Genomic DNA, 57,671 nt, shown 5'->3' on the forward strand with positions numbered 1-57,671 from the left:
GCGGAATCATTCAATGCTAAAATCAAACTTTTTAGAGCCAATCTGAGAGGCGTCGTTGATAAGAAGTTCTTCCTCTTTCGCATTGCTAAACTTTACGCCTACCCACACTAAATAGCTACTGAGCCCAAAAAAGACATGGCTCAGTGGATGCTTAATGGTGACCGAGTTGCCAGAAGGCGACAGCGGACGCAGCGGCTACATTCAGGGAATCGACACCATGTGCCATTGGAATTCTGACAACATAGTCGGCTGCGTCGATATGCTCCTGTGGGAGTCCGTCGCCCTCGGTCCCCATAACGATGGCAAGACGTGGCTCGGAGGCCAGGATGGGCGAGTCAAGGGGTATGGAATTCTCGGCGAGCGCCATAGCGACAGTCTTAAAACCGATGGTGGCAAGGTCAGAGGGACCGCCAGGCAGCCATGCCCATGGAACAAGGAACACAGAGCCCATGGACACACGTACGGCACGTCGGTTGTATGGGTCGCAAGAGTTGGTGGTTACCAGTACGGCATCCATGCCAAGTGCTGCGGCAGAGCGGAAGATGGCTCCTATGTTGGTGGAGTCCACTACTCCATCGATGACGCACACTCTCCTTGCCCCCTGGCACACCTGTTCTACGGTGGGCAGTTGCGGACGGCGCATGGCACACAGCACGCCACGCGTTAGGACATAGCCAGTAAGTTTCGCCAGCAACTCGCGGCCACCAGTATAGACGGGTATATCCCCGCAACCGGATATGATATCATAGGCATCGCCGGTGATATGCCTGCGCTCGCAGAGCAGAGAGACAGGCTCGTAGCCGGCACCGAGGGCAACGCTGATGACCTTAGGGCTCTCGACCACGATGAGTGCCTTGTCTGGATGCAGCCTATTGCGCAACTGGGCATCTGTCAAGGCACAATACGGACTGACTCTCGGGTCATCGAGTGACGTAATCTCTATGATATTCATCAGCGGCCGGTGCGTGTATTGTCAAACTTCAATGTCATCTTGCCGACAAAGGCTGCATGCTTGCCATTCTGGTCGACGGGCACCTCCTGACCGTCAAGATTCCTCACATACCTTAGAGTCTCGAAATAGGTATGGCTGTGACCGCCGAGCACAAGGTCTATCCCCCGCGTATTGGCTATGACATACTGGTCGGAGAGCGTGCCTTCGTCCCATCCAAGATGTGAGATGAGCACCACGAGGTCGCACTTCTCCTTGTACCTAAGCATATCGGCGTATTCCTGTGCCTTGGCCACAGGGTCGAGGAAGGTTACACCCTGGCAGTTAGCCTTGGACACCAGACCATCCATCTCCGGGTCAAGGGCAAAGACTCCAATCCTCAATCCCTTGCGCATCAAAACTACGTGGGTCTTAATCTTGCCCTCAAGCACAGTGCCTGTGAAGTCGTAGTTGCTGCAGAGGATGGGGTAGTTGGCCATGTCAGCGAGACGCGCCAGATTGTCGAGTCCAAAATCGAACTCATGGTTGCCGATGGTTGAGGCATCGACATGCATCATATTCATAAGACCAACCTCAACATCACCCTTGAACATGGTATAATAGGCCGAACCCTGAGAGAAGTCACCGCTGTCGAAATACAGCAGGTCGGGGTCTTTCTTGCGTTCCTCAGCCAGCAATGCTATGCGGCGCAGGAAGCCTCCCCTACCAGCCACAACGGTATCGGCAAGGTTACTGTTCAGAGGCAATATGCTGCTATGGGTGTCGTTGGTATGCAGAATGGTGAGTATTTTCTTCTTGGCAAACGCTGGCGACACTGCTGCTGCAAGCACAAGCACGACGAGCGTCATCATGCCCATGCGGAAAGCAATATTTTGATTAGTCTTCATCATATCTGTCATGTTAAGGTTGCACAATAATCCTTCCTTCTACCTTGCTGTCCACAGCCTTACCTTTATCCTTGGCTGCACGGAAATAGTCCATTATTATAAATCTGACATTGTTTGTAGCATCCTGGGGAGATACCAAGTCGGTGCCGTCCCGAAATGCCAGCAGGCCATCGTTGCCCTGAGCCAGATAGTCCAATGTAGCTATACGGTAAGTGCGGTCATCACGGATTTCCTCACCATTGAGCCTTACCGTCAACAGTTTGCCATCAGGAGCGATGGTCATCTCCACCCCATGACTCACTCCCTCTCCTTTTCGTGACGCTATCTGCGCGCAAAGCTCGAGCATCTTTTTACCCGATAGGGTCAGGAAACAAATCTTGTTCTCGAAAGGTGCCACAGCAAGCACATCACCATAGGTCACTACCCCCTTGGACAGAGCGGCCCTGATGCCGCTCATATTGTAGACGGCAAGGTCTGGATGTTCGCCACGGCGGTGCCCTTCCCACACCAGTATATCGCACAGCAGGTTGGACAACTCACTCTCGGGCTTGCTGGCAGACATGTATCTGGCTGCCTCGCCCACCACAGGACTCATTACTGAGTCAACCTGCCGCTTGTAAGGAGCCAGCCACTCTGCCGCTTCCTTAACATCAACGGTATCATAGGTACTGTCTACAACTATGCGCGTACGCCCGACATCTGTCAGATGCCAATGAGAGGAACACGCACCGCACATTGCCGCAATGGCAAGGGTACAAACAAAAGCATTATGTTTTCTCATTTTCACACGTTTATTATTGCCTTACAGGCATGCTAAACCACCTTGCAAAAATAGTGAATTTAGTTCAAACCACCATGAATTTGAAGAACAATTATGCAAAAAAGGCGAGGATTATGACTCCCCGCCTTAAATGTTCTATGAAATCTTTATGATGCATCAATAAGAAACTACTTAATGCTTAATGCCTGCTTAGCAGTCTCGTTTTCCGGATCAATCTCAAGAACCTTGTTCCAATAAGTATCGGCAGTAGCCTTGTCATCCTGTACGAGATAGTAGTAGCCAAGATAACGATAAGCCTCTACAAGACGGATGTTGTCAGTGTTGTCACGGTTGGTGTTTGCAGCCAACGAGTTGGCAAGAGCCTCATAGAAAGGCTTTGCAAGACCTTCCTTTGTCTCAGGGTCGAGAGTGGAGTTGATACGTGCACGCATAAAGTTGGAGAAGTCTGCCTGTTCAGGATGCACCTCTACGAGCTTGGCGTAAACTCCATCGGCATTCTTGAAAGCTGCGACCTGTGCCTCGCCCTCAAGGGTAGAAGCCTGCTTCTGATAGATTGTACCAAGACCGGCAAAGTCGAAAGCAGATGGTTTCTCGATATTTGCAAGATACTCGTTATAGAACTTGATGGCGCTCTCATAGTCCTCCTTAGCGGTATAGGCATCGGCAAGGTTCTTACGGGCAATGTTCAACTGCTCCTTGTTGTCCTTATTCTCCTTAGCAGCATTCTGGAACATCTCGATAGCCTTGTCATACTGCTTGGCATTCTTCAGGGCAGTACCATAATAGGTATAGTCGAAACCGGAAATCTTTGCACTGTCAGATGCCGTGAAGAGAGCCTCAGCATACTTCAAGGCCTCCTCTGTCTGGTTCATGTCAGTGAGGTTATAGAAAGCCAGACGGTTCCATGCAGCCTTGCGGGCGTTGCGAGTCAAACCATACTTTGCCATCTCAAGACTCTTGTCACGCTTCTGAAGCATCCAAGCACCAGTAGCATAGTTGGTGATGTCTACATCCTCAAGCTTAGACTTGTCGGCAACATTATCATAGCAATTTATACTCTTCTCCAGAAGGTTGGATGAATAATATATACGTGCGGCAAGAGCATCTACAGCTATGTCAGGACGCTGCTGACGCAAGTCGTTAAGGTTAGCGACAGCCTCCTCAGGACTACGTCCACGAAGTATGTTCGCGTACTTGAAATATCCCTCTGGGTCCTTCGGGTCGAAGTACTTAGCCTGCTGATACCACTCAGCAGCCTTACCGCCATCATCCTGAACTACGGCAATATCGCCAAGCAGGATATATGCCTTTGCATATTTCTTGTCACGTGCAAGAGCCAGATTGGCATACTTAGTTGCGTTGGCAGTGTCCTTAACTTCCAAATAAGCCCTACCCATGCCGAGAAGCACCTCGGGGTTCTTCTTGTTAGCCTTGAAGATGTCTTTAATGGCATCAGCACTACCATTTGACTTAATGAGTTTGCTTACTTGCTCAATAGTGGCCTTATTGTCCTGAGCCACAGCGGGAGCGTTGAATCCTAACATCAAAGCTCCAATTACTAAATATTTAATAGTCTTCATAATCATCATGTTAAGTTAGACCTATTTATAATCATTGAACGAATGACAAAGAAGAATGTTATGTCTATTCACCAACATTAACATCTCTTATTGTTATGTTACCATATACAGGCAACAATCCGGCCTTGAGGATAATGAGCTGTCCCTTAGGCGATGCTATAAAGCTGGCAAATCCCCATGGCAAGCCATTGACAGGATCGTTGAGCAGTGCATAGATAGTACGCACCAGAGGATAGTTGCCATTATATATATAGTATTGGTATGGTTTCCAACTATTCTTTGGGTTAGCCTTATCCCACTTGCTCACAGACATCAGTCGGATGTTTGCGTTGAAGGTGAGATTGGTAGTGTCCCTCTTGTCATTGAGCCAGTTGCTTCCGATAATGCCTATGGCACCCTCGGTTTTCTCAACATACTTGATTACCTCAGCTGATGTCTGAGCAGCAACAACATTCTGGCTCTTAATTGCATTTCCTCCGAGTATGGAGTCCTCAACAAAGTGTACAGCGCTCGACTTAGGATTGTCGAATACGAGAGTAATATCGCCCCTCTTGGAACCGGGGTAGAGATCGCTCCACTTGTTGGCCTCTCCGTTAAGAATCTTCTTGATATCGCTAACAGAGATACATGTGTCTGTATTAGACTTGTTCACGATAAGCGCAAGGCCGTCATACGCCAATGGCATGGCCTTGGGAAGGAAATTTCTATCCTTGAGTCCCTGCAGCTCGTCAGGCTTGAAATTTCTAGCCGTAATGACGAGCCATGTGCCATTAGCTTTAAGCAGGTTCGTGATTCCCTCGCTCTCGCTGGTATAGACTGGCTTAATCTTTGCTTCCGTATAAATGGACTCAAAGACCTCTCGCTCCTCCTCTACAATGGGTTTAAAACTTTCGTCAGAGGTAATCGAAATTACCCCTGACGAATATGTATCTGTACGTTTGTCCTTCTTCTGCTTGTTGTCAGAACAAGCGGTAGCAAGACAAGCCGCAAGTGTTAATCCTACTAAGATGTAAGATGCGTTCTTTTTCATTTGTTGATGTTTACTGTAATCTGAAAGCTACAGGCACGTTGTACTTAACGCGCACTGCCTGACCATTCTGCTTACCAGGAATCCAGCGAGGCATGCTCTTTACCACGCGTGCTGCTTCCTTGTCAAGCGACGGGTCAACTGAACGTACAACCTTCACGTCGGTAATAGAACCGTCACGCTCAACGACGAACGATACAACTACACGACCCTGTACACCATTCTCCTGAGCAACAACAGGGTACTTAACATTATTGCTGAGATACTCCATAAGAGCCTGCGGGCCACCAGGGAACGATGGCATCTGCTCAACAACATCGAATACCTTGTTTTCAACCTCAGGCTTTGGCTCTGGCTGAGCGACAGCTTCCTTGATTTTGAGCACCTCTCCGTTCGCATCATCGTTACCCTTTACGTCAAGAGCACCGATGGCGGTCTTAGTACTCATCAACTCGTCCTGTGTCTTGAGCTCATCCTCCGGCTTAACCTCCTCGTCCTTCTTGATGACAGGAGCGGTAAACTTTACAGAGCTCTTAACGCGCTCAACAACTCTTTCAGGCTGCTCAATCTTCACCTGCTTCTGCTTCACCTCAGCCTTCTTCTTAGGCTGGTTGAGTGCAGAAAGCTCGGTAACGGCGGTAACAGCAACTTTCTTGGTGCTATTCTGCACAATCTTTACGACTGCGATACAAGCCCAGATTGCGATTGCAGCAACAAAGATCGTGATGAGTGAGTAGGCATTGCGCTTGCCGGCATTCTTGCGAAGCCTGTAGGCACCATAAGCCTGGTTCCTACCTTCGAACACCATGTCAACCCATTCTTGGGATGTCAAATCTATTTTTGCCATTTCTAAATCTTTTTTAATAGTTAGCAATATACCGGCTTACTCAACACCCTTTTCCTTGAGAAGTTTCTCATCGTCAGGATTGATCTTGTCGATAACATACTTACCAATACTGCAAATCTGCATTTCGTCGAGAGCGTCAATCAAGTTCTTGTACTTAGATTTGTCAGTAGCCTTGATGATGACTGTCATGGTCTGTATCTTCTGGCCATTGATGTCACCGGCCTTAATCTTAGCCAATTCCTTGTGGTAAACAGAGTCCGACATAGTATTGTTCAAGTCGTTGGCCTTCTTCTCGTCAAGTTTAGCCTTGGCGAGCATTACCTGCTGAACAGGCTGTGTGCCATCCTCTGTCACGTGAGTAATCAGGACTTTACGAATACCTTCCTTGCCCCATGTTGTTTCCTTGAGACATGTCGGGTCATCATATTTTGGAAGTCCAGCAACATAATAAATCTTGTCGTTGGCAGCCACATAGATAGTGATAGTGTATGAAGCCTTCGTTACAGATTTATCCTCATCCTGCATGTTCTTGTCGTTACTTGGCATACTCAACTCCATTGTCTGTGGCTTAGCCAAAGAGGTACAGAGCATGAAGAACGTGATAAGAAGCATCATCATGTCCACCATAGGTGTGAAGTCTACGCGGACATTAATCTTCTTTTGTCTACTTGCTTTCTTTTTTGCCATACTTTAATCCTCCTTTGCCAATGAAGTGATAAGATAGTAACGGTTCGCATTGATGTCCTGAAGTTCAGACATAAGCTTCTTCACAACGCTGTACGGTGTTTCCTCGTCGCACTTGATGGACACCTTAATATCAGGATTGATATCCATCGCCTGCCTTACCCACATCTGGAACTCGCTCTCCCTGCCGTCTATAGAGTCGGTAGGAATACCCTCGTTCTGCAAAGCCTCAGTCATCTGCTGCTGGTCGAGCGAGAGGTATGTCTCGAGTTTTTCCATAGGAACACCCCACATTGGGTCGTTCTGGAATTTCTTAGTCTGTGCTGCAGTCAGCGACACACCGAACTGGCCCGTCATGCCCGAGAGCACGTCAACGAGGTCGTTCTGGTTGTCCATGCTCATGAACACCTTTCCTGTCTTGTCGACAAGGATGCTGAGCACGTTCTTCTCTGGAACCTTGATCTCTGACACCGAACCTGGTGTGGTAACCTTTACCGGCTCTTGCTTCACGAACGTAGATGTCAACATGAAGAAGCACAGCAAAAGCACCATCACGTCGGACATAGGGGTCATATCTATCCAGACGTCGTTTTTCTTAATTTTTACTTTACCCATAGCGATAAAAATTTAAAGGGTTAGTAGAAAATTAAGCTTCTTCTGTGTGGTTTGCTTCGTATGTCTGAGCGATAGTGTAACCAACTTCGTCAAGTGCGTATGTCAGCTTGTCAATCTTGTTAGTGTATGTGTTGTAAGCAACTACAGCCACCCAAGATGTAGCGATACCCGATGCGGTGTTAACCAAGGCCTCTGAAATACCCATAGAAAGTGCGAGTGAGTCACCACCACCACCAGCAGCCAAAGCCTGGAATGAACCGATCATACCGAGCACAGTACCGAACAGAGCGGTAAGAGTACCGAGGGTAACGATAGTAGCGATGATAGGAAGGTTCATCTGCAGAGTAGGCATCTCAAGCTGTGTAGCCTCCTCGTGAGCCTGCTGAATCTTAGCAACCTTCTGTGACTTCTTGATGCCTGTGGTGTTCTCCATCTCAGAGTATGTGTTTACAGAAGCGAGAACAACGTTGGCTACAGAACCCTGCTGCTTGTCGCACAGAGCGCGTGCCTTAGCGAAGTCGTTAGCCTTAACGGCAGCCTTTACCTCCTGAACGAACTTGGTGAGAGAGCCCTTACCGAAAGCGGTGCGGAGAGCGAAGTAGCGCTCGATGCTGAGTGCGATTACAGTGAACATAAGGGTAAAGATAAGACCTACAACGTAACCACCATGGTAAACAGTACCCATGAGGTTGAGAGGACGACCCTCGCGTGTTCCGCCAGCGAAGTTGTCAGGGTTACCGAGTACGAAGAACCAGAAAGAGTAGCCGAGTGCCAAGCATACTAACATCACCCAAATAGCTGATTTAATACCTGTGAAGCCCTTGCTTTGCTTTGGGCTTGCTGCATTTGTTTTTGTTGCCATAATGTAAGTTTTTAATTTTTAGTTATTAATAAAATTACGTGTAATGTTCGTTTGTTTTTGCGATGTACCAACATAGTTCCATAGAAGTATGGCTGACAAGCTAAATACAACGCAAAGATAACAATTTAAAGGTAATTACAGACATAATTAAGAAGTTTTAACGGAATATTTTTCTTTCCATATCCTCTTACCCTTGTCAACGTACCTTTAGGGATTGTTTTTCACTTCAGTTTGGCAAGTGTTTCCTTTATCCTTCTCATAGCCTCCCTGATATTGTCATCGCTTGTTGCGTAACTCATGCGGAAGCACTCTGGGTCGCCGAAGGCGTCGCCTCCCACAGTAGCCACATGTCCTTCCTCAAGAAGATACATTGCAAAATCGGTGGAATTGCTAATGGTATGCTTGCCGTCGGTCTTTCCAAAGAAGCTGCTGCATTTGGGGAACAGATAGAACGCGCCTTCTGGTACATTCACCTCCAGTCCCGGAATATCCTTAGCAAGTTCCACAATAAGGTCTCTTCTACGCTGGAACGCCTGTCTCATGGTCTCCACGCACTCCTGGTCGAGAGTGTATGCAGCCTCAGCTGCTTTCTGGCTTACAGAGCATGGACCGCTTGTGTATTGCCCCTGAAGTTTATTGCATCCCTTGACAATCCATTCCGGTGCAGCGATATATCCTATTCTCCATCCTGTCATGGCGTATGCCTTTGATACTCCGTTGACGATAATGGCTCTTTCTCTCATGCCCTCTACCTTGGCGATACTGGCATGCTCGCCGACATAGTTGATATGCTCGTATATCTCGTCAGCCAGCACAAAGAGGTCTTCGTGCCTCAATATCACCTCTGCCAGTGCCGCCAGCTCCTGCTGAGAGTACACACTGCCAGTAGGATTGCTCGGCGAGCATAGTATGAGCATGCGTGTCTTTGGCGTTATGGCAGCCTCAAGCTGCTCTGGAGTCATTTTAAAGTTCTGCTCGAACCCCGCATTCACTATGACGGGCTCACCTCCTGCCAGCTTCACCATCTGCGGATAGCTTACCCAATAAGGTGCAGGGATAATAACCTCCTCGCCCTCGTTCACCAATGCCATGATGGTATTGCAGACGCTCTGCTTGGCTCCGTTGGAGACAAGAATCTCCGAGGGAGAATAGTCAAGTCCGTTCTCGTTTTTTAGTTTTGCAGATATGGCTTTCCTCAAGTCGGGATAGCCAGGTACGGGGGAGTATCTTGAATAGTTGTCATCAACTGCCTTCTTGGCAGCGGCCTTTATATGGTCTGGAGTATTGAAGTCAGGCTCGCCGACGCTCATGTTTATGACATCGATGCCTTGGGCTTTCATTTCGCTGCTTTTCTGCGACATAGCCAGCGTTGCAGACGGAGCCAGACGGTTTAGTCTATTTGATAATTGTGCCATAATATTGCTATTGTGTTATTGTTTCTGCAAAAGTAATCATTTTATTCTTTATAACGAAAAAAAGATTGCAATATTTCACCTGTCACACAATTGTAACGACAAAAACTACATTTTCGTCAGTCTATGTGCAGGGTATGTCCCATACGGTCCTTCTTCGTCTTCAGATATTTGTAGTCGTAGGGTGTCGGTTCTATCTCAATAGGAACATTCTCGACAATTTCCAGACCATAGGCCTCAAGTCCCACCCTTTTTGTGGGGTTGTTTGTCATCAGCCTCATCTTGTGTACACCCAGGAAGCGGAGCATCTGTGCCCCACATCCATAGTCTCTCTCGTCAGGTTCGAAGCCAAGATGGATGTTGGCCTCAACGGTGTCGAGTCCCTGCTCCTGCAGTTTATATGCGGCAATCTTGTTCATGAGTCCGATACCCCTGCCCTCCTGCTGCATGTAGACTATAACGCCCTTGCCTTCCTTCTCAATCATTTGCATGGCCTTATGCAGTTGCTCCCCGCAGTCACATCTCATACTGCCAAGGATATCTCCTGTAGCGCATGACGAGTGTACCCGTACAAGAATCTCCTCGTCCTCGCTCCACTCACCTTTCACCAATGCCATGTGTTCGAGTCCGTTGCTCTGCTGTCTGAAAGGTATGAGCATGAAGTCCCCATAGCGTGTCGGCATATGAACCTTCTCGCCAACCTCAATGCTTGTCTCTTTCTGCAGTCTGTATGCTATGAGATCTTTGATAGTAATAATCTTCATTCCCCATTCAGCCGCCAGTTTCTGCAGTTCAGGCATCCTGGCCATAGTACCGTCCTCGTTCATTATCTCCATGAGGGCACCAGCCGGATATAGTCCCGCCAGCTTACACAGGTCGACAGCAGCCTCTGTATGCCCCGAGCGGCTCAGCACGCCATTGTCCTGGGCGTAAAGCGGATTAACGTGTCCTGGGCGTCCAAAGGTAGAAGGCTTCGATGTTGGGTCAGCCAATGCCCTAAGTGTCTCGGCCCTATCGTGGGCAGACACTCCTGTTGAGCATCCCTCAAGCTTGTCGACGGTAACGGTGAATGGCGTGCCGAGCACGGACGTGTTCTCCACCACCTGCTTGGGCAGGTCCAATTCCTCGCACCTGCTCAGGGTTATAGGAGCGCAGAGCACTCCCCTTGCGTTCTTTAGCATGAAGTTCACCTTCTCGTCAGTAATCTTCTCTGCGGCAATGATGAGGTCGCCCTCGTTCTCACGGTCCTCATCGTCAACGACAATGACGAACTTGCCTTCCTTGAAGTCCTTGAGGGCCTCCTGTATGCTATCAACTTTGAAATCCATATTGTTGAGTGGGTTGTATATTGTTTCTTATTTATAAATGTACTTATCTTACCTCTACACCTTATTATATATAATATTCTTATGCAGAGCCTCAGGCCTTGTCCAATTCCATCTCCCTTATCCTTACGATGATGTTCTGGTTGGTCTGTCTTATCGTCCTAAGGTCACGCAGCAGACGCAGTCGGAACATCCACATCCTGACGTACAGCACAGCGCCTATCGGGAATATTATTCCGACAACCATATTGAGCCATCGTTTCTCGAAGGGTCTGGTATGTGCCTTGGCGGAGAGTATCGGGTACTGGTTGAGCTCGTGCAGCACAACCTTGTCGCGTGTATTGGACAGGTCCTCTATCACTGCCTCCATCTCCTCGTTGATGCGTTCTATCTCATGGTCTGGCGCGTACTTGAAGAACACCTTTATGACGTTCGGTGCCGCAACCAGCTTATGGTCGTTGGAGTAGACATTCACGTCCCTGTTTATCTGCCTCAGCCTAACAGCATCACTGGCATAGTCGGGCTCATTGATGACAACCTCCTTCGAGAACACATGGCGTTTGAGCCTCAGTCCGAGGAGCTTCATGAAGAAGTCGCGGTAGGCATCGGAATTGAACACCACCGAGTCGTTGTTAGCCTTGTAAGTGACAAATACGGCAATAGGCGTAAGGACAGCGGGTGCCAGGCCCTTGCCAAACCATATTGCCCACATGCCGCCTCTGGCCATGCGGTAGCCGGAATTGTCGAGGATGTAATAGATGATGAACACAAGCACGGAGATAAGGATAGGATAGCCCAGTCCGCCCTTGCGTATGATGGCGCCGAGGGGTGCTCCGATAAAGAAGAAGAGCAGACATTGCAGAGCTAATGTAAACTTGTTGATGGCCTCTATCTTATGCTGTCTGATAAGCTTGTCGCCATCACTCGTAATCATGCTTCTGAACTCCAGGTCGCTGACCCTGCTCTGCGTCTTGTTGAGGGCATCGTTCACCGCGTTCTGCTTTTTGTCGGCAGACAGGCGGGCATAAATGCTGTCGAAAGCCATGCTCTCCGCCATTGCCGCCTTCACGGCTTTCACGGAGTCGGTCTTGGCCAACGATGGCAAAGAGTAATACACCCTCTTTGCATCATCATAATATGCCTTGCCTATGCTGTCGTATACATGGTTCAGCGAGTCTATGTCGGAGGTTATCTGCCTCAGCCCCTTACCCTTTGCATTGCTTGTCAGCGACGATGCATCTGACATATTGAACTCACCATCGAAGTCGAGCACAATCTGCTTGGTGACGAAAGTCTCACGCCTGTATGGCACCGACGCGCTGTTGGCAATCTCCTGCGACTGCATGTTCTCGAACCACTCGCCGCTCCACAGCGTGAGCAGCAGATGCTTCTTTTCTGCCGTCGACTGCAACATACCTGAGTCAGCAAGGATAATGGCCTGGTCCTCATAGCTTCCCGTCCTACGGTAAATCATCATTCCGTAGAGCTTTCCCGTCTGCACATCCTTTTTCTGGACATATAGGTTGCAGTTGGGAAGTCCGTCATAAAAAATACCCTCTGGTATCATCAACTCCGGACTCTTCTGCTTCATGGAGATAAGCAACTGTGCCAGCTTCAGATTGGCCTGCGGAGCAACATGGTTCTGAAAGTAGAACGAACACAAACACACAGCCACTGTGATGACGATGAGCGAGCGGAATGCCTGCATCAGCGATACGCCGGCAGCCTTGATGGCCGTCAGCTCAGAGCTTTCACCCAGATTGCCGAAAGCGATAAGTGTGGACAGGAGGATAGCCAACGGCAGAGCCTGAGGAACAAGCATCAGGGCCATATACCAGAAGAACTGCGCCATTACTTCCATGGACAGTCCCTTGCCGATAAGGTCATCGATGTTTCTCCACAGGAACTGCATCATCAGCACGAACTGGCAGATGAAGAAGGTTCCCACAAAGAGCAGACCGAACTGCTTGGCAATGAAAATATCTAATTTCTTTATTCGAAATGTCATTCTCTCACTTTTTCCCCACTATGTGGCTATCAGTCTGCAAAATTAGTACAAAAAACTCAAATTCCCACCTATTTTATTAATTTTATATGTTTCGACCTCAAATCCGCAACTTAGCGCTATCGCATCCTACTCGAGTGGGACATCATCACTTGGGTTCGAAGAGTTATGAGGGGTTCGAAGGGTTTGAGGGGTTTGAAGGGTTCGAAGGGTTATGAGAGGGTCGAGGAGTTATGAAGGTTTACAGGGTATCCAATTAGATGTGCAAAAATTGGATATCCTAATTCTGAAGTTCATGTCGGTAATTGTCGCGCTGTAAGCGCAAAAGCGCATAGCCCAGGGTAGAGCGTAGCGACACCCTGGGTTATTTGATGTAGCTGATGGTCGCGCTGTAAGCGCAAAAGCGTAGATAACAGAAGGATATTTAACGCTTTTGCGCTTACAGCGCGCATGGACAATGCCACCTTACACCCAGGGTGCCGCTGCGCTCTACCCTGGGCTATGCGCTTTTGCGCTTACAGCGCGTGCTGGTCAATATATTTTCTGCGAGCAAGTAGTCAGAGTAAATCAGGAACAGTCCCATTTTGGGTACAACAAACTGGACACCCTAAATATTAAATGAAGTGGGTGAAACCGTTTGCCATAGGATATGAATACGTTTGCATCCCTGATAAGGTTAATAACCTTACGGCCTTAAGGTTATTAACCTTGCAGGCGTAAGGTTATTAACCTTATCGGCAATGATATATATATGCATCGACCACGCAACAATATATTGTCACTCGAGATATAGCATGAACCGCAAATATGAATACGCCACAGACAAGATTTATAACCTTAGCGGCAATGAAGGTAACAAATACAGAGCACACTGCTATAAATGGTAATTACTCGAAATGTCAGATGACCCCATCAAGCGCAAGGGGCTTATCTTGGTTTTTGTCTACATTTTCATTTTCATCAATTCTTCAGCTGACACAAGTTTTTCCACCGAGCCGGTTTCAGTGGTAGCGGGAAACAGCACACACCGAGAAACAATTAAGGGTGCCTGGCAGAAGCCTTGCACCCTTATTTCCTTTTTCTGAAGTTTTCTGATTAGCCCAAGCTGATAGCCTCGTTAGGACAAACATCAGCACAAGTTCCGCACTCTGTGCAAACGTCTGGGTCAATTGAATACTTCTCGCCCTCAGAGATAGCTCCAGATGGGCACTCGCTAATACAAGAACCGCAAGCAATGCAGTCGTCGCTAATTACGTAAGCCATAATAAATTGTATTTAAGATTTAATTAATATGTTGGTTTCATCCTTCGTTTTCTCGCCTTGGCATAGCTCAAGCATGCTTGGCTCAGCTCATTTGGCTTAACAAAAACGTTCGTCTCTTCTGCCGCACGCCGTCATGCGCCACAACATTCAAGTACCCTGCAAAGATAAGAATTTATATCGGAATACCTACAATTAGGTATTACTTTTTTGATAATTTAAACATTGTCTTAATAAACAGCTATGCAATATCAGTGCCAAAAACACGTTAATAATAAAGAATGAACAAGAAAGGCATCACATCAGCTATCATAGTCATAGCCAGCATGTGCGCACACATATTTGGTGGGCAGGCCATGGCACAGACAAGGACGGTAGAGAACCGTCCCTATACCGACTTACGCCCATTCCATTTCGGCATCGTGGCAGGAACACACCTTCAGGACCTGGAGTTCGTCAACGTTGGCATGCAGACCATTGTCAACGAGGACGGAACCACAAGCGAGGCTCTTATCACCTGCGACCAAGACCGCTGGGACAATGGATTTACTGTAGGCATAACAGGCGAGCTGCGTCTGAGCCGTTCGTTCCAGTTCCGCATCGCTCCGGCAATGTATTTCGGCACACGCCACCTCACATTTCATAATTTCACAGATGAGGCGGCGGGAGTGAAGGAGTTCGAGAAGACGCAAACCATCAAGTCGGCATACATCTCTGCCGCCATGGACCTTATCTACGGTTCCTTGCGGTTCAACAACCACCGTCCATACATGATGATAGGACTCAACCCGATGATAAACCTCACCGGCAAGAGCGACGACATACTAAAGCTCAAGCGTTACGACCTGTTCCTGGAGGCCGGCATAGGTTGCGACTTCTATCTGCCTTTCTTCAAGATCCGCCCGGAACTTAAGTTTCTCTACGGCCTGAGCAACTGCCTTGACACCGAACACGCCAAAAGCCTGCGCAATGCAGCCCTGATACCATACACCAACTCCGTGAGCAGCGCAAGAAGCAAGATGATAGTACTCAGCTTCTATTTCGAATAGGGTTCTATTATCACTCGGGCATCCCCTGACGTTCTAAAGAACAAAAACAGATGACAAAACAAAAGAAAAAGAGGCGAAATCTTTGTGGGTTGAGAAAAATGTAGTAACTTTGCACCCGCTTTTCGGCGTAACCGCTGACTACGGACGAGTCGCAGGTCATGTTGCGTTGGAACGACAAACAATATTTAATTATCAATTACAATGGATTTAATTAAAGTTGCTGAAGAAGCATTTGCAACCGGCAAGCAGTTCCCAGAGTTCAAGTCTGGTGACACTATCACTGTCGCTTACAAAATCGTCGAGGGTTCAAAAGAGCGTATCCAGCTCTACCGTGGTGTAGTAATCAAGATTTCCGGCCACGGCAACAAGAAGCGTTTCACCGTTCGCAAGATGTCTGGTACCGTAGGTGTTGAGCGTATCTTCCCTATCGAGTCTCCGAACATCGAGTCTATCGAGGTCAACAAGCATGGTAAGGTTCGCCGCGCCAAGCTCTACTACCTCCGCAAGCTCACAGGTAAGAAGGCACGCATCCAGGAGAAGCGCGTCATTACAGGCGAATAATCAGAACTCATCGCAAAGAGATAAAAAGCAGTCCTCGCACATGCAAGGATTGCTTTTTGTCGTTTCAAGACATTGCTTTTTCAACGAAATTGTGTACTTTTGCATCTCACAACGATTTATTCACTACTACATTTTAGACAATGGACAACAAGAAACACATCGGCACACTATGCGTACAGGCAGGATGGACACCGAAGAACGGAGAGTCGAGAGTACTGCCAATAGTACAGAGCACAACTTTCAAGTACGACAATTCTGAGGAAATGGCCTTACTCTTCGACCTGAAGAAGGAGGGATATTTCTACACACGTCTTCAAAACCCCACCAACGACGCCGTAGCGTCCAAGATAGCCGCTCTAGAGGGTGGCGTTGGTGCCGTACTGACATCAAGCGGGCAGGCCGCCAATTTCTACGCCATCTTCAACATCTGCGAGGCTGGCGGACACATTGTGGTGAGCAACAATATCTATGGCGGAACATACAATCTCTTCGGCGTGACGCTGAAGAAGCTCGGCATAGACTGCACATACGTAGACCCCACGGCTGACGACGAGGAGATAGAGAAGGCTTTCCGGCCAAATACCAAGGCTCTCTTCGGTGAGACCATCGCCAATCCAGGATGCAGCGTATTCGATATAGAGCGCTTTGCAAAGATGGCACACCGACACGGCGTTCCACTTATCGTTGACAATACTTTCGCCACCCCCGTAAACTGCCGTCCCTTCGAATGGGGTTGCGACATAGTCACACACTCAACAACGAAATACATGGACGGTCATGCCACACAGGTTGGCGGATGCGTCGTTGACAGTGGCAATTTCGACTGGGATGCTCATGCAGACAAGTTCCCGGGACTATGCACACCCGACGAGTCGTACCATGGCCTGACATACACCAAGGCATTCGGAAAGATGGCATATACCACAAAACTTGTGGCACAGCTGATGAGAGACCTCGGCTCAATACCTGCCCCACAAAACTCATTTCTACTGAACCTTGGTCTTGAGACCCTCCATCTGCGTATGCCCCGCCATTGCGAGAACGCACAGAAGGTGGCACAATTCCTGCACGATGACCCGAGAGTAGCATGGGTAAGATACTCAGGTCTTGCCGATGACCCCGACCACAAGCTGGCTTTGAAATATCTTCCCAACGGCTCATGCGGAGTAATGTGCTTCGGACTCAAGGGCGACCGCGAGACAGCTATAAAGTTCATGGACTCGCTCAAGATGATTGCCATAGTTACCCACGTGGCCGACGCGCGCTCATGTGTTCTCCATCCTGCAAGCCATACACACCGCCAGCTGTCTGAAGAGCAACTGCGCGAGGCGGGAATCGCTCCTGACCTTATCCGTCTGTCGGTAGGCATCGAGGACGTCGAGGACATAATCGACGACATCAGGCAGGCATTGGACAAAATATAGGTGGAAACACCTTCTTGGTGATAATCAAAAAAAAGAAGAAGACCTTTGTGGAAACAGTCATTCCTCAAAGGTCTTCTTCAAGCTTTCCCAGTTCTGGAAACCGGCAAGCAGAGCCAGTTTGTCGAGCGTCTCGCGTGTCGGTTTCTCCTTTCCCGTCAGTATATCCGTCAACTTACGCAAAGCCTTTGGCTCCAGTTTCACCTTGTGCCTGGAAGCAAACTCATAGAGTTTCTTAAATTCGCGTATCATCTTACTGTAATGATTGATATGATTACCCGGGTGCAAAGGTAATGCAAATATGGCTAACGGCAAAATCATTGCTAAAAAATTGCATTTTACTTTTTTATTTCACTCGTTTGCACTACCTTTGCAAATGCTAAGAAAAAGGTAATAAGAAATTAAATAAACAGTATTCGACAGTTATGAAAGAATTGGCTTTAAAGTACGGATGCAACCCCAACCAGAAACCATCGAGGATATTCATGGAAGAGGGTGAGCTCCCCATTGAAGTAATCAACGGTCGACCGGGATATATCAATTTCCTGGACGCCCTGAACAGTTGGCAACTCGTAAAGGAACTCAAGGCAGCAACAGGCATGCCGGCTGCAGCGAGCTTCAAGCACGTCAGCCCTGCCGGTGCTGCTATAGGACTGCCCCTTAGCGATACCCTGAAAAGGATATATTTCGTTGACGACGTAAAGATTGAGCTGTCACCACTCGCATGCGCATACGCCCGTGCCAGAGGTGCCGACCGCATGTGCTCGTATGGCGACTTCGTTGCACTGAGCGACATTTGCGACGCTGCCACCGCCACTCTTATCAAGCGGGAGGTCAGCGACGGAGTGATAGCACCGGGATATACTGATGAGGCATTGGAGATACTCAAGGACAAGCGCAAGGGAACATACAACGTAATAAAGATTGACCCTGACTATACTCCCGCGCCGATAGAGCGCAAGCAGGTGTTCGGCATCACCTTCGAGCAGGGACGCAACGAGATAAGACTCGACGACCCCGCACTCTTCGAGAACATCCCCACACAGAACAAGACATTCACCGACGAGGCTAAGCGCGACCTCATCATCGCCCTTATAACCCTTAAGTACACCCAGAGCAACTCCGTATGCTATGTCAAGGACGGGCAGGCCATCGGTATCGGAGCAGGACAGCAGAGCCGCATACACTGCACCCGCCTGGCCGGGCAGAAGGCCGATATATGGTGGCTGCGCCAGTGCCCGAAGGTTATGAACCTTCCGTTCAAGCCGGGCATCAGGCGCGCTGACCGCGACAACACCATTGACGTATACATCAGCGAGGAATACGAGGACGTACTGCGTGACGGCACATGGGAGATGTTCTTCACCGAGAAGCCAGAGGTGCTGACAGCAGAAGAGAAGAAGGCCTGGATAGCACAGAACACAAAGGTTGCCCTTGGCTCAGATGCTTTCTTCCCATTCGGTGACAATATCGAGCGCGCCCACAAGAGCGGAGTTGAATACATCGCCCAGGCTGGCGGCAGCATACGTGACGACAATGTTATCGAGACTTGCGACAAGTACGGCATCGCCATGGCGTTCACCGGAGTAAGGCTGTTCCACCATTGATTTATTCTCATTTGACGATCGAACAAGTTTTTTCCAAAGGCGAACAGTATCGCCGAGACTTGCTTTGACAAGTTGCAGAGCCTAACAGACAAGTTGACAAGTTAATGGTCTTTTTGACTATAACTTCTATAGTGACGATGAGCCATTAACTTGCCAACTTTAAACACTCAATATTAAACTCCAAACATTAAACCCTCTACATGTCAGACAGCTTTAACGATATTCTCGAAGGAGGCATAGTCTTCAAGAAAGGGCCGAGCAACAGCAAGGGCTCTGACAAAGTGAAGACAAAAGCCAAGAAAAAGAAATACATTACCGGTGCACACGGCAGTGGCTCTGCCAAGCAGAAGGCCAAATATCGTGAGCAGCGAGCCAACAGGCACAAATAGCCTTTGTCTATTACCAATGCCGTAAGCTCAGGCAAACACCCTCTTCCATAGTGACGACATCGTTACCATCATTTCTCCCTCCATGTATGGAAAGAATGCGGTGGTAGCAACTGATTAAGGAACTTTTTACCTAACTGAACGGTAGCCTGTCGAGGCTGGTCAGTGATGTTGGCAGCTATTACCACCCGCTTCCCGTCTGGACGTGCAAAGACAATAACGGGCAGCCCCTGACAGTCGTTCTTACTCTTGTATGCCAGTACACGGCTACCGGGAACCACCTCGCCAGAGAAATGCCTTACAGCATGATATTCCGCAGTATAACGATGGGTTTGGGTCTTTGAATCTACCTGTATAAGAGCATTCTGTTTCCATCCCCAAGGACTCTGACCATTGTCACACAAGACGAAATTCCAAATAAAATACTCATCACATCCACGCCCTATATAGTCGCACAGCAGATGGAACGTATGTTCTCCTGCTCGCCAATCCATAGAACCATCACCGCACTCGCTTTCCGAAGAGATGAGGTGCAGGGAAGGATACCTCTGACGAAGCCTGTCGAGATGCTCACGGCATTCCCATTGTATGCCCAGTCCCTCTACATCATCCTTCAGCCTGTCAACGATGGTCTCCACATAGTCATACCTATTGGTATTGAATGTTCCGAGATATAGTTTCACTTCAGGATGCTTACGCGACAGGGTTGGCTTTAGATAGCAGGCGTTGAAAATTCTCGTTCCCTCAGCTGTCCATGCACATCCTGGATAAGGTGTGTAGCTGTATGCCTCATTCTGATACATCACCATGTCTATGGGAATATCCTGCTCTGCGTAGAGTTCAATGAAGCGGCAGAACATGTCGGCATACGACTGCAGATAGCGTGGATCCTGTATCATAAAGTTCTGAGTAGCGAGACGACGTGGAAATACATTGTTCCGATTACCCAACAACTTCATCTCGTCCGGGTCGATATTAGCCACACCATCATAGAGCAAGACATCCTTCTCTTTAGGCTGATTGTTGTAGCGACTGCTCACTACAGGATAGTCCTGGTTAATTTTCATCCATGCTGGCGGACTCCATGGAGACATCCAGAAGGTAAGAGCAGGCTGATACTTTTGCGCCATTTTTATCAGACGGATTACATTCTTCTTGTCATGCTCGATATTGAAATACTTCAGCATGAAGTCTCCGGCTACGGTGTCGCATGAGTACCATGCCCGCGAATAGTCATTAGCATTCATGGTAAGCCTGCCACGCGTGAAATGCAACTGCCCGTCTGGTGCAAAGATATTGTGGAGAATTTCCTCCCTTGCCTCATCTGTCAGCAGAAGCAAGGCATCAAGTCCAAGTTCATTGAAGCAAGTGCCCCAAGCCTTGAACTCATGTCCTTTCTCCTGACCTGTGACTATCAGCAGTGGAGTAGCAGCAGCCTTCGCATGCAACTTTGCAGACGTACTCTGCCACTCCTTCTGCTCTGTCGTTGTATAATGTCTGAAAGTCTGCGCACTAACCATAAGGCTACAAATCATCAGACAACAAGCGAGAATACATTTTGTCATATTCTAAGTGTATATTATAAGTGCTGTTACCTCACAAAGACCTTCTTTGTCGTGCCGTCGCTATACCTTATTATATTAAGGCCCTTGCCGGTTTTGCTCTTTGCAACGCCATCAGCCGTCCATATTCCGACAACCGTCTTGCCTCCATCGGCATTGCCATCATTAAGACTTACAGGTTCTATGCCCGTAGCGATGGCCGCCTTGCGGTAAGCCTCCAGCTCATCCTCGCTGAAAATTATCCATTGCTGTGCCGTTGCGCTGTTGCTATAGTTGAATTTGGCCTGCTCAAGCATGCCAAATCCCGACTTTCCGACATACACCTTTGCACCTACGGCCTTATTGCCGCCATCGTTCCATGTCAGCCAATATCCGTGGGTAGCGAACGCGCTGCTTCCCACTCCAAGGGTCACGTCCGTTCTGTCGGGCATCAGCTGGAACTGCTCTGTTGACGAAGGTGTGGACGTCTGCTTCAATGTCACGTATGTCGACGATGAGGAGTGGGTGAGATACTTACCCGTCACAGCATTCTTAAACCTGTAATATCCCTGAGACGGCACAAACTCCATGTACCATGCCGCGGAGTCGCTGACGGTCTCGTCTGTGAGGCACGGTTTCCATCCAACCACCGTTGAGTTGACCTGCGCCAGCAGTCCCTCGCCCAGTCCACGGTCGGCATGCTTGTTCATAAGGTAGTACTTCTTCGAGTCATCAAAATTATATGTGTAGCCGGCGATGCCGTTCACATGACTGGTTGTTGGGCACAGGCCGTCAATGAAGAGTCCGTATAGTATGCACATGCCACCAATATACTGCAGTTCGCTGTGCTTGTCTTTGTCCGCACCGTTTACCAGCCAGTCGTAAGTAGCACTGGAGCCCCATCCGTGTGTCCGGTCACCAGTGAAGTAAAGGTCATCAGAAACCCTGTTCTCAAGGAAGTTCAGCACGTCGTTGGCTTCTCTTCCGAGCCATTTGCCCGAGCTGGTATTCTGACGTGTGTCGGCACAGTCGTACCATATCCAGTGGGTTCCCACTCCAACGCCATGTCCAGTCTCATGCAGGACAGTACCGATAGCCTGATAAGCCGCATTGGGGCCAATCCGCATCCAACCGCCATAGCTGCAGTCGGCCGTAGGAGTTCCCGAGCCATAATTGCCAGTCAGATGGAAGCCCCTTATTCCGGTCCACTCATTGAAATAGTCTATGGTCTCCTTTATCGCGTTGCGGCAGCGTGTGTTTGCAGCATCGTCTGGCGCGCCCTCGTTCCACGACCATGTGCATCCGCCCTTCGGATGTGTCACTATCTTTATCTCGTCGCCATAGGCAACAGTATAGGTTGAGTTCATCACGTATGGGCGTGCATAATATACCGTCGCGGGCTTCATGCCCTTGATGTGGAAAATATAACCATTGAGCGAGAACGACTTGGTGGTCCTATTGTCCAGGACAGTAGGATTATGGTCTGTGCTCCAGCATACTCCCCTCTCCAGAATATTCGAGCCCGTCATGGTTGCGCGCACGAGAGCCTCCGTAGCACCGGTCGCCACATACTTGTGGATGAATGTCACGGCAGGTGCAACTCCTGTGCCCGGTGTAGCATTGGCGATGTTGAATGCCAGCACAGCCTTGTCAAGCTGCTCTATCTCCGCATACAGGTCCTCAGCCTTTACCTCTGCATTCTGTGCAAGCGCCTTTGCCTTGTCTATTTCTGCCAGCAGGGCCGCAGCCTCGTTCTTTGCTGCGTCATAGGCAGTCTCGGCCTTTCCTATCGCCTCGACAAGAGCATTGTAGTCAGACACCGACTCGCCAGCCTTCCTGATGGCATCCTTGATGGCCTTTACCGCAGCCTGTATGTCAGCCTCCTCAGAGTCAGCATTTATAGCCTTCGCCTGTGTCAATGCCGAAGCCAGCTCGTCGGCAGCCGTCTTGCTCATCATGCTGCCCTGTTTTACCTCGGCGTCAGCTATGAGTCGCTGCATCTCTGCCATCAGGACACTCTCGGTGATATGGCCTACAAGGCTCAGTCTGAAGTTGTCAACAGCAAGCCAGTTGCCTATTGCGCCAACGGCCCTGTAGCCAACCACTGCCTCGCCCGTGAGGTTGGTGAATTTCACGCTATAGTCGGCAGGAGTATACACATCTGTCTCGCTGTCGTCAGCGAACACCACTGTTCCCGCACATTTCTGTGTCGTTGATGCCTGATTGAGGTTCTGGGCTCCAACAGTGAGCACATACACGCCGTTTGGCAAAGCTATGGTCTGGCTTACTGACGCGTCGCCGACCTTATTTCCCGAGCTTACCCATTTCTCAATATATGTGGAACCGGCCTTTTTGGTGAATGACGAATTGGTCTGTGTGACCAGTCCGTCGCATGTCCATCCGTTGGTTCCGTCCTCGAAGCTTGGGTTCTTGATATACTCAGTAACGTCTAAGGGGTTGTCCTCACTGACATTGTTCTTGCGGTATACGCTCACGGCATTCTTCAGTGCGAGGGATGCCTCGAGAACTTCCACGACACTGGCGTCGGCAGCATCGGCAACGCTCTGCGCAGCATTGATGGACGCAAGCAGTTCCTGAGCACCCACTCCGCTACCATCAGCATACAGGCTGTTGGCTGTAGAGATTGTGGACAAAAGGTCGGTCTTGTCTACGGCCATGTCCTCGCCAACAAGCTGAACATAGTCCACGACGAGCTTTGCCGAGTTGGCAGAGCCTCCGGCCGCGGCCTTCATGCCGAACCTGATTTTTCCTGTCGTTGTCTTTGTCAGAGTGAACGTTATCTTGTCCAATGTCCATTGTCCTACTGCATACGACGTAACGGTAGAGTTTACGGATGTTCCCGATGATGGCACCCATGCCACCTGTGACTCCGCAGGCGTAGCGCTTCCGCCGTTGTATGTGGGGACATTCAGGGTATATGTTCCTGCGGGCAGCGTCACTGTCTGATAGAAGGCGAACGTTTGCTCCCATCCCGTAGAGATGGCGAGACCACCACCCGCCTTGCCGTCATAACCGGCTTTAGGCACCGAGGCACCATTGAAAGTGCCGCCGAAGCCATACTCATAGGTACCAACGATGGTGTAGTTGGCTGACAGGTCGGCTGTCCACCCTTTGACATCGAGCAATTCCTGAGCAACGGCTGTCGACTGGGATGCCGTATAGTCAAAATACTGATTGAAATCATAATTGGCCAGATAATACTTTGACACATCCGTCTGGGCATGGGCAAGTATTCCTACCAGCAAAAACAAGTTAGTTAGAATAAATTTTCTCATCTTGCAATTATTTAGGTTTTCTATATTTTCTTCTGCAAATATACATAAAAAAGACGAATTGTAAGCCATTCAGTATAAAGAAGTTATTATTCTTTAGAGGGAAATACAATATTTTCCCCGTATTCAAACCATAATAACATTGCATCTTCATTACGGACGCATATGTCTGGGATAGCTATCACCCCTTCTTGACATTTCCGTTCTTTGAGAGCGTCAAAGAGGTCTGCTGCAGCTGCCTGTTTAGATGATCAAAGACTACAGCGGGATTTATCCTGCGTCCCTTGAAGAACACCTCAAAATGCAAGTGCTCAGTAGTGGCCCTGCCAGTACGGCCTGTGAGTCCAATCACCTGGCCAGCCTTTACTTTGTCTCCTACCTTCACAAGGTTCTTCGACTGGTGGCTGTACAATGTCTCAAAACCGTATGCGTGCCTTATACGGATGCAGTTGCCATAGCCATAGTATGGCCCTGACTGCGTGACAATGCCATTGAATGCAGACACTATCTCATCGTTCGGACGAGTCTTCAGGTCAACACCCGAATGACGGCGCTTACCTCCATAAGGACTGATAACCTTGGCACCAGGCAAGGGGTATGCCCAATGCTGTTCCTCAATATTCCGAAGGTCGAGCTTGAATGTATTCTTGTCCTTAAAAGGGTCCTCGTCAAGGTCAGCCATGAGCTTACGGCCCTTTGCCGCAGGTTCCTTTGTCAGCACCGCAATGTTCACGCGGTTGGCATTTTTCCTGCACTGCACAGTCTGCTTACGCAACTTATGCGTGGAGATGGCGATAATGGTCTCAGGATTAATCTTCGCACCATTTACCATGATGCTGAAAGTGAGAAACGTCTTGTCATCCTGCCCCCCGACAATGGCTATCGTATTTCCTGCTTTCACCTCCTGTCCGACCTTTACCAGGTTCTGGGCATTATGAGCATAAACGGTCTCCAGTCCATTGTGGTGTCTCACAACAATGACATTACCATGACCGGAAATATGACGCGAGAGTCTTACCGTTCCATCGAACATTGCCTTCACGGCATCACCCTTGGCGGTTTCTATCTGCAATTCGCTGCCATTAGAGACAGCCTTGCCTACTGGCAACGGAAACGAATACTCACTGTCGCGGACAAGCGTGAAGTCGATATTGAACATGTCACTCTTGGCAAACAGTCCAGGAGTGGCAATGCTAATCTGCTGCTGTTCCGCCGCAGTGAACTTGTCGGTGGACGACGAGGTTAGGAACAGCACGGACATCACTATCAATAGCATTGACATTGCCTGTCCACACATGCTGTGCCATACCATATGTACCGCAGGTATGTTATTGAATAAACGGTTGATATTAAAGTATTTCAAAGAATTCTGTTTCATTAGGTTTGCTGTTCTATCATTATTGCTGTATATATTCGCCCAGACTCCTTACCAAGTCTTCGGGCAGAGAAGAAATCGTCTGTTGCCGCAAACGTATCTATTCCTGCCATCTGTATGTTCTCTGCAAGTACGCCTGAGGCAACAAGCTGCTGTCTGTTGCATTCGGGAAGGTCTATGTGCCATTTGTCATAGAGCCGCGCAACCTTATCCATATCGAAGCCTGCCTGAGCAAATTCCTCATACACCTCATGCCCAACCTCAAAGCTTTCCAATAAGATGCCTGGGCCAATGACGGCATGTAATGCGGAGGCGTCACTACCAAAGGCCACACGCATCTCACTTATGGCCTTCATCGTTATATACTGTACCGTGCCGCGCCATCCCGCATGCACAGCGCAGGCAGCATGATGAGCAGCATCATACAAAAGCACGGGTATGCAATCGGCTGTAGAGACTCCAATGCACACTCCCTGTTCTGAGGTCATTATTCCGTCCACACCATCGAGAAGCATGTCGCGGTCAGAGGGCTTCAACAAGAAAAAGTCGGGGCCGACAATACGGAAGGCGGCCTCGTGTATCTGGTGCGGCATGAGTATATGGTCGGAAGCAATGCCGAGTTCCCTGGCCAAAGCCTCCTTGTTGGCATTCACGGCAGCAGGCTCATCACCACAATAATGGTTGATATTGAATGAGGAGTAAGGTCCCTGCCCCACTCCACCATGCCGGGTTGTCGAGAAAGCCCTGACTCCATCCGCTATATCGTAGGAGAGCAACTGCGGCTTACTCTTCATCGTAGTCCTCCTCGTACTCGTAGTCCTCGAGTTCGTCGATATCCTCTATATCCTCCTCGTCAACAAATTCAATATCCTCTCCTTCGTCCTGCATCTCGACAAGGAACTTCGACATGTCCTTGTCACGGTGTACGAGCGTATCCTCGGACGTAATGTCCTGTAGTTTGTTGCTCTCGCTGTTCAGCTCACGCCACAGCACATCCTTCAGTTCCGCCATTCCAAGACCTGTAACAGATGATATAAATACCACCGGCAGGTCGTCGGGCAGATGCTCGCGCAGCATCTCCATGAGTTCCTCGTCAAGAAGGTCGCACTTCGTCACGGCGAGGACCCTGTGCTTGTCGAGCATCTCGGGATTGAACTGCTTCAGTTCGTTGAGCAGCACCTCGTATTCACGCTTTATGTCATCGGTATCTCCGGGAACCATGAAAAGTAGAAGCGAGTTTCGCTCTATATGTCTCAGGAACCTCAGTCCGAGTCCCTTACCCTCACTTGCTCCCTCGATGATGCCCGGTATGTCAGCCATAACAAACGACTTGTTGTCGTGGTAGGCAACGATGCCGAGACTTGGCTCAAGGGTGGTAAAAGGATAATTGGCAATCTTCGGACGCGCACTGGAGAGTGCCGACAGCAGTGTGGACTTACCAGCGTTGGGGAAACCAACAAGACCAACATCGGCAAGGAGCTTCAGCTCCATGATGACGGTACGCTCCTGCATGGGCTCGCCAGGCTGTGCGAAGCGCGGTGCCTGATTGGTGGCCGTACGGAACTGGAAGTTGCCCAGTCCACCCCTACCACCTTTCAGCAGTACCACCTCCTGTCCGTCGTAAGTGACATCACAGATGTATTTTCCAGTCTCGGCATCATATACCACGGTACCGCACGGTACGTCTATATACTGGTCCTTGCCATCTGTGCCATGACATTTGTCACGCCCGCCATTACCGCCATGCTCTGCAAAGACGTGCCTTTGATACTTTAAGTGGAGCAGCGTCCAATAGTTGTGGTTGCCACGGAGTATTATGTCACCACCCCTTCCACCGTCACCACCGTCGGGACCGCCGTTGGGATTGTATTTGACATGCCTGAGGTGCATAGAGCCTTTGCCACCCTTACCAGAGCGGCAGTATATCTTTACATAATCTACAAAATTTGATTCGGCCATGTTTTAAATGAAGAGTGAAGAATGAAGCGTGAAGAATCCAAGAGGGAAAAGGAGTTAAGTGAAGAATGAAGGAGTTAAATGAAGAGGGAAGAGTGAAGAATCCAAGAGTGAAAAGGAGTTATGTAAAGAGGGAAGAATCCATATGTAACCCGCATTCGGAAGTGCATTCTACACTTACCATTTGAATTCTTCACTCTTCACTCTTTACTTAAAATTACAATTCATCGATGATTTTGCAGACATCAGCGAATATTTCCTCAAGGATGCCATAGCTCTTAACATAATGGTGAAGTCCCTCTTTCTTGTACCAGTCAATGAGCGGAGCTGTCTGACTTTTGTAAACGGCGAGCCGCTTGTTGATAGTCTCCTCATTGTCGTCTGAGCGTCCCTGCTCCTTGCCACGGTTGAGCAGTCGTGCCATGAGGATATCCTCTGGAGCATACAGCTCTATCATAGCTGCTATACAATGTCCTCTATCAGCGAGCATCTTCTTCAGGGCCTCAGCCTGCGGAATAGTTCTTGGGAAACCATCGAAGATTATCCCCTTATGTTCCTTTCCAAAGCTGTCATAGACACTGGCAAGAATATCAATCATCAGTTCATCCGGTATGAGCTGTCCGTTGTCGATAAAACCCTTGGCCGTCTTGCCAAGCTCTGTTCCATTCTTTATCTCGGCACGCAACACGTCTCCTGTAGAGATATGTCCAAAACCGTACTTATTGATCATCAGTTCGCTCTGTGTGCCCTTGCCTGAACCAGGAGCACCGAAAATAACAATATTCTTCATGATTTTATTCCACTAATGTATAAATATCTCTTAAGTTTCGACCCTGCTGGTCGTAGTCAAGACCATAGCCCACAATGAAGTCGTTTGGTATTTCCATCGCCACATACTCAACGTTCAGGGGCACCTGTAGCTTGCCTGGTTTGAGAAGCAACGTGCAAACATGTACCGACTCTGGGCCACGGGTGCCAAGAGTCTCTATCATGCGCTTGATGGTGAAGCCCGTGTCCACGATGTCCTCAAGGATGACAACCGTCCTTCCGGCGAGTTCCTCGTTAAGTCCTATAACCTCCTTGATGACTCCCGTCGATGTCGTTCCCTGGTAAGAAGCCAGTTTCACAAACGATATCTCACAGGGTATGGTGATATACCTCATAAGGTCCGCCGCAAATATGAACGAACCATTGAGAACAGCGAGAAAGAGAGGGTTCTTGTCGGCCAAGTCTTTGTTAATCCTCTCTGCGACAGCCTTAACCCTTTCTGTAATCTGGTCTTCAGGGATAAACGTTCTGAACGTCTTATCCTTGATTTTAACAATACTCATTGTGTGACTTTGATTATTTATTGTGGCAAAGTTAGTGCAAAACGGGGGAATATCAAAATATTCTTCACGTTTTTTATAACATCAGAGCCTGCACATATGTAAAATTACTAAAAATATGGCCTCAGATAAGCCATGATTAGTAATAATTTTGTATTTTTGCATCGTTATGAAGATTTTCACCTCTGCTCAAATTCACGAGCATGACAAATACACCATTGAGCACGAACCCATCTCGTCTGTTGACCTGATGGAGAGGGCAGCCAAGGCCATCACTCATGCCATTGCAGAGAGATGGGCTGCGAATACTCCCGTCGTGGTGTTTGCCGGGCCTGGCAACAATGGCGGCGACGCACTTGCTGTAGCAAGAATGCTCGCAGACAAGGGCTATCAGGTAAGAGTATACCTGTTCAATATCCACAACAACCTGTCTGCCGACTGTTCAGTCAACAGGAAACGACTTAACGAGAGCAAGAAGATAAAGTCGTTCTCCGAGATTAGCCTCAACTTCGACCCCCCTCAGCTCACAGAGGACACCCTTGTTGTCGATGGACTGTTCGGGTCAGGACTGAACAAACCGCTGTCTGGAGGCTTCGCATCGCTTGTAAAGTATATCAACCAGTCACCATCCAAGGTTGTCAGCATCGACATTCCGTCGGGGCTGATGTGCGAGGACAACACCTACAACATCAGGACAAACATTATCCGAGCCGATGTTACGCTAACATTGCAGTACAAGAAACTCGCAATGATGTTTGCTGACAACCAGCCGTATATCGGCAAGCTTCAAATCCTAGACATAGGACTGAGCAAGGAATATGCCGACAATACAGAATGCAAGTACTGCATCGTAGACGAGGCCGATATCAGGACACTCGTCAGGCCAAGGCCAGACTTCGTACACAAGGGAAGTATGGGCAACGCGCTCATCGTGGCAGGCAGCTACGGCATGGCAGGCGCAGCAGTACTGGCAACGAAAGCCTGTCTGAGAAGCGGTGCCGGGAAAGTAACCACACGCACGCCAAAAAACAACTGCATGATAATGCAAATCGCCGTACCGGAGGCCGTACTGTCCATAGACCCTGATGCAGAAGTGTTATCTGAGTCTGCAAGCGCCGACGACATCGACGCGCTGGGCATAGGACCGGGACTTGGGCAGGCAGAGACCACAGCCGTGGCCCTGATTGGACAATTCAAGCGCACCCACTGTCCGATAGTTGCGGATGCTGATGCGCTCAACATCCTTGCCAACCATCGCGCCTGGCTACAGCAGTTGCCTAAAAACATCATCATGACTCCACACCCCAAAGAGATGGACAAACTTGCCAGCAACGCTGCCAATGGCGACTACGACAGGCTTGCCAAGGCATTGGACTTTGCCGAGAGGCATGATGCCTTCATCATCCTGAAAGGACACTATACAGCTGTCTGCACACCACAGGGAAAGGTCTTCTTCAACAACACAGGCAATAGCGGAATGGCAACGGCAGGAAGCGGCGACGTGCTCACAGGCATACTTACAGGACTGCTTGCCCGAGGCTACAGCGAGGAACAGGCTTGCCTGCTGGGAGTATACCTTCATGGGCTGGCGGGCGACATTGCCGCCGGCAAGCTGGGCAAGGAAAGCCTTATCGCAAGCGACATTATAGACCATCTACCGATGGCTTTCAGAAGCATACAAGAATAAAAACAACATAGCATCATGAGAAAACTCTTATCGACAACCCTGCTTTCTGCACTCGCCATCTTCTGCGCAAAAGCCCAGACGGCCGAGGAAGCTATATCCTACTACCTGCCGAAAACAGCTATACACATCAATCTGCTCATTGAGAAAACAACATACGAGCCAGGACAATTCGCACCCTACGCCAGAAAATACATGAAGCTCGACAACGTCCAGCTGGCACCATCCACTACCTACCGCATCATCAAGACTGACATGTATGCCGTTGCAGAGCCTGACTCAGCAAAGCAGTTCAAGCTAAGTCTTGACAAGAAGCACCACGTCGTAAAGGCCGTAAGGTCTGACAACGGACTATTGCTGGCCATAAATGCCGATGCCAAGAGCGCGAAGCCATTGCCAACATTCACTCCGTCACCACAGAAGGCACCTCTCAACCCTAAGGACTACATGTCGCAAGACATTATCTCTGCAACAAGCACGGCAAAGATGGCCGAGCTAACAGCAAATGAGATCTACGACATCAGGGACAGCAGGACACAGCTGTCAAGGGGCGAGGCCGACTTCATGCCAAAGGATGGGGCGCAGCTAAGGATTATGATGAACGAGCTTGACACCCAGGAGAAAGCCCTATTACAGGTATTCGCAGGAACGACACGCAAGGACACCACCCTGGCAACGCTATACTTCGTGCCGAGAAACGAGACCGAACGCGAATTGCTTTTCCGCTTCAGCAAGTACTTCGGACTTGTCGATACAGACGACCTTTCGGGCACACCTTATTATATTGGCATAGCCAAGACCAAGGCTGTAGATAACGATGCTGACCCGGAAGCAGAGAAGAAAGACAAGAACGACATAGGGCTAAGGGTAAACATCCCGGCGAAAATGGAAGCAACAATATTCGCAGCCAACAAATCGCAGTTGGCAAGGAAAGTCTTCACAGCCCCACAGTTTGGCAAGGTGGAAGCACTTAGCGGTGAGCTGTTCGGAAAGAAGCAGAGCAGCAAGCTAATCCTCGATCCACTCAACGGAAGCATTCTGAGCATAGAGGCACTGCCTTTAGAGAAATAAGCAATAGTTCCCACGAGCTGAAACCACAACAATAACATAGCCCAAGACAGAGCATATCGGCGCCCTGGGTATAAGTTCGGTGGAAAAACATGGCAATGCTTTGCGTAGGCAAATGCAAAGCTTTGCGTGGACGGATGCAATGCTTTGCGTTGGCGCATGCAAAGCTTTGCGTGGGCAGATGCAATGCTTTGCTCTGAGATATGCAAAACTGGCACAGAAATCGTTAGTCCTATTCTGGATAAGAGAATTAGTCCTATTCTGGATAAGAGAAATGGAGGAAAGACTCGACATACAAGTCACTGTAGCCCCCAGGAAATTTCTGCTGAACCTGAATATAATCAATGCGCGTGAGGCATAGCACACAAGCTGAAGTAATTGGCTATAACAATAACAAGCGGCCCTAAAGTCCATCAGACTTCTGGTCCGCTTGTTCTGTATTCTCTGCTATGGTCTTTTATTTCTTTGCCTTTTTCGCCTTCTTATCTATTTTTGCCCATTCTTTGGCACCACGCTCTTTCAGCTTGGCCGTTGCAGCCTTGGCTGCTGCCTCGGCAGCAGCTTCATCCTCTGGAGAGGCAAAGGCATGCCTATACCCCTTGACATCATTCCAGTGGCCGCGAGTGAAGTCGGGGAAGGCAACAGCAGCACAGCCATTGTCCATCGACAGTGCACCAAGCTCGGCAAGGCAGCACCACTCAGCCATGTCATAGACATCCATGTCAAGTGGCAGTCCGTTCTGCATACAATATACCAGTCTGCTATCCATAATGAAGTCCATACCGCCATGGCCTCCAACCTCCTTAGCCATCTCGCCATATTTCTTCAATATCGGGTGCTGGTACTTTGCTACCAAGGAGGCAGCCTCTGCCTGTGGAAGGAACGAGTGGGTATTAAGATTGTCCACCTGTGGCTGAACGCCCGATGCGGCCATCTGCTTTGAGTCTAAAGCATATCCCTCTACAGGATACTTGTTGGCGAAACCTCTTGTACCCGTGAGCTGATACAGACGGTTGTATGGCTGAGGGCTCATCACGTTGTGCTGTATCTCTATAACTTTACCGTTGGTTGTGCGGATAAGCGTAGTGGTATGGTCACCATTGCGGAAGCTGTCGCACTTCTCACCTGTAGCCTTTTCCACCAGTTCCACTCCGTGAACTGACTTGGTATCCATGGCAACGAGCGTAGCCATGCGGTCGCCACGGTGTATGTCGAGAGCCTGAGCAACAGGACCGAGTCCATGGGTAGCATACAGGTCGCCACGGCTCTCCATGTTGTATCGCAGTCTCCATCCGAGTTTATCGGTGGCATCAGTCTTCCAATAGTAATCCCAAAAGTCATCAAGGTTATGGATGTATGCTCCCTGTGCACGCAGCACCTCACCGAACACTCCGTGCTGTGCCATGTTCAGAGTATTCATCTCGAACCAGTCATAGCAGCAGTTCTCCAGAATGAAGCAATGCTTGCGTGTAGTCTCCGAAAGGTTGATGAGTTCCCAGCACTGCTCAAGGTTCATTGCCGACGGAACCTCTATGGCCACATGCTTACCATGCTCCAGCGCATACTTTGCAATCGGAAAATGATGTACCCAGTCTGCGGCTATATACACGAGATCTATATCCTCACGCTCGCACAATGGCTTGTAGCCTTCCTCACCCGAATATATTGCTGCTGGCGGAAGGCTGGCCTTGCGCAGCATTTCCTGACATTTCACCGCACGTGCCTCCTCGTAGTCGCACAGGGCAACAATGTGGGTACCAGGAATATATGTAAAGCGTTCCACTGCACCGGGACCTCTCATTCCGAGACCCACAAAACCCACTCTCACAACATCCATCTTTGGAGCCGTGAGCCCTATTACCGACTGCTGCCCGGCAGGACGCTCAGGCGAGTCAACTACTATGGTTCCCTTGTTCCAATGCCACTTGGTAGAAGACGACAGGGACTGTGCGGCCACATGAGCCGGAACAAGCACGGCTGTTGCCGCCAAGAGGATTGCAGACATTGCCAAACGAATTGTTCTCATATTTATCTATATCTTAAAAGGTTTAGATAAAAAAAAGGGATGACCACCCACATGAGTGTGCGTCATCCCTATGCAGAATATGATAAGTGAAATACTAATTACTGCTGTGCGAGCTTGCCATCAGAACCGAGCACGTTCACAATCTTGTGGATGTACATCTTCTTCATGTTCTCACGAGCAGGCTTCAGATACTGACGTGGGTCGAAGTCTCCAGGATGCTCAGCGAGGTGCTGACGGATTGCAGCAGTCATGGCCAGACGAGAGTCAGAGTCGATGTTGATCTTGCAAACAGCCGACTTAGCAGCCTGACGGAGCTGGTCTTCTGGAATACCGATAGCGTCTGGCAACTTGCCACCGAACTTGTTGATGGTAGCAACCTCGTCCTGTGGTACAGAAGAAGAACCGTGGAGAACGATTGGGAATCCAGGGAGCTTCTGCTCAATCTCGGCAAGGATGTCGAATGCCAATGGAGGAGGAACGAGCAGACCTGTCTTCGGGTCGCGTGTGCACTGTTCTGGAGTGAACTTGTATGCACCGTGAGAAGTACCGATAGAGATAGCGAGTGAGTCGCAACCTGTGCGTGTAGCGAAGTCGATTACTTCCTCAGGCTTTGTGTAGTGAGACTCAGCGGCAGAAACCTCGTCCTCAACACCTGCGAGAACACCGAGCTCAGCCTCTACAGTCACGTCATACTGGTGAGCGTAGTCAACAACCTTCTTTGCGAGAGCCACGTTCTCCTCGTATGGGAGGTGAGAACCGTCGATCATTACAGAAGAGAAGCCCATGTCGATGCAGTCCTTGCAGAGCTCGAAGCTGTCACCATGGTCGAGGTGGAGCACGATTTCAGGATGCTCGCAGCCAAGTTCCTTTGCATACTGTACAGCACCTTCGGCCATATAGCGGAGGATAGTAGCGTTGGCATAGTTGCGTGCGCCCTTAGAAACCTGCATGATAACAGGAGACTTTGTCTCAACAGCTGCCTGGACGATGGCCTGCATCTGCTCCATTGTGTTGAAGTTGAATGCTGGGATGGCATAGCCACCAGCTACTGCTCTTTTGAACATCTCACGGGTGTTCACAAGACCCAAATCTTTGTAATTTACCATAACTTTTTATTGATATTTAAACGAAACTACTATATCTAAAACGCTTGCAAATTTAACAATTTAATTCCTCATAACAAAATGTTGGGCGTTTAATTAATGTTTCGGCAAAGTTAAAAAGTTGAATATTGCCACATTACACGAACTTCACGCTTGTTTTGCAAAGCAGAATTGGCAAACGCCCTAGTTGTCTGTTCCGACTCAGCTCTTGCGGCTCAGCTCAGAGGCATAGAGCAAAACTATGAAATATCCGATAAAAGGTATCAGGAACGGAACCACGAGATTAGTCTGGTCGGCCACATAGCCCATAAGCAGGAAGAAGCAGCCACCGATAGGGGTCATCATCAGAAGCGACGAGGCACTCTTGGTCAGATTGCCAAGTCCCTGGAGCGACAGCGAGAAGATGGTAGGGAACATTATGGCCTCGAAAAGATAATTGGCTATCAGGGCATACATAGACCAATGGCCAATATCGAGAAGCACCACTCCCAAACAGGACACGCTGCCCAATGAGCAATACATCAGCATGCGCTCGGCAGGTATGCGGCGCATAATCCAGCTGCCCAGGAAACGCCCTACCATAAAGAACCCAAGGGCAACGGTAAGCACCATCGACGCAGAGTTGTCATCCATCCAGCCCTGCCCGGTAACGAAGTTGATGAAGTAGCTGTTGATGGAAATCTCAGCTATCTCGTAAGCCAGCAGCGAGAACAGTCCGAAGACAAACATCGGGTGATGCTTGAACAGTTTCATAATCCTCGTATCCTTGATGCGGTCTTCTTCTGTCTCCTCATGCTTAATCTCGGGCAGATGCACGCGCGAGAATACCACGGCGATGACCATCACAAGGATGCCAAGCAGCGTATATGGCACCACAACGTCGCCGCCCTCATTGGAGCCGTTAAAGAGGAACTGACCTACCACATAGGTGGCAAACAGGCAACCCAAGCCGTTGAAAGACTGAGAGAAGTTCAGTCGGCTGGAAGCTGTGGCCTTATCGCCAAGCTCCGAGGCATACGGGTTGGCGGCAGTCTCCAGAAACACCAGTCCGCAACCGATGATGAACAGAGGCAGCAGGAAGGCATAGAAAGTACCTATGGCTGCACCTGGAATGAACATCAGCGAGCCCAGTGCAAACAAGGCAAGGCCGAACACCACGCCACGGCGATAACCCTGACGGTTGATGAACCATCCGGCAGGAATGGCGGTAAGGAAATAGCCAAGATATGTTGTCACCTGAATGAGCGACGACTGCGTAAGGCTGATGTCAAGGGCATTCTGGAAATGCTTGTTCAACACGTCGAGTATCGCACGGGCGAAACCCCATAGGAAGAACAGGGAGGTTATGAGTGCGAAGGGCACTACATAGCGTCTGTCTGTCAAGGTCGGTCTGTATTGTCTCATACTTATCTTATTGGTTTATTTCAATGCCGCATGAAGAGCAGCGTGACTGCATCCCCATCTTCATAAAAACGTAAGTTCTCGGCAAAAATTGCATTCTGGCATCGCAATTTCCACAAAAACCTACATTGACTCTCTCGAGCACTTCTTAGCAACCTACATTAAACTTTAAACTCAAAAAACACATTCTTTCAATAATATTTTTACTATCTTTGCACTATCGAACCTAAACAAGAACATTATGACTGACAAGACTATCAAAAGATGTTGCCAGCTACTGGCACTACTCATGACTGTTTCTGCCGCAACGCTCTCTGCACAGAACAAAGGAAAGAGATGGCAGAGGAAGGCTGACACATTCGCACCAAAAACTTTTCAAATTGTCACCACCCAGGAACAGCAGACCATTGAGCACTTCGGAGCATCGGACGCATGGAGCATGCTGTTTCTGGGACTATGGCCGGAAGATCAGCAAAGACAGATTGCAGACTGGCTGTTCAGCTGCGAGAACGACGTGACGGGAAAGCCCAAGGGCATCGGACTGTCACTATGGCGCATGAACCTTGGAGCAGGAAGTTGGGAACAGGGTGACTCGGCACAGATAAATCAGGGCACACGAACAGAATGTCTGCTGCAGCCCGATGGCACATGGGACTGGACGAAACAACAGGGGCAGAGGCGGTTTCTGAAGCTTGCCAAGGAGCGAGGCGTGCCCTACCTGCTGCTGTTCTGCAACTCCGCTCCAGTGCAGTTCACCAAGAACGGATTGGCAACGAACACGGGCCGCGACGGAACAATAAACCTGAAAGACAACTGCTTCGACGACTTCGCATCGTTCCTGGCTAAGGCTACAAAGGGAATAGAGGAGCACGACGGGGTGAGGATAGACTATGTCAGTCCTGTCAACGAACCCGACGGACACTGGAACTGGCTGGGGCCCAAGCAGGAAGGCTCGCCTGCCACGAACAGGGAGATAAGCAGGCTGGCAAAGGAAACGAGCAAGGCTTTCAAGAAGGACAAGCTACAGACGGAAATCGTACTAAACGAGAGCTCCGACATCAGATGCCTGCTCGGCACATACATGGCCGGATGGGAGCGGGGCAACACCATAAGCACGCTGTTTACAAAAGACAGCGCAAAGATTTCTGTAAACGGACTGCCAAACATACCCAACATAGTGCTCGGCCACAGCTACTGGACAAACACGCCCGTAGACACCATGCGGAGCATCAGGCTCCGTCTGCGCGACACGCTGGCCAAGCACAACCTGAAATACTGGCAGAGCGAGATATGCATAATGGGCAACGACGAGGAGATTGGCGGCGGCGGCAACTTCGACTTCTCGATGAAGACTGCACTCTACGTGGCACGTGTGATGCACTACGACCTTGTATACGGCAACGCATGCAGTTGGTCATGGTGGCGCGCCTGCGGAGGCAACTACAAGGATGGACTGATAAGGATATATTCTGACGATGACATGAAGACAGGACATGCGGTAGACTCTAAACTGATGTGGGCAATGGGCAACTACAGCCGCTTTGTCAGGCCGGGAGCTGTAAGGCTGTCGGTAAAGGCATATGACAAGGATGGCAACGAGGTCAGCGAAGGTGATACACGCCCTTACGGAGCAATGCTCTCCGCCTACCGAAACAAGGACGGGAAGCTGGCTGTAGTGGCAATCAACTATTCGGAGAGCCTGCTGCCAATAAGCATCAAGGTTGACGGCAACGGAAGGAACTGGAAGCTATACCGCACGTCGGACATCTCGGCAGAGAGCCTCGCTCCTGTAGGCACAGCAGGTACGGAAATAACGTTAACCCCACGAAGCATCACAACGCTGGTGGAAGAAACAGATTGAGAGGCTCAAACCCTTTGAACCTCTCAAACCCTTCGAACCTCTCGAACCTCTCGAACCTCTCGAACCCTTAACACAGGCACACACCCTCTTGCTTCATTCCATCCATAAGTATTCTTAGTGGCTTGTCAAAACGCACGTGCCTGACATATTCTGTCTCCTCGATGGCTTCCATGCTGTCGAGGAGTTCTTTTTTGAACAGTCCGTCACCAGTATTGGTGTCAATGGTAAAATATCCCACACCGAAACTCGTGAGATTCTGGAAGAAGTGGGTACCCTGACTTGGGTCTACGCGGTAGTTCTTCAATGCCACCTCCACGATTAGGCGTGCTGCGGAGATATGCGGCCACTTAACAGGCACGCCCAACCATGAATCGCTGGAGCCCCATCGGCCCGGTCCTACGAGCACGTAGCCACGGTCATCGGCAAGGAACTTACGGTTGATGCGTTCGATGTCGTCGGCAACACGCGGGTTGTTCATTGCGGTGAAGTCATCGTCGTACTTCACGTAGACCACATCGCATACATCCTCGCATACGCCATGACCAAGCGAGCGGTGGGATCGCAGCAGGCACCGGCTGTCTGGTATGGAAGCCACGTCCTCGTCGAGCATCTGCTTGGAGTCTACGATGGGGCGTATCTGCAGAAGGTAGAAGTCGGCCGTGCGGTCGGCATTTACATTGCAGGCAAACTCTATCTCCACGGGACGGCGCATGGAGTCGGCACCATATTCCATGGACATCCGCAGCAGCTGCGGCAGGGGAATGATGCCCTGCTGGAGAACTCCGCAGAATGACACTATCTTGCGCCCACCATCATAGAGACCGTCACGGATAACCTGGTCGTAGGGGTCGTAGGTGGAGACGATATAGTTGAGCGAGTTGTCGGCAACGGCATCCTTAACTTTCAGTTGGAGGATGTTGAAACCGTCGTCAACCTTGAAATCCTCGCCCACATGCTTCATGTCGAGGGCATAGAACTTGGTCTGAGTCTCGCGAAGTGCTGTCTCCATCTCTGACGTCTGCAGCACCTGGTCGGGATGGTATGGCGACACTCGCAGGGTCTGCCCACCGTCAACGATATACTTTCCAAGTCCCAAGGCCAGCGACGCTATTCCTTCCTCGGCGGTCTCGTTGCCTATGGGGTAATAGTTTATCGACCTGAGCACTCCGCTCATGTTGGGATAATACCTGTCGCCATAGCTCTTGCCCACCACCGACTGCAATATCACTGCCATCTTCTCCTGGTCGATGACATTGCTCGTGGCCGTCATGTAGGCTTTTGAGTCACGGTAATAAACAGACGCATAGACACCTTTTATGGCTGCGGCGAGCATGCGCAGCATGGCATACTTGTCATCGAGCCAGGGTATCATGTAGGTGGAATATATTCCGGCAAAAGGCTGGTAGTGGGCATCCTCCAACAGGGAGCTGGAGCGCACGGCAATGGGACTTCCCGTAGCCTCGAAGAAGGTGAAGAAGTCGTCTATCAGCGAATCGGGAAGCTGGGCCTTCAGGAAAGCAGCCAGTATCTCCTCGTCGGAAGCGTCGCTGAGGGCTATCTGGTAGAGGTTGTTCTGCTCCATGAACTGGTCGAAGACATCCGTGCAGAGCACCACGGTCTTGGGTATCTGGACGGTGACGCCAGGCAGCTGGCTGAACTCCGGATGCCTCTTGATGATATTGTCGAGGAAGGCGAGGCCGCGGCCCTTGCCTCCGAGCGAGCCTTCGCCAATGCGCGCGAAGTGGGCATACTTATCGAACTTGCCACGGTCGAAGACTGCCACGACGCCGGTGTTCTTCATATGTCGGTACTGCACGATGGCATCGAAGATTATCTTGCGGTGGGCATCGACATCCTGCAGCTTATGCCACGTCACCTGCTTGAGGAATGCCGACACGGGGAAGATGGCACGCGCGCAGAGCCAGCGGCTCATGTGGTTGCGCGAGATATGGTAGAGCATGGAGTCGCGCGGTATCTTGAAGATGTTGTCCTGCAGCTCCTTCAGGTTGTGTATGCGCACTATCTCCTCGCGTGTAACAGGATTGCGGAAGATAAAGTCGCCAAAGCCCATGTGCTCCTCCATGATGCGCTTCAGGTCTATGCTCATCTTCTTGCTGTTCTTGTCTACGAAGCGGAAACCCTCGGCCTCAGCACGCTGGCGGTTGTCGCTGTCGGAGCTTTCCATGATGAGCGGCACGTATTCGTCTTGCGCACGGATGGCACGCAGAAGCTTCAAGCCTGCATCTGAGTCCTTCTCTCCATTTACGGGGAAGCGGGCATCGCTGATTACGCCGAGCGTGTTATCCTTGTATTTCTCGTACAGTTCCATAGCCTCCTCGTAACTGCGGGCAAGCACCACCTTCGGACGGCCACGCATACGCATGGTTGCCGAATGGCGGTTCAGGGCCTCGGTGGAGATCCGCTGGCTCTGAACGAGTATGTAGCTGTAGAGGTTGGGCAAGATAGAACTGTAGAAGCGCACAGAGTCCTCCACGAGGAGTATCATCTGGACGCCGGCCTCCTTGATGTCGTGCTCAATGTTCATCTTGTCCTCGATGAGCTTGATAATGGAGAGGATAAGGTTGGTATTGCCAAGCCAGCAGAATACATAGTCGAACATCGACAGGTCCTCATTCTGCATGCGGCGCGTGATGCCGTGGGAGAAAGGAGTCAGCACTATGCAATGGATGTCGGGGAAACGTCCCTTGATGTCACGGGCAACGGTGAACGCATCGTTGTCGGCATTGCCGGGCATACAGAGCACAAGGTCCACATTGGTTGTCATGAGGACCTTCTCGGCCTCATCAATGGTTGACACCTGTGTGAAGGTAGGGGGATAGCGGAGGCCAAGCTCCATATACTCATTATATATCTTCTCCTCCACCCTACCGTCGTCCTCAAGCATGAAGGCATCGTAGGGATTGGCTACTATCAGCACGTTGTACACGCGTCGCATCATCAGGTTGACGAACGTCACGTCTTTTAGGTAGAACTTATTCCACTCCTGCGGTATATTGCTTTCCATTTCGATATTGATGTTTAGGTCACCATAGCATCCCCTTCACCACAAATGCCCCAAAAGGGACATATATATAATAAGGTGTATGGACGGGATGCTTACCGACTGCAAACTTACACAAAAAATCCTATACGTCCTGTCCCCATAACATCCCACACCCCAACTTTAATCTTTTTTAAGAAAAGACATTTTGACCGTTACTATTCAGTTCACCACTGTGGCCTTCCCCTGAGCAAAACGGGAAATAAACGATACATGTTATATAGAAGCGAATACCATAGGCAGTACGCGCTGTAAGCGCTATTATTACCCCATAGACATCAAACTCCTCTACCTTAGACCTCAGATACCAGACCTTAGACCATAGACATTAGACCTTCGACCTCCCCTCCAAACAAAAAGTAACTTTCAATACATTAATTATCCTTATTTTATTTGGATGTTATAAAGAAAAAAACTATATTTGCAACATAATAATAACATATTGACACTACAAACCTAAAACATCTGATTTTACTATGGAAGTTGACAAAATTATCCAAGACCTAATGCACAAGCATGCGGGCGAGCCCGAATATCTTCAGGCTGTCAAGGAAGTGCTCACATCAATCAAAGACGTATATAACCAACACCCGGAGTTTGAAAAGGCCAAGCTCATTGAGAGGCTTGTAGAGCCCGAGCGCGTAATCATGTTCAGAGTGCCATGGGTAGACGACCGCGGAGAGGTGCATGTAAACACCGGCTACCGTGTGCAGTTCAACAGCGCCATCGGACCGTACAAGGGCGGACTGCGCTTCCATGCATCCGTAAACCTGAGCATCATGAAGTTCCTTGGCTTTGAGCAGACATTCAAGAATGCGCTCACCACGCTCCCTATGGGCGGTGCCAAGGGTGGTAGCGACTTCTCTATCCGCGGGCGTAGCGATGCCGAGGTGATGAGGTTCTGCCAGGCATTCATGCAGGAGCTGTATCGTCATATCGGACCTAACGAGGACGTGCCGGCAGGCGACATCGGCGTTGGAGCAAGGGAGATTGGCTACCTCTTTGGAACATACAAGAAGCTCACACACCAGTGGGAGGGCGTGCTCACAGGCAAGGGACTCGAATGGGGCGGCTCGCGCATACGCCCGGAGGCTACTGGCTATGGCGCACTATACTTTGTCAACCAGATGCTACAAACACGCGACATCGACATCAAGGGCAAAACCGTTGCCATTAGTGGATTTGGCAATGTGGCATGGGGAGCAGCCAAGAAGGCTACTGAGCTGGGAGCAAAGGTCATCACCATCAGCGGACCAGACGGATATATCTACGACCCGGCAGGACTGGACGACGAGAAGATTGAGTACATGCTCGAGCTACGCGCAAGCGGCAACGATATCTGCCAGCCATACGAGGAGGAGTTCAGCGGCTCACAGTTCTTCGAGGGAAGGAAGCCGTGGGAGCAGAAGGCTGACATCTACCTCACATGCGCCACACAGAACGAGCTGAACGGAGAAGATGCCGACATGATACTCGCCCACAAGCCACTGTGCGTGGCAGAGGTGTCTAACATGGGATGCACCGCCGAAGCCGTAGACAAGCTGATTGCTGCCAAGCAGCTCTTCGCACCGGGTAAGGCCGTCAACGCAGGTGGCGTGGCAACAAGCGGTCTGGAGATGACACAGAACTCCATAAGGCTGAGCTGGAGCGAGAAAGAGGTTGACGACAAGCTGCACTACATCATGCACTCCATACACGAGCAGTGCGTGAAGTACGGCAAGCAGCCTGATGGCTACATCGACTATGTAAAGGGTGCCAACGTTGCCGGATTTATGAAGGTGGCAAACGCCATGATGGCGCAGGGCATCGTATAAAAAAAATATATAATGTGCAAATAATAAAAAGGCTATTTATCATCACCGTAGCAATGACAGGCTTTACCCTTCTGAATGCTCAGACACAGAAGGGTAAGGCTTCTTATTATTCCAAAAGAGCTACGGGAAGCCGTACGGCGAGCGGTGAGAGGCTGCACCACGACAGCCTGACGTGTGCCCACAGGTCATATCCATTCGGCTCAATGCTGCGTGTGACAAACCTCTCCAACGGAAAGTCCGTAGACGTGAAGGTTACGGACAGAGGCCCATACGGCCGGGGCCGAATAATAGATTTGTCATACGGTGCGGCAAGGGAGATTGGAATGCTCTCACAGGGAGTGGGGCTGGTGGAAGTGAAGTTGCTGCCGGGAAACAAGGGTCCATACAGGCTGGACGAGGAAACGAACACACCCGAATTCGAGTTCGACTTCACGGAGTCGGGATACAGCTTCCTTGAACAGTTCAAGGATGACGATGACAACGGGAGAACGCTGCCTAAGGCTGCTGATGGCAAGGGCACTGACACCAAGAACGCTGCTACGAAGGAAAGCACACAGCACAAGCCCTCACAGCACAAGCAGGCTGCCGCTAAACAACAGGCCACGGCAACAGGGGCCGCGAAAGCGCACAGCCATGAGCAGAACAAGAAGCCCGAAGACGCAAGCTCATGGAGTAACGTATTCGAGAAAATCAAGGGTATGTTCTGATCCGCCGCCTGCGTGCATCACCACACATCCATTCCAGTTGAATATAGACGGTGGGAATTGATAGAACCCACCTTATTCTATCCGCAACCCCCACTCTATTTCCTGACTGGGATATTAAACTCCACTACTTTTGATATTGCCCTGTCCCCCTGCAGTACCGACAGGCATATCTTCACGTTGCCTGGCTTCAGGCGATTATCGGCCTTGACAAGGGCTGTATAGCGGATGCCACCGCCAGGGGCTATGGACTCTACGTGCATGCTGGGCGAGATGTAGATATGCTTGTTCATGGAGGCATCCACCACCATAGGCTGAACGTCGTAGACAGGGGCCTTGCCTGTGTTCATTATCTCAAATATCACCTTGCAAAGCTCGCCGCGGCTGATAGTGCCATCTTGGTCGTCATCAACGAAGCGCGCATTGCGTATCTCTATATGCGGAGCATAGGCAAGGCGACCTGCCGACACCTCCACACTCGACTGAAGGGGCATGGTCTCAGTAGGCTGCTGCGCACTATAGGTACCCGTATAGTCAGTACCATCGAAATCATATATGCGGTCATCACCGCTGTTGCTCTCGTCGAAGCCGCTCATGTCACGCTGCTCACGACGCTGAGCCTCTGCCCTGCGCTGCTTCACAGCCTCACGATGCTCCACCATCTCCTCGTGAGCACGCTTGTCGGCGGCTTCACCTATGGCGCCACCAATAACGGCACCACCAGCCATGCCGATGATGGTTCCAATATCTGAGCCACGTGGTCCACCGCTTATTCCTCCTATTGCCGAACCAAGAACGCTGCCAAATGTAGCACCAGCGTAAGTGCCTTGTCCGGCGTATGTACCGCAGCCGCTCAACAGCAGGACTGCAGAAACGCAAGTAACAGTAATCTTTTTCATATCTCTGTCTTTTTTTATTTCTGTTGCAAAGATAATGTTTTTATTCTTACCATACTATTCCATAATCCCTATTTTTGCATAGGGATTTCCCTAATAATGGGTATTCTACGAAACACATAAATATATGGAGTTAGGGATGCATATTGTTTCATAGCCAGTAAGGTTATTAACCTTAAGCCTGTAAGGTTATTAACCTTAAGGCCGCAAGGTTATTAACCTTCACGCCATCTTAAGCATTTAACTCTTCTTCTTAATAACGTTTCTACATGCAAGACACACCCTTTCATCCATGGCTACATATCTTCTCCATACCTATGAGTGAGGGTTGGGGAGGTTCCCCTTTGCCCTCCATCCATTACCCCACCCCATAAAGTTTAGGGGTGCATGCACAAGCACGCACCCCTATACCCTATGTCATATTGTTATTTAACAACCACTATTCCTCATCGTCACCCCAAACGCTGTAGTGCTGCTTTGAGAACTGGTTATCTACATCGTCTGATTGAGGCACGCTTTTGTATAAGCCAACGCCACCACTGGCAGCCATCAAGTTATCCATATCTACTGACTGCACCATTGTTGCAGGTACTATATAATTCTTTTTCATAGTTGTACTCTCCACTTTATTTCCTTATTACTATTTTCTTACCATTCACGATATACAATCCAGCCTTAGTCATGGCATTAACCTTCTGGCCGGCGATGTTGTAAATTACTCTTGTCTTAACTGGTTCCTCTGCACCTACTGCTGAGACACCTGTGCTGGTGCCATCGAAGCTGAAGCCCTTGACATTATTGGTCTCACTCGTAGAGGGAACAGCGAGATAAGCAGTACCGGCCTTTACAGAGAATGCGCCTCCGTTTTCTGCGCCCCAGTAGAAGCCGAGATCTGTCTTTGCATCATAGTCGTCGTAAGCCAGCTTGTAATACTTGTAGCCTGTCTCTGGGGTGAACACGCCACCTTCGGCAGGTGCTGGCTTCAGCTGGTTGGCTGGAAGAGTAACATTTGTTTGTTCTGCCTTCGGGAAATAATACTTGGTTGATGCGTCAGTACAAGAGATTAAGACACCATTATTCTTCGGAACATAGTAGCCATCTTCAACAATGCCAGTTCCTTCTCCTACTGTTGCATCTGTCACCTCGTAATAACCAGTAGTTAAATTTATGATTGATAGTTTCTTGTCTGCAACCGATACTGCAGAAACAATCACATCATTTGTAAACACTACGTCCTTATTGCTGCTGAAGGTAGCGTAGTACATTCCATCGCTGTCCTGAGCCTTGAAGGTAAGGTCACCAGAGGTTGTTGGTTCAGATGTCTGAGCTTTCACAATCTTTACCTCGTCGAGGAAGAAGCGGTTATTTTTATCATATTTTGCAGTAAATGTAATAGTTGTACTATTAGTTGCACCTGCGATTGTCATTGTATAATCAGTCCATGCGGCATCTGCCATTGTTATGGTCTGAGTATTGCTGGATGTGCCATTATATGTCAATTCTCCTTCAGATATTACTACATCAATAGTAGTCTTGTCACCACTCCATGCTCCAGCTTTGAACGTAAGTATGTATTTGCCTCCGCTCAGATCGATTGTTGGGGTTGTTGCTGAACCTTGAGCCTTGGCTGTACCAAATATCGCACATTTATAGGCACCACTTCCATTTTCAACAGTCCATCCAGAATTATCATATATCAGAGTTGGCTTTTGTGATATATTACTCCATATATCGTTATTACCACCTGTACCTTCATTTTGCTTAAACGACTCATAGAATACCGGTCCGTTCGGGTCTATGACATTGATATAATACTTGGCGGAAGAAGCCTTATAGGTGTCTGTTGCATCGAACGAAGCAGTAATGGTAGCTGTGCCAGCTATACCTCCTAAGGTTATTGCGCCAGTACTCTCATTTACGGAAGCAACATCTGTATTGTCACTCGAATATGTTACGTTGCCTGCCCCAGTAGGAGAAACGATTACTGTCTTGCCTTCGAATGTCTCACCAAGATTGACACTGAATGTCTGGTCATCAACTTCTGAGCCGAAGGTTACGGTAGTGGCTGTTCTGTTATCAACGACTGTAACGGAGAATTCGGCTGATGACTCAGAGTACGCACCTACAACAGCAGGGGCTGTCACCTTAACGGTTGCTGTACCTTCGGCAAGGCCTGTGATGACACCTTCTTCGCTTACACTTGCATATTCCGCACCAGTAGTTACAGCGTATGTCACTGTTCCAGTATAACCTTCAGCTGTAGAAACGTAATCAGAAATATTAAGAGTATTGCCAACATTTACCTCTCCGGTAGTCTGTGAGAGAGTAAGATTAGATGACGGGTCGGTAGAAACGATTTTTTTTACGAGGTAGTTGCCGGCGTTCAGTTCGTAGGTGGTATTATTAAATTTAGTAAGTTGTCCATAACAAATCACTTCATCACCCACCTTAGGGCACTCATCTTCAGAAGCGTATTTCTCGTTGTTTGCGCCCTTGTAGTTTTTATACATCTCGAACTTGTTTTCTGTTCCGTCCTCGGAAACCCAGAACGACAGATAGCCGTTGCTTTCAGTCCAGGCTGAAGCAATCTCGCTCACTTTACCCTTAACATATACAGGGGTTTTCAATCCTTTGCCGGCATCAATAAGATCAATAGCCTCTGAAGCTGTATATGCATTTTCCTGTGTGTTGCCTATGGTATTTACATTAACGGTATAAGAAGCAGTCTTTTCACCGTAGCTCACATTAACAGTCTGACTTCCCGCTGTTGACATATTATAGCCTGAGTATGTACAAGAGCTCGTCACATCCTTTTCAGAATTATCATCGTATGTCGCTGTAACGGTGATGCCTTCGTGTGTGAAATCATCACCTGTCCAAAGGTCTGCAGCTGGACCTGAAACGGAAATGCCAGTAAGAGTTGCTGTTGTAGTGCTGCCTGTTGAGTAGGTGAGCTCTACATCATCAATATTACGGACAGCAGTTGATCCATTATAGTAGATACGTATATAAACATTAGAATACTGTGAAAGGTCTTGGGTTACCTCCACCCATGTTCCCTTACTCATTGAGGTAGCAGATTGTGTTTTTACATCTGTCCACTTTGAATTATCGCTTGATGTTTGAAGTTTCCAAGTTGAAGCGGTTGTATTGGTCGACTGTTTAGAAACATAAAATGTTATACTTTTGGGATTGGCAATCAAACTATTTGTTGATATAGAAGCTGTTGTTTTTCCTCCCGTTGTACCATAATTAGTACCGCCATGGGCTGTAATAGAACCTGTTTGCTGGGAAGTCATGTTGGTGAATGTCCAATCAGAATAAACTGTTGTGGCACTCTCAAAATCAATCGTTAAAGTCTGGTCTTCCGCTAACGCTAAATTACCCCCCCCAGTGCAAAAAATCATGCATAGCATGAGGAGGAACTTTAAATTAAAAAATTGTTTTCTCATAATTAATGTTGTTTAAATTAATTGTATGTACTATTTATCATGCTAAGCAAAAATCTGGTCGTCATGTGTTACGCTACACGATGCGGCCGATAATAACAGCAGGTAATGCCACAAGGGCATGCAATGAGAATCACGGGCGATGGCCGCCCGGCAAATATCCTGATTGATGACGCCTGAGTTAATTACGAGGCAGAGATTAATCACATGCAAAGTTACTATTTTATTGAACACACAATACAACAATAGTGTTAAAAAAATGTTTCAATATAAAAAAAATCAATCATCATCATTCCTCACCACAGGAAACGCGCCTGGTTACACACATAACTCTTGTGGCCAATTGACGAGAAAGAGTTTCTCCGTGGCACGTGTGAAGGCCGTATAGAGCCAATGGAAATAGTCGGCATTCACCATGTCGTCGGTCATGTACCCCTGGTCTACATACACGTGCGCCCACTGTCCGCCTTGCGCCTTGTGGCACGTCACAGCGTATGCGTACTTTATCTGCAAGGCATTGAAGTGACTGTCGGCACGCAACTGAGCCAGGCGGTCGCTCTTGCGTGGCAGGTCGGCATAGTCGGCCATGACACCATCGTAGAGTTTCTCCTGCTGCTCGCGCGTTAGGGCTGGAGCATCGGATGTAAGGGTGTCGAGAAGCACGGTGGTGCTGACCTCATAGTCATCGTAATCGGGAAAACGGAGAAGGGCTGTGGCGAAGGAGTAACCATAGACGCTGTGCTCGCCACGTACACGCTGCACACGGCACCTGTCGCCATTGGCGATGAAGGAGGGGGCGTTGCTGTCGTTGGAGGACGCCGTCAACTGATAGTTGTTCTTCACCACCATGAGCAGGTCACCAGAACAGAGGCGCTCCTCGCATCCGAGCACCTGGTTGCGGATGCCCATGTTGTAGATATTGCTGCGTTTGTTGCTGCGCGTTATCACAATAGTGTCGTCAACGCCCACTCGGCTATAGCTTGAGGCAATGGTCTCGACAAGCTCATCGCCACGCACTACCACTATGTCGGCAAAACCCGTAAGCGCGAGACGGGGCAGGCAGGTAGAGGCATCACGGGTGGCAAGGAGGCGGATGGCGGTGGCATTATACAGGATGCCACTCGACTCGCCTTGACGGACAACTTCGTTGAGATCGCACTCGTAGACTGTCAGGCCATAGCCAGCAAGCATCTGCGGACTTAAGGCTGGAGACTCTGACTCGCCGACGGGTGGCAACTGTGCCTTGTCGCCAATGAGCATCAGGCGACAGTTGCGGCCACCATAGACGTAGGACACCAGGTCGTCGAGCAGGCAACCTGAGCCAAAAGAGGAGCCTGCCGACAGACCATTGCTTATCATGGAACTCTCGTCTACTACAAACAGGGTATCGGCATGCAGGTTGTCGTTGAGCGAGAATTGTCCATCGAGTCCGGAATATGTTTTCTCACGATATATCTTCCGATGGACTGTGAATGCCGGCATGCCCGCACTCTGGGCAAAGACTTTTGCCGCACGGCCAGTAGGGGCAAGGAGCACAAGCTTCTGCCCAAGGCAATGGAGCGTGCGTACCATGGCACTGGCGAGGGAAGTCTTGCCTGTACCGGCAGAGCCACGCATAACCATTACGGCAGTGCCTTGCCTGTCGGCAAGGAAGCGGCCAAGGGTGCCGAGGGCTGCGAACTGGTCGGCAGTAGGATGATGGGAGAATGTTCCCAGCACGGTATTAACAAACTCAGCTATGCTCATAGGAAGGGGCTAAACTAAAAATAGGGCAACAATAGATGCTTTTTTCATAATATCACTTTTTATTCATATTTGATGACCTATCTGTTCTTTTTAACCTATGCAGGCGTTATAGTTTGCCAAGTAAGAAGCGATAGTGCCAAACAAATGCAAAGGTAATAAAAAAGGAAATATGACAACAAAAAAAGACACAAAAATGTAATAATAAAGACATAAAAAAAACACCTTTGCCCTAAATGGGCAAAGGTGCAATATGTCAAACAAATAATTGCGACAGGAATTATTCAGCCTTAGCTTCCTCAGCTGGAGCCTCAGTAGCCTCTACCTCTGCAACAGGAGTCTCTGCTGCATCAGCCTTCTTTCCTGAGCGACGGCTACGACGAGTCTTCTTGTCAGCCTTTGGAGTCTTAGCCATGTTGTCATCAAAGTCTACCAACTCGATGAATGCCATTGAGGCAGCATCACCAAGACGTGAGCCGAGCTTAATGATGCGGGTATAGCCACCGGGACGATCGCCTACCTTATCGGCTATAGGGCCGAAGAGTTCCTTGATAGCTTCCTTGTTCTGAAGGTAGCTGAATACAACACGACGTGAGTTGGTGCTGTCGTTCTTAGCACGTGTCACGAGAGGCTCTACATACTTCTTAAGAGCCTTGGCTTTTGCAAGAGTCGTAGTGATTCTTTTGTGCATGATCAGCGAGATTGCCAAGTTTGCGAGCAAGGCCCTGCGATGGTCTGCAGTACGACCCAGATGGTTGAATTTCTTATTGTGTCTCATTGTTTACTTTTTGTTTAATGGACTGGTTAGCATCGCCAAGAAGGCTTACTCCTTGTCCAGTTTATACTTTGAAATATCAGTTCCAAACGAAAGATTCAGACCCTCGAGCAAATCATCAAGCTCTGAGAGCGATTTCTTACCGAAGTTACGGAACTTAAGAAGGTCGGTCTTGTTGAACTGTACCAGATCACCAAGAGTCTCGACATCAGCAGCCTTCAAGCAGTTGAGAGCACGAACACTAAGGTTCATGTCTACAAGCTTGGTCTTGAGAAGCTGACGCATGTGCAGTACCTCCTCATCGAACTCCTGATTGGTCTCCTCGTCATGATTCTCAATTGTAATCTTCTCGTCGGAGAACAACATGAAGTGATAAATCAGTATCTTTGCGGCCTCCTTCAAGGCATCCTTCGGGTGAATGGAACCATCCGTAGTGATTTCCATAACGAGCTTGTCGTAGTCGGTCTTCTGTTCAACACGATAAGGCTCTACGGAATACTTCACATTGCGGATTGGGGTGTAGATTGAATCGATTGGAAGCACGTTGACATCGGTGCAGAAATCACGATTCTCGTCAGAGGAAACATAACCACGTCCCTTGTTGATAGTAAGATCAATCTGCAACGAAGCCTTTGCATCTAAATGACAAATCACCAAATCAGGGTTTAACACTTCAAATCCAGTCAGATACTTATTAATATCACCTGCTTTGAATTCGGTGGAATTCTCTACGGAGATAGTGACTTTCTCGTTCTCGAATTCTTCTACTACTTGCTTGAATCGCACTTGCTTGAGATTCAAGATGATGTTTGTGACATCTTCCTTTACACCTGGCACTGAGGAGAACTCATGCTCCACACCACCTATGCGGATGGTGTTGATGGCATAACCCTCAAGCGATGAAAGGAGGATGCGGCGTAGAGCGTTGCCAATGGTAACGCCAAAGCCGGGCTCAAGAGGACGAAACTCGAACTTGCCGAACTTGTCATTAGCCTCAAGCATCACAACTTTATCGGGTTTTTGAAATGCTAATATCGCCATTAATTTAATGATTTACTGTTTAGAATACAACTCAACGATTAACTGCTCCTTGATGTTCTCAGGAATATCAGCGCGCTCTGGCTTGTGCAGGAACTTACCGCTCTTGCTGTTCTCGTCCCACTCAATCCATGGATACTTGCTGTGGTTGAAACCTGCGAGCGCTGCCTCAATAACCTCAAGAGACTTAGCCTTCTCGCGAACACCAACAATCTGACCAGGCTTTACAGAGTAAGAAGGGATGTTAACTACCTGTCCATCTACAACAATGTGCTTGTGGCTTACGAGCTGACGTGCAGCTGCACGAGTTGGTGCAAGACCAAGACGGAATACTACATTGTCAAGACGGCTCTCGAGATTCTGAAGAAGAACCTCACCGGTAATACCATCAGACTTTGCTGCTGCCTCAAACATGTTGCGGAACTGACGCTCCAAAACACCGTATGTGTACTTAGCCTTCTGCTTCTCAGCGAGCTGTGCGCCATACTCAGATACCTTGCGACGACGGTTGTTGCCGTGCTGGCCAGGAGGATAGTTACGCTTTGCCAATACCTTATCTGCGCCGAAAATTGGTTCACCAAAACGACGCGCAATCTTAGACTTTGGACCTATATATCTTGCCATAATAATAAATGCTATTTAATCTATTGTATCTGTTGAATTATTATACACGACGACGCTTTGGAGGACGGCAACCGTTGTGTGGCAATGGAGTAACGTCTATAATCTCGGTAACTTCGATGCCTGCACCATGAATGGCACGGATTGCGCTCTCACGACCGTTGCCCGGACCCTTCACGTATGCCTTAACCTTACGCAAGCCAAGGTCGAAAGCAACCTTTGCGCAATCCTCTGCGGCCATCTGGGCTGCGTAGGGAGTGTTCTTCTTAGAACCACGGAATCCCATCTTACCGGCAGAAGACCAAGAGATAACCTGACCCTCGCTGTTTGCAAGTGATACAATGATGTTATTGAACGAGCTGTGAACATGCAACTGTCCCAGAGCGTCAACTCTTACATTTCTTTTCTTAGATGCTGCTGTTTTCTTTGCCATAATTAATTTCCTCCCTTAATTACTTAGTAGCCTTCTTCTTATTAGCAACAGTCTTCTTCTTTCCCTTACGGGTACGAGCATTGTTCTTAGTGCTCTGGCCACGAACAGGAAGACCATTACGATGTCTAACACCACGGTAGCAACCAATATCCATCAAACGCTTGATGTTCATCTGGATCTCTGAACGGAGATCACCTTCTACCTTGAATTCAGCGCCGATAATTTCACGGATCTTGGCTGCCTGGTCGTCTGTCCACTCGTTGACCTTGAGGTCACGGCTCACGCCGGCTTTATCCAATATCTTTGCTGAACTACTTCGACCAATACCATAGATATAGGTCAATGCGATTTCGCCACGCTTATTCTGGGGCAAATCTACTCCAACAATTCTTATTGCCATTTGTTGATTGAATAAATAATTTAAGTATAAAATGTCATTTTGCGCTAAAAAGCATGCAAAGGTAAGAAAAATATATGTAATTCCTTACCTTTTACGCTTTTTTAACTTAACCCTGTCTTAGTTTGAACTTAGGGTTCTTCTTGTTGATAACGAAAAGGCGACCCTTGCGACGTACTATCTTGCAATCGGGTGTGCGCTTCTTTAATGATGCTCTTGTCTTCATGATCTATATGATATTATTTGTATCTAAACACTATTCGGCCCTTTGTCAAGTCATATGGACTCATCTCTACCTTAACCTTATCTCCTGGGAGAATCTTTATGTAGTGCATTCTCATCTTACCCGAAATGTGAGCGATAATCTGCACTCCATTCTCAAGTTCTACACGGAACATGGCATTGGAGAGACTCTCAACTATTGTACCGTCTTGTTCTATTGCTGATTGCTTTGCCATAAATTATTGTTGTTCAAAGTTTTCTATTTCATCAAACGAAGATAATATCTCGGCCTTGCCATTGCGGACTGCGACCGTATGCTCGAAATGCGCTGCAGCCTTGAAATCACGGGTTATGATACCCCACTTGTCAGGCAACATCCAAACTTCTCGAGTACCAAGCGTAATCATTGGCTCTATGGCTATGCACATTCCAGACTTGAGGAGTAAACCACTACCAAACTTACCATAGTTAGGTATTGAGGGTTCCTCATGCATCTTGCGCCCAATTCCATGGCCTGTCAACTCACGAACTACACCATAATGATGTGACTCGCAATGATGTTGGACCGCAGCGCCAATGTCTCCGACATGCTTACCAGCTACTGCCTGTTCTATACCTTTATATAATGACTCCTTAGTTACCTTTAGAAGCTGACGAATCTCTGGTTTGACCTCACCGACGCAGAAGGTATAACAGCTGTCGCCATTGAAACCCTCAAGCTCGGTTCCACAGTCAATGGAAATGATGTCGCCTTCCTTTAGGACCACCTTGTCACTCGGAATACCATGGACTACCACAGCATTTACAGAGGTACAGATACTCGCGGGGAAAGACCCTCCAAATGGATTAGGGAAATTCTTAAACGTCGGGATAGCCCCATGGTCACGTATGAACTCTTCCGCAATATGATCCAGTTGAAGGGTCGTTACACCTGGTCGTATATGCTTAGCTAATTCTGCGAGGGTAGAACCGACAAGTCGGTTCGCCCTACGCATAAGGTCTATTTCATCTTCCGTCTTCAGAAATATACTCATTCCCTCAGACCAAATTAATATGCGGCCATGGCACCGCCACGTGTGTGGCCAGAATTGAGAAGTCCGTCATAATGACGCATAAGCAAATGACTCTCAATCTGCTGCAAAGTGTCAATAACCACACCAACAAGAATCAGCAGTGAAGTACCACCAAAGAACTGTGCGAAACCCTGCTGGACATCAAGAAGACCTGCAAGAGCCGGCATCACAGCTATGAAAGCGATGAACAGAGAGCCCGGGAGGGTAATTCTTGACATTACAGTATCAATATACTCAGCAGTGTCCTTACCTGGCTTGATGCCGGGAATGAAACCGTTATTGCGCTTCATATCCTCTGCCATCTGCGTAGGATTCAAGGTGATTGCTGTATAGAAATAGGTGAAAGCAATAATCAGCACTACATATACAGCATTGTACAGGAAGCTACGGTTGTCGAGCAGCGACTGAACAACCCATGAGGCACTCTCACTCTGGTAGCGTACAAAAGCCAAAGGAATGAACATCAAAGCCTGAGCAAAGATGATAGGCATAACATTGGCTGCAAACAGCTTCAATGGAATGTACTGACGGGCACCTCCATATTGCTTGTTTCCGACAAGACGCTTGGCATACTGAACTGGCACCTTGCGAACGCCCTGCACCAAGAGGATGGAAGCACAGACTACAGCATAAAGGATAAGTATCTCAGCCACAAACATGATAAGACCACCACCAGAGATGGCGTTCAGGCGTGAGCTGAATTCTTGAACGAAAGACTGAGGCAGACGTGCAATGATACCTATCATAATGATGAGTGAGACTCCATTTCCTACTCCCTTGTCAGTGATACGCTCTCCAAGCCAAAGGATGAACATGCTACCAGCTGCAAGGATGATTGTTGCAGGGAACATGAATGCTGTCCAAGAAATGCCTGAAGCCAAGGCCTGAGAGGCCTGGAACTTCAGGTTTATGAGATAACTCGGAGCCTGGAACAGAAGAATACCTACTGTCAAGGCACGGGTATACCAGTTGATTTTCTTGCGACCGCTCTCTCCTTCACGCTGCATCTTCTGGAAGTAAGGTACAGCAACAGCGAGAAGCTGCATCACGATGGAAGCTGAGATGTAAGGCATGATTCCAAGCGCAAAGATTGACGCATTGGAAAATGCACCACCAGAGAACATGTCCAGCAGCGACATAAGACCGCCAGCAGTTTGCGACTGAAGGTTTTCCAACTTGGCAGGATTGATGCCAGGAAGCACCACAAACGAGCCGAAACGGTAGATAGCCGTAAACAGGATGGTGATGAGGAGTCGCTGACGCAAATCCTCAACCTTCCAACAGTTCTTTAGTGTCTCAATAAACTTTTTCATCTACTTAGATAATTGTTGCGTTACCACCCAGAGCCTTGATAGCCTCTTCTGCAGACTTTGAGAACTTGTTAGCCTCAACGTCAATCTTCAGAGTAAGCTGGCCGTTGCCAAGAATCTTAACAAGCTGCTTGTTGTCTACCAGACCTGCTGCTACAAGCTCTGCTATGCCGATCTTTGTATATCCCTTTGCTTCTGCAAGAGACTGAAGAGCAGACAAGTTAACAGGACAATACTCCTTGTGGTTGATATTCTTGAAGCCACCCTTCGGAACACGGCGCTGCAGAGGCATCTGACCACCTTCGAAACCTATCTTTCTCTTATAACCAGAACGAGCCTTAGCACCCTTGTGTCCACGAGTAGAAGTACCACCGAGTCCAGAACCTGGACCACGACCGATACGACGGCGAGAGTGTGTAGAGCCAGCAGCTGGTTTCAAATTGCTTAATTTCATAATTACACTGAATTTAAAGATTATTATTCAACTACCTTTACCAAATGGTGAACCTTACGGATCATACCACGTGCGCTCGGGGTATCCTCAACCTCAACAACCTGAGAAATCTTATGAAGTCCAAGTGCCTGAAGAGTACGCTTCTGGTCGATAGGAGCACCAATCTTGCTCTTTATTTGCTGAATTTTAATTGTTGCCATACTTCTACCTCCAATTAACCGTTAAACACTCTGTCCATACTGATACCGCGCTCACCTGCTATTGTGTATGCATCACGCATCTGAGACAAAGCGGCGATAGTAGCTTTCACAAGGTTGTGTGCGTTGGAAGAACCTTTCGACTTTGCGATAACGTCCTTAACACCTACACTCTCAAGAACAGCACGCATAGCACCACCAGCCTTAAGACCGGTACCGGCAGCAGCGGGCTTGAGGAGTACCTGGGCACCACCATAGGAAACCTCTACCTCATGAGGTACAGTACCCTTGAGTACAGGAACCTTAACAAGATTCTTCTTTGCAGCCTCAGTACCCTTAGAGATGGCAGCTGTTACTTCACCAGCCTTACCAAGACCGTAACCGATAACACCGTTACCGTCTCCAACAACGACGATAGCAGCGAATGTAAAGGTACGACCACCCTTTGTAACCTTAGTTACACGGTTGATGGCTACCAAGCGATCCTTCAATTCAGCGTCACTATTAACTTTAACTTTATTCATTGCCATAATCGTATATTAGAATTTAAGTCCACCTTCACGTGCACCGTCAGCGAGTGACTGTACACGACCATGATAGAGATAACCGTTACGGTCGAAAACAACCTCAGAGATACCAGCGGCAAGAGCCTTCTCAGCAATGAGGAGACCCACCTTCTTAGCCTGCTCAGACTTGTTCATCTTCTCGAGACCGAGTGAAGAAGCAGCAGCGAGAGTTGTACCAACCTTGTCATTAATAACCTGAGCGTAAATCTGCTTGTTAGAACGGAATACGCTGAGACGTGGGCGTTCTGCAGTACCAACAACTTTTTTGCGAATGCGGAACTTTATCTTAATTCGTCTTTCTATTTTACTTACTGTCATAATCGTAAATCTTTTAATAAAATTACTTAGCTGAAGCTGACTTACCAGACTTTCTGCGGATGACCTCACCCTTGAACAGGATACCCTTACCCTTGTAAGGCTCAGGCATACGGAAAGAACGAATTTTTGCACAGATGAGTCCAAGCAACTGCTTGTCGCATGACTCAAGCGTAATTATTGGGTTCTGGTTTCTCTCAGACTTTGTCTCAACCTTAACCTCCTTCGGAAGCTCGATGAAGATAGGATGTGTGTAACCGAGTGAGAACTCAACCAAGTTGCCCTGGTTAGAAACACGGTAACCTACACCTACAAGCTCGAGTACCTTAGTATAGCCCTGGCTAACACCAACAACCATGTTGTTTACAAGCGAGCGGTACAAGCCATGGAAAGCCTGCTTCTGCTTGATGTTTACAGGACTGTTCTCGTCAATCTCAAATGTTATCTGACCATCAGCGAAATTGTACTTGATAGAAGGATCAATCCACTGTGACAACTCACCCTTCGGGCCCTTAACATTAACTACATGGGTATTGTTGTCGTAGTTAACAGTTACACCAGCTGGTACGCTAATTGGCAATTTACCTATTCTTGACATATTCAAATCCTCCAATTAATAAACATAGCAAAGAACCTCACCACCAATCTTAAGGTCGGCAGCCTCTTTGTCTGTCATTACACCTTGGGACGTAGATATGATAGCAATACC

53 protein-coding genes and 1 pseudogene (1 of these 54 running past the window's edge) are annotated in these 57,671 nt (G+C 48.8%); 10 read left to right on the forward strand and 44 right to left on the reverse strand.

The window, feature by feature from the left end; genetic code table 11:
* Positions 1-151: 151 nt before the first annotated feature.
* From CIL02_RS09605 to CIL02_RS09665, 13 genes are all read right to left on the reverse strand, one after another.
* The gene (locus CIL02_RS09605; RefSeq protein ID WP_094401219.1) at positions 152-952 is read right to left on the reverse strand and encodes an RNA methyltransferase; all 801 of its coding nucleotides are present in this window, start codon (positions 950-952) and stop codon (positions 152-154) included.
* Positions 952-1,836: a bifunctional UDP-sugar hydrolase/5'-nucleotidase gene (locus tag CIL02_RS09610; RefSeq protein WP_094401341.1), complete on the reverse strand. Its 885-nt coding sequence runs from the start codon at positions 1,834-1,836 to the stop codon at positions 952-954. The genes CIL02_RS09605 and CIL02_RS09610 overlap by 1 nt, the downstream gene beginning before the upstream one ends.
* Positions 1,837-1,849: 13 nt before the next feature.
* A complete protein-coding gene (locus tag CIL02_RS09615) occupies positions 1,850-2,617 on the reverse strand; it encodes a 5'-nucleotidase C-terminal domain-containing protein (RefSeq protein ID WP_094401221.1) in 768 nt (255 codons plus the stop codon).
* 167 nt (positions 2,618-2,784) lie between these two features.
* Positions 2,785-4,197 (reverse strand): lipopolysaccharide assembly protein LapB, encoded by a 1,413-nt coding sequence (locus CIL02_RS09620; protein WP_094401343.1) that lies wholly within the window; start codon positions 4,195-4,197, stop codon positions 2,785-2,787.
* A gap of 64 nt (positions 4,198-4,261) precedes the next feature.
* Positions 4,262-5,227: a PstS family phosphate ABC transporter substrate-binding protein gene (locus CIL02_RS09625; protein WP_094401222.1), complete on the reverse strand. Its 966-nt coding sequence runs from the start codon at positions 5,225-5,227 to the stop codon at positions 4,262-4,264.
* A 10-nt stretch (positions 5,228-5,237) separates the two neighbouring features.
* Positions 5,238-6,071 (reverse strand): energy transducer TonB, encoded by an 834-nt coding sequence (locus CIL02_RS09630; RefSeq protein WP_094401223.1) that lies wholly within the window; start codon positions 6,069-6,071, stop codon positions 5,238-5,240.
* Between the two features lie 36 nt (positions 6,072-6,107).
* Positions 6,108-6,758, reverse strand: coding sequence for a biopolymer transporter ExbD (locus CIL02_RS09635; protein WP_094401225.1), 651 nt, complete (start codon positions 6,756-6,758; stop codon positions 6,108-6,110).
* 3 nt (positions 6,759-6,761) lie between these two features.
* Complete coding sequence (locus tag CIL02_RS09640) at positions 6,762-7,370, reverse strand: biopolymer transporter ExbD (RefSeq protein WP_094401227.1); 609 nt, start codon at positions 7,368-7,370, stop codon at positions 6,762-6,764.
* 31 nt (positions 7,371-7,401) lie between these two features.
* Entirely contained in the window at positions 7,402-8,232 is an 831-nt protein-coding gene (locus CIL02_RS09645; protein WP_094401229.1) for a MotA/TolQ/ExbB proton channel family protein, read from the reverse strand.
* Positions 8,233-8,453: 221 nt separating this feature from the next.
* Complete coding sequence (locus CIL02_RS09650) at positions 8,454-9,647, reverse strand: pyridoxal phosphate-dependent aminotransferase (protein WP_094401231.1); 1,194 nt, start codon at positions 9,645-9,647, stop codon at positions 8,454-8,456.
* A gap of 116 nt (positions 9,648-9,763) precedes the next feature.
* A complete protein-coding gene (locus CIL02_RS09655) occupies positions 9,764-10,972 on the reverse strand; it encodes a bifunctional 3,4-dihydroxy-2-butanone-4-phosphate synthase/GTP cyclohydrolase II (RefSeq protein WP_094401233.1) in 1,209 nt (402 codons plus the stop codon).
* A 91-nt stretch (positions 10,973-11,063) separates the two neighbouring features.
* Complete coding sequence (locus CIL02_RS09660; protein ID WP_094401235.1) at positions 11,064-12,977, reverse strand: LptF/LptG family permease; 1,914 nt, start codon at positions 12,975-12,977, stop codon at positions 11,064-11,066.
* A gap of 1,092 nt (positions 12,978-14,069) precedes the next feature.
* Positions 14,070-14,237 carry a DUF362 domain-containing protein gene (locus CIL02_RS09665; RefSeq protein ID WP_094401237.1) on the reverse strand — a complete coding sequence of 56 codons (168 nt, stop codon included), beginning with the start codon at positions 14,235-14,237 and terminating at the stop codon, positions 14,070-14,072.
* Between the two features lie 278 nt (positions 14,238-14,515).
* On the opposite strand from CIL02_RS09665, the gene CIL02_RS09670 reads away from it, so the two are divergent.
* From CIL02_RS09670 to CIL02_RS09680, 3 genes are all read left to right on the forward strand, one after another.
* Complete coding sequence (locus CIL02_RS09670) at positions 14,516-15,283, forward strand: porin family protein (RefSeq protein WP_371589308.1); 768 nt, start codon at positions 14,516-14,518, stop codon at positions 15,281-15,283.
* Positions 15,284-15,484: 201 nt separating this feature from the next.
* Positions 15,485-15,844 (forward strand): 50S ribosomal protein L19, encoded by a 360-nt coding sequence (rplS, locus tag CIL02_RS09675; protein WP_094401239.1) that lies wholly within the window; start codon positions 15,485-15,487, stop codon positions 15,842-15,844.
* 140 nt (positions 15,845-15,984) lie between these two features.
* Positions 15,985-17,268: an O-acetylhomoserine aminocarboxypropyltransferase/cysteine synthase family protein gene (locus CIL02_RS09680; protein ID WP_094401241.1), complete on the forward strand. Its 1,284-nt coding sequence runs from the start codon at positions 15,985-15,987 to the stop codon at positions 17,266-17,268.
* Between the two features lie 57 nt (positions 17,269-17,325).
* Here the strand turns inward: CIL02_RS09680 and CIL02_RS09685 are convergent, their stop codons facing one another.
* Positions 17,326-17,517: a hypothetical protein gene (locus CIL02_RS09685; protein ID WP_094401243.1), complete on the reverse strand. Its 192-nt coding sequence runs from the start codon at positions 17,515-17,517 to the stop codon at positions 17,326-17,328.
* Between the two features lie 164 nt (positions 17,518-17,681).
* On the opposite strand from CIL02_RS09685, the pseudogene CIL02_RS09690 reads away from it, so the two are divergent.
* Positions 17,682-18,872: pseudogene (locus tag CIL02_RS09690) on the forward strand (phosphoribosylaminoimidazolecarboxamide formyltransferase); the annotation flags it as partial.
* Between the two features lie 200 nt (positions 18,873-19,072).
* Entirely contained in the window at positions 19,073-19,261 is a 189-nt protein-coding gene (locus CIL02_RS09695; protein ID WP_094401247.1) for a hypothetical protein, read from the forward strand.
* A gap of 68 nt (positions 19,262-19,329) precedes the next feature.
* On the opposite strand, the gene CIL02_RS09700 is transcribed toward CIL02_RS09695, so the two are convergent.
* The 7 genes from CIL02_RS09700 to hpt form a co-directional block, all read right to left on the reverse strand.
* Entirely contained in the window at positions 19,330-20,823 is a 1,494-nt protein-coding gene (locus tag CIL02_RS09700) for a glycoside hydrolase family 30 beta sandwich domain-containing protein (protein WP_094401249.1), read from the reverse strand.
* Between the two features lie 26 nt (positions 20,824-20,849).
* Entirely contained in the window at positions 20,850-24,095 is a 3,246-nt protein-coding gene (locus CIL02_RS09705; RefSeq protein WP_141210194.1) for a hypothetical protein, read from the reverse strand.
* 178 nt (positions 24,096-24,273) lie between these two features.
* Positions 24,274-25,374 carry a M23 family metallopeptidase gene (locus tag CIL02_RS09710; protein ID WP_240513627.1) on the reverse strand — a complete coding sequence of 367 codons (1,101 nt, stop codon included), beginning with the start codon at positions 25,372-25,374 and terminating at the stop codon, positions 24,274-24,276.
* A gap of 95 nt (positions 25,375-25,469) precedes the next feature.
* Positions 25,470-26,261 carry a peptidoglycan editing factor PgeF gene (pgeF, locus tag CIL02_RS09715; protein ID WP_094401253.1) on the reverse strand — a complete coding sequence of 264 codons (792 nt, stop codon included), beginning with the start codon at positions 26,259-26,261 and terminating at the stop codon, positions 25,470-25,472.
* Positions 26,251-27,426, reverse strand: a complete 1,176-nt coding sequence (gene obgE, locus CIL02_RS09720) for a GTPase ObgE (protein WP_094401255.1) — start codon at positions 27,424-27,426, stop codon at positions 26,251-26,253. The genes pgeF and obgE overlap by 11 nt, the downstream gene beginning before the upstream one ends.
* A gap of 214 nt (positions 27,427-27,640) precedes the next feature.
* A complete protein-coding gene (locus CIL02_RS09725; protein WP_094401257.1) occupies positions 27,641-28,213 on the reverse strand; it encodes an adenylate kinase in 573 nt (190 codons plus the stop codon).
* A gap of 4 nt (positions 28,214-28,217) precedes the next feature.
* Complete coding sequence (hpt, locus tag CIL02_RS09730; RefSeq protein ID WP_094401259.1) at positions 28,218-28,754, reverse strand: hypoxanthine phosphoribosyltransferase; 537 nt, start codon at positions 28,752-28,754, stop codon at positions 28,218-28,220.
* 166 nt (positions 28,755-28,920) lie between these two features.
* On the opposite strand from hpt, the gene CIL02_RS09735 reads away from it, so the two are divergent.
* Both CIL02_RS09735 and CIL02_RS09740 read left to right on the forward strand, forming a co-directional pair.
* Positions 28,921-30,438: an NAD(P)H-hydrate dehydratase gene (locus CIL02_RS09735; protein ID WP_094401261.1), complete on the forward strand. Its 1,518-nt coding sequence runs from the start codon at positions 28,921-28,923 to the stop codon at positions 30,436-30,438.
* 15 nt (positions 30,439-30,453) lie between these two features.
* The gene (locus tag CIL02_RS09740; RefSeq protein WP_094401263.1) at positions 30,454-31,506 is read left to right on the forward strand and encodes a DUF4831 family protein; all 1,053 of its coding nucleotides are present in this window, start codon (positions 30,454-30,456) and stop codon (positions 31,504-31,506) included.
* 454 nt (positions 31,507-31,960) lie between these two features.
* Here CIL02_RS09740 and CIL02_RS09750 read toward each other — a convergent pair whose 3' ends face one another.
* The 3 genes from CIL02_RS09750 to CIL02_RS09760 form a co-directional block, all read right to left on the reverse strand.
* Positions 31,961-33,529: a Gfo/Idh/MocA family protein gene (locus CIL02_RS09750; protein WP_094401267.1), complete on the reverse strand. Its 1,569-nt coding sequence runs from the start codon at positions 33,527-33,529 to the stop codon at positions 31,961-31,963.
* 98 nt (positions 33,530-33,627) lie between these two features.
* Positions 33,628-34,635, reverse strand: coding sequence for a class II fructose-bisphosphate aldolase (locus CIL02_RS09755; RefSeq protein WP_094401269.1), 1,008 nt, complete (start codon positions 34,633-34,635; stop codon positions 33,628-33,630).
* 198 nt (positions 34,636-34,833) lie between these two features.
* Complete coding sequence (locus CIL02_RS09760; RefSeq protein WP_094401271.1) at positions 34,834-36,036, reverse strand: sugar MFS transporter; 1,203 nt, start codon at positions 36,034-36,036, stop codon at positions 34,834-34,836.
* A 238-nt stretch (positions 36,037-36,274) separates the two neighbouring features.
* On the opposite strand from CIL02_RS09760, the gene CIL02_RS09765 reads away from it, so the two are divergent.
* Positions 36,275-37,894, forward strand: a complete 1,620-nt coding sequence (locus CIL02_RS09765) for a glycoside hydrolase (protein ID WP_240513628.1) — start codon at positions 36,275-36,277, stop codon at positions 37,892-37,894.
* Positions 37,895-37,961: 67 nt separating this feature from the next.
* On the opposite strand, the gene CIL02_RS09770 is transcribed toward CIL02_RS09765, so the two are convergent.
* Positions 37,962-40,919, reverse strand: a complete 2,958-nt coding sequence (locus CIL02_RS09770; protein WP_094401273.1) for a PEP/pyruvate-binding domain-containing protein — start codon at positions 40,917-40,919, stop codon at positions 37,962-37,964.
* A gap of 512 nt (positions 40,920-41,431) precedes the next feature.
* On the opposite strand from CIL02_RS09770, the gene gdhA reads away from it, so the two are divergent.
* Together gdhA and CIL02_RS09780 are read left to right on the forward strand one after the other, a co-directional pair.
* Positions 41,432-42,769, forward strand: a complete 1,338-nt coding sequence (gdhA, locus tag CIL02_RS09775) for an NADP-specific glutamate dehydrogenase (RefSeq protein WP_094401275.1) — start codon at positions 41,432-41,434, stop codon at positions 42,767-42,769.
* Between the two features lie 53 nt (positions 42,770-42,822).
* A complete protein-coding gene (locus CIL02_RS09780) occupies positions 42,823-43,476 on the forward strand; it encodes a septal ring lytic transglycosylase RlpA family protein (RefSeq protein ID WP_094401277.1) in 654 nt (217 codons plus the stop codon).
* A gap of 95 nt (positions 43,477-43,571) precedes the next feature.
* Here the strand turns inward: CIL02_RS09780 and CIL02_RS09785 are convergent, their stop codons facing one another.
* From CIL02_RS09785 to rpsH, 19 genes are all read right to left on the reverse strand, one after another.
* Positions 43,572-44,372 (reverse strand): hypothetical protein, encoded by an 801-nt coding sequence (locus tag CIL02_RS09785; protein WP_094401279.1) that lies wholly within the window; start codon positions 44,370-44,372, stop codon positions 43,572-43,574.
* A 436-nt stretch (positions 44,373-44,808) separates the two neighbouring features.
* A complete protein-coding gene (locus CIL02_RS16355) occupies positions 44,809-44,979 on the reverse strand; it encodes a hypothetical protein (RefSeq protein ID WP_170935060.1) in 171 nt (56 codons plus the stop codon).
* Between the two features lie 16 nt (positions 44,980-44,995).
* Positions 44,996-47,437 (reverse strand): Ig-like domain-containing protein, encoded by a 2,442-nt coding sequence (locus CIL02_RS09790; protein WP_170935061.1) that lies wholly within the window; start codon positions 47,435-47,437, stop codon positions 44,996-44,998.
* A gap of 699 nt (positions 47,438-48,136) precedes the next feature.
* Positions 48,137-49,564: an ATP-dependent RecD-like DNA helicase gene (locus tag CIL02_RS09795; protein WP_094401283.1), complete on the reverse strand. Its 1,428-nt coding sequence runs from the start codon at positions 49,562-49,564 to the stop codon at positions 48,137-48,139.
* Between the two features lie 277 nt (positions 49,565-49,841).
* Positions 49,842-50,339: a 50S ribosomal protein L17 gene (gene rplQ, locus CIL02_RS09800; protein ID WP_094401285.1), complete on the reverse strand. Its 498-nt coding sequence runs from the start codon at positions 50,337-50,339 to the stop codon at positions 49,842-49,844.
* Positions 50,340-50,384: 45 nt separating this feature from the next.
* Positions 50,385-51,377, reverse strand: a complete 993-nt coding sequence (locus tag CIL02_RS09805; protein WP_094401287.1) for a DNA-directed RNA polymerase subunit alpha — start codon at positions 51,375-51,377, stop codon at positions 50,385-50,387.
* A 12-nt stretch (positions 51,378-51,389) separates the two neighbouring features.
* Positions 51,390-51,998, reverse strand: coding sequence for a 30S ribosomal protein S4 (gene rpsD, locus CIL02_RS09810; RefSeq protein WP_094401289.1), 609 nt, complete (start codon positions 51,996-51,998; stop codon positions 51,390-51,392).
* 40 nt (positions 51,999-52,038) lie between these two features.
* Positions 52,039-52,428 (reverse strand): 30S ribosomal protein S11, encoded by a 390-nt coding sequence (gene rpsK / locus CIL02_RS09815; protein WP_021990520.1) that lies wholly within the window; start codon positions 52,426-52,428, stop codon positions 52,039-52,041.
* 19 nt (positions 52,429-52,447) lie between these two features.
* Positions 52,448-52,828, reverse strand: coding sequence for a 30S ribosomal protein S13 (gene rpsM / locus CIL02_RS09820; protein WP_094401291.1), 381 nt, complete (start codon positions 52,826-52,828; stop codon positions 52,448-52,450).
* 106 nt (positions 52,829-52,934) lie between these two features.
* On the reverse strand, positions 52,935-53,051 hold the full coding sequence (gene ykgO, locus CIL02_RS09825) for a type B 50S ribosomal protein L36 (protein WP_004350205.1): 117 nt from the start codon (positions 53,049-53,051) through the stop codon (positions 52,935-52,937).
* A gap of 13 nt (positions 53,052-53,064) precedes the next feature.
* The gene (gene infA, locus CIL02_RS09830; RefSeq protein WP_004341775.1) at positions 53,065-53,283 is read right to left on the reverse strand and encodes a translation initiation factor IF-1; all 219 of its coding nucleotides are present in this window, start codon (positions 53,281-53,283) and stop codon (positions 53,065-53,067) included.
* A gap of 3 nt (positions 53,284-53,286) precedes the next feature.
* Positions 53,287-54,081, reverse strand: coding sequence for a type I methionyl aminopeptidase (gene map / locus CIL02_RS09835; protein ID WP_094401293.1), 795 nt, complete (start codon positions 54,079-54,081; stop codon positions 53,287-53,289).
* A 14-nt stretch (positions 54,082-54,095) separates the two neighbouring features.
* Positions 54,096-55,433: a preprotein translocase subunit SecY gene (gene secY, locus CIL02_RS09840; RefSeq protein ID WP_094401295.1), complete on the reverse strand. Its 1,338-nt coding sequence runs from the start codon at positions 55,431-55,433 to the stop codon at positions 54,096-54,098.
* A 4-nt stretch (positions 55,434-55,437) separates the two neighbouring features.
* On the reverse strand, positions 55,438-55,884 hold the full coding sequence (gene rplO / locus CIL02_RS09845; RefSeq protein ID WP_094401297.1) for a 50S ribosomal protein L15: 447 nt from the start codon (positions 55,882-55,884) through the stop codon (positions 55,438-55,440).
* Positions 55,885-55,907: 23 nt separating this feature from the next.
* Complete coding sequence (rpmD, locus tag CIL02_RS09850) at positions 55,908-56,084, reverse strand: 50S ribosomal protein L30 (protein ID WP_094401298.1); 177 nt, start codon at positions 56,082-56,084, stop codon at positions 55,908-55,910.
* 14 nt (positions 56,085-56,098) lie between these two features.
* On the reverse strand, positions 56,099-56,611 hold the full coding sequence (gene rpsE, locus CIL02_RS09855) for a 30S ribosomal protein S5 (protein ID WP_094401300.1): 513 nt from the start codon (positions 56,609-56,611) through the stop codon (positions 56,099-56,101).
* A gap of 9 nt (positions 56,612-56,620) precedes the next feature.
* Entirely contained in the window at positions 56,621-56,965 is a 345-nt protein-coding gene (gene rplR, locus CIL02_RS09860) for a 50S ribosomal protein L18 (RefSeq protein WP_094401302.1), read from the reverse strand.
* Positions 56,966-56,987: 22 nt separating this feature from the next.
* Positions 56,988-57,560 carry a 50S ribosomal protein L6 gene (gene rplF, locus CIL02_RS09865; RefSeq protein ID WP_094401352.1) on the reverse strand — a complete coding sequence of 191 codons (573 nt, stop codon included), beginning with the start codon at positions 57,558-57,560 and terminating at the stop codon, positions 56,988-56,990.
* A gap of 15 nt (positions 57,561-57,575) precedes the next feature.
* A protein-coding gene (rpsH, locus tag CIL02_RS09870; RefSeq protein WP_094401304.1) for a 30S ribosomal protein S8 crosses the window boundary here: on the reverse strand, positions 57,576-57,671 show its 3' end. It continues 300 nt past the right edge of the window; only the last 96 of its 396 coding nucleotides appear in the window; its start codon lies beyond the right edge, outside the window — the gene reads right to left on this strand; its stop codon occupies positions 57,576-57,578.

It is taken from the genome of Prevotella sp. P3-122 (genome assembly GCF_002251365.1).
GTDB lineage: Bacteria > Bacteroidota > Bacteroidia > Bacteroidales > Bacteroidaceae > Prevotella.

What these genes read in the sequence shown, in the direction of transcription:
- CIL02_RS09605 (WP_094401219.1), bottom strand. Translation starts at nt 952, where the DNA reads ATGAATATCATAGAGATTACGTCACTCGATGACCCGAGAGTCAGTCCG.
- CIL02_RS09610 (WP_094401341.1), bottom strand. Translation starts at nt 1,836, where the DNA reads ATGAAGACTAATCAAAATATTGCTTTCCGCATGGGCATGATGACGCTC.
- CIL02_RS09615 (WP_094401221.1), bottom strand. Translation starts at nt 2,617, where the DNA reads ATGAGAAAACATAATGCTTTTGTTTGTACCCTTGCCATTGCGGCAATG.
- CIL02_RS09620 (WP_094401343.1), bottom strand. Translation starts at nt 4,197, where the DNA reads ATGAAGACTATTAAATATTTAGTAATTGGAGCTTTGATGTTAGGATTC.
- CIL02_RS09625 (WP_094401222.1), bottom strand. Translation starts at nt 5,227, where the DNA reads ATGAAAAAGAACGCATCTTACATCTTAGTAGGATTAACACTTGCGGCT.
- CIL02_RS09630 (WP_094401223.1), bottom strand. Translation starts at nt 6,071, where the DNA reads ATGGCAAAAATAGATTTGACATCCCAAGAATGGGTTGACATGGTGTTC.
- CIL02_RS09635 (WP_094401225.1), bottom strand. Translation starts at nt 6,758, where the DNA reads ATGGCAAAAAAGAAAGCAAGTAGACAAAAGAAGATTAATGTCCGCGTA.
- CIL02_RS09640 (WP_094401227.1), bottom strand. Translation starts at nt 7,370, where the DNA reads ATGGGTAAAGTAAAAATTAAGAAAAACGACGTCTGGATAGATATGACC.
- CIL02_RS09645 (WP_094401229.1), bottom strand. Translation starts at nt 8,232, where the DNA reads ATGGCAACAAAAACAAATGCAGCAAGCCCAAAGCAAAGCAAGGGCTTC.
- CIL02_RS09650 (WP_094401231.1), bottom strand. Translation starts at nt 9,647, where the DNA reads ATGGCACAATTATCAAATAGACTAAACCGTCTGGCTCCGTCTGCAACG.
- CIL02_RS09655 (WP_094401233.1), bottom strand. Translation starts at nt 10,972, where the DNA reads ATGGATTTCAAAGTTGATAGCATACAGGAGGCCCTCAAGGACTTCAAG.
- CIL02_RS09660 (WP_094401235.1), bottom strand. Translation starts at nt 12,977, where the DNA reads ATGACATTTCGAATAAAGAAATTAGATATTTTCATTGCCAAGCAGTTC.
- CIL02_RS09665 (WP_094401237.1), bottom strand. Translation starts at nt 14,237, where the DNA reads ATGGCTTACGTAATTAGCGACGACTGCATTGCTTGCGGTTCTTGTATT.
- CIL02_RS09670 (WP_371589308.1), top strand. Translation starts at nt 14,516, where the DNA reads ATGAACAAGAAAGGCATCACATCAGCTATCATAGTCATAGCCAGCATG.
- rplS (WP_094401239.1), top strand. Translation starts at nt 15,485, where the DNA reads ATGGATTTAATTAAAGTTGCTGAAGAAGCATTTGCAACCGGCAAGCAG.
- CIL02_RS09680 (WP_094401241.1), top strand. Translation starts at nt 15,985, where the DNA reads ATGGACAACAAGAAACACATCGGCACACTATGCGTACAGGCAGGATGG.
- CIL02_RS09685 (WP_094401243.1), bottom strand. Translation starts at nt 17,517, where the DNA reads ATGATACGCGAATTTAAGAAACTCTATGAGTTTGCTTCCAGGCACAAG.
- CIL02_RS09695 (WP_094401247.1), top strand. Translation starts at nt 19,073, where the DNA reads ATGTCAGACAGCTTTAACGATATTCTCGAAGGAGGCATAGTCTTCAAG.
- CIL02_RS09700 (WP_094401249.1), bottom strand. Translation starts at nt 20,823, where the DNA reads ATGACAAAATGTATTCTCGCTTGTTGTCTGATGATTTGTAGCCTTATG.
- CIL02_RS09705 (WP_141210194.1), bottom strand. Translation starts at nt 24,095, where the DNA reads ATGAGAAAATTTATTCTAACTAACTTGTTTTTGCTGGTAGGAATACTT.
- CIL02_RS09710 (WP_240513627.1), bottom strand. Translation starts at nt 25,374, where the DNA reads ATGTCAATGCTATTGATAGTGATGTCCGTGCTGTTCCTAACCTCGTCG.
- pgeF (WP_094401253.1), bottom strand. Translation starts at nt 26,261, where the DNA reads ATGAAGAGTAAGCCGCAGTTGCTCTCCTACGATATAGCGGATGGAGTC.
- obgE (WP_094401255.1), bottom strand. Translation starts at nt 27,426, where the DNA reads ATGGCCGAATCAAATTTTGTAGATTATGTAAAGATATACTGCCGCTCT.
- CIL02_RS09725 (WP_094401257.1), bottom strand. Translation starts at nt 28,213, where the DNA reads ATGAAGAATATTGTTATTTTCGGTGCTCCTGGTTCAGGCAAGGGCACA.
- hpt (WP_094401259.1), bottom strand. Translation starts at nt 28,754, where the DNA reads ATGAGTATTGTTAAAATCAAGGATAAGACGTTCAGAACGTTTATCCCT.
- CIL02_RS09735 (WP_094401261.1), top strand. Translation starts at nt 28,921, where the DNA reads ATGAAGATTTTCACCTCTGCTCAAATTCACGAGCATGACAAATACACC.
- CIL02_RS09740 (WP_094401263.1), top strand. Translation starts at nt 30,454, where the DNA reads ATGAGAAAACTCTTATCGACAACCCTGCTTTCTGCACTCGCCATCTTC.
- CIL02_RS09750 (WP_094401267.1), bottom strand. Translation starts at nt 33,529, where the DNA reads ATGAGAACAATTCGTTTGGCAATGTCTGCAATCCTCTTGGCGGCAACA.
- CIL02_RS09755 (WP_094401269.1), bottom strand. Translation starts at nt 34,635, where the DNA reads ATGGTAAATTACAAAGATTTGGGTCTTGTGAACACCCGTGAGATGTTC.
- CIL02_RS09760 (WP_094401271.1), bottom strand. Translation starts at nt 36,036, where the DNA reads ATGAGACAATACAGACCGACCTTGACAGACAGACGCTATGTAGTGCCC.
- CIL02_RS09765 (WP_240513628.1), top strand. Translation starts at nt 36,275, where the DNA reads ATGACTGACAAGACTATCAAAAGATGTTGCCAGCTACTGGCACTACTC.
- CIL02_RS09770 (WP_094401273.1), bottom strand. Translation starts at nt 40,919, where the DNA reads ATGGAAAGCAATATACCGCAGGAGTGGAATAAGTTCTACCTAAAAGAC.
- gdhA (WP_094401275.1), top strand. Translation starts at nt 41,432, where the DNA reads ATGGAAGTTGACAAAATTATCCAAGACCTAATGCACAAGCATGCGGGC.
- CIL02_RS09780 (WP_094401277.1), top strand. Translation starts at nt 42,823, where the DNA reads ATGACAGGCTTTACCCTTCTGAATGCTCAGACACAGAAGGGTAAGGCT.
- CIL02_RS09785 (WP_094401279.1), bottom strand. Translation starts at nt 44,372, where the DNA reads ATGAAAAAGATTACTGTTACTTGCGTTTCTGCAGTCCTGCTGTTGAGC.
- CIL02_RS16355 (WP_170935060.1), bottom strand. Translation starts at nt 44,979, where the DNA reads ATGAAAAAGAATTATATAGTACCTGCAACAATGGTGCAGTCAGTAGAT.
- CIL02_RS09790 (WP_170935061.1), bottom strand. Translation starts at nt 47,437, where the DNA reads ATGAGTAAGGGAACATGGGTGGAGGTAACCCAAGACCTTTCACAGTAT.
- CIL02_RS09795 (WP_094401283.1), bottom strand. Translation starts at nt 49,564, where the DNA reads ATGAGCATAGCTGAGTTTGTTAATACCGTGCTGGGAACATTCTCCCAT.
- rplQ (WP_094401285.1), bottom strand. Translation starts at nt 50,339, where the DNA reads ATGAGACACAATAAGAAATTCAACCATCTGGGTCGTACTGCAGACCAT.
- CIL02_RS09805 (WP_094401287.1), bottom strand. Translation starts at nt 51,377, where the DNA reads ATGGCGATATTAGCATTTCAAAAACCCGATAAAGTTGTGATGCTTGAG.
- rpsD (WP_094401289.1), bottom strand. Translation starts at nt 51,998, where the DNA reads ATGGCAAGATATATAGGTCCAAAGTCTAAGATTGCGCGTCGTTTTGGT.
- rpsK (WP_021990520.1), bottom strand. Translation starts at nt 52,428, where the DNA reads ATGGCAAAGAAAACAGCAGCATCTAAGAAAAGAAATGTAAGAGTTGAC.
- rpsM (WP_094401291.1), bottom strand. Translation starts at nt 52,828, where the DNA reads ATGGCAATAAGAATTGTTGGAGTAGATTTGCCCCAGAATAAGCGTGGC.
- ykgO (WP_004350205.1), bottom strand. Translation starts at nt 53,051, where the DNA reads ATGAAGACAAGAGCATCATTAAAGAAGCGCACACCCGATTGCAAGATA.
- infA (WP_004341775.1), bottom strand. Translation starts at nt 53,283, where the DNA reads ATGGCAAAGCAATCAGCAATAGAACAAGACGGTACAATAGTTGAGAGT.
- map (WP_094401293.1), bottom strand. Translation starts at nt 54,081, where the DNA reads ATGAGTATATTTCTGAAGACGGAAGATGAAATAGACCTTATGCGTAGG.
- secY (WP_094401295.1), bottom strand. Translation starts at nt 55,433, where the DNA reads ATGAAAAAGTTTATTGAGACACTAAAGAACTGTTGGAAGGTTGAGGAT.
- rplO (WP_094401297.1), bottom strand. Translation starts at nt 55,884, where the DNA reads ATGAAATTAAGCAATTTGAAACCAGCTGCTGGCTCTACACACTCTCGC.
- rpmD (WP_094401298.1), bottom strand. Translation starts at nt 56,084, where the DNA reads ATGGCAACAATTAAAATTCAGCAAATAAAGAGCAAGATTGGTGCTCCT.
- rpsE (WP_094401300.1), bottom strand. Translation starts at nt 56,611, where the DNA reads ATGGCAATGAATAAAGTTAAAGTTAATAGTGACGCTGAATTGAAGGAT.
- rplR (WP_094401302.1), bottom strand. Translation starts at nt 56,965, where the DNA reads ATGACAGTAAGTAAAATAGAAAGACGAATTAAGATAAAGTTCCGCATT.
- rplF (WP_094401352.1), bottom strand. Translation starts at nt 57,560, where the DNA reads ATGTCAAGAATAGGTAAATTGCCAATTAGCGTACCAGCTGGTGTAACT.